47 protein-coding genes and 1 pseudogene (1 of these 48 only partly in view) are annotated in these 56844 nt (G+C 70.9%); 30 read left to right on the top strand and 18 right to left on the bottom strand.

Annotated elements, in window-relative coordinates:
- The 3 genes from ACZ7SW_RS27175 to ACZ7SW_RS27165 all read left to right on the top strand — a co-directional run.
- Window positions 1-2075: the 3' portion of an ATP-binding protein gene (locus tag ACZ7SW_RS27175; protein WP_470233182.1), read on the top strand. The gene continues 103 nt to the left of window position 1, outside the view; only the last 2075 of its 2178 coding nucleotides appear in the window; its start codon lies beyond the left edge, outside the window; it ends in the stop codon at window positions 2073-2075.
- A gap of 57 nt (window positions 2076-2132) precedes the next feature.
- Window positions 2133-2573, top strand: coding sequence for an Asp23/Gls24 family envelope stress response protein (locus ACZ7SW_RS27170; protein WP_470233181.1), 441 nt, complete (start codon window positions 2133-2135; stop codon window positions 2571-2573).
- A gap of 312 nt (window positions 2574-2885) precedes the next feature.
- The gene (locus ACZ7SW_RS27165) at window positions 2886-4487 is read left to right on the top strand and encodes an FUSC family protein (RefSeq protein WP_470233180.1); all 1602 of its coding nucleotides are present in this window, start codon (window positions 2886-2888) and stop codon (window positions 4485-4487) included.
- A gap of 600 nt (window positions 4488-5087) precedes the next feature.
- Here the strand turns inward: ACZ7SW_RS27165 and ACZ7SW_RS27160 are convergent.
- From ACZ7SW_RS27160 to ACZ7SW_RS27150, 3 genes are all read right to left on the bottom strand, one after another.
- On the bottom strand, window positions 5088-5495 hold the full coding sequence (locus ACZ7SW_RS27160; RefSeq protein ID WP_470233179.1) for a hypothetical protein: 408 nt from the start codon (window positions 5493-5495) through the stop codon (window positions 5088-5090).
- Between the two features lie 5 nt (window positions 5496-5500).
- On the bottom strand, window positions 5501-6943 hold the full coding sequence (locus ACZ7SW_RS27155) for an MDR family MFS transporter (RefSeq protein WP_470233178.1): 1443 nt from the start codon (window positions 6941-6943) through the stop codon (window positions 5501-5503).
- A 510-nt stretch (window positions 6944-7453) separates the two neighbouring features.
- Window positions 7454-8548: a calcium:cation antiporter gene (locus tag ACZ7SW_RS27150; RefSeq protein ID WP_470233177.1), complete on the bottom strand. Its 1095-nt coding sequence runs from the start codon at window positions 8546-8548 to the stop codon at window positions 7454-7456.
- A gap of 198 nt (window positions 8549-8746) precedes the next feature.
- On the opposite strand from ACZ7SW_RS27150, the gene ACZ7SW_RS27145 reads away from it, so the two are divergent.
- From ACZ7SW_RS27145 to ctaD, 4 genes are all read left to right on the top strand, one after another.
- On the top strand, window positions 8747-9511 hold the full coding sequence (locus ACZ7SW_RS27145; protein ID WP_470233176.1) for an acetate uptake transporter family protein: 765 nt from the start codon (window positions 8747-8749) through the stop codon (window positions 9509-9511).
- A 22-nt stretch (window positions 9512-9533) separates the two neighbouring features.
- Entirely contained in the window at window positions 9534-9959 is a 426-nt protein-coding gene (locus ACZ7SW_RS27140) for an SPW repeat domain-containing protein (RefSeq protein WP_470233175.1), read from the top strand.
- Window positions 9960-9973: 14 nt separating this feature from the next.
- Entirely contained in the window at window positions 9974-10156 is a 183-nt protein-coding gene (locus tag ACZ7SW_RS27135; protein WP_470233174.1) for a hypothetical protein, read from the top strand.
- 161 nt (window positions 10157-10317) lie between these two features.
- Window positions 10318-12024 (top strand): aa3-type cytochrome oxidase subunit I, encoded by a 1707-nt coding sequence (gene ctaD, locus ACZ7SW_RS27130; RefSeq protein WP_470233173.1) that lies wholly within the window; start codon window positions 10318-10320, stop codon window positions 12022-12024.
- Here ctaD and ACZ7SW_RS27125 read toward each other — a convergent pair whose 3' ends face one another.
- The 6 genes from ACZ7SW_RS27125 to ACZ7SW_RS27100 form a co-directional block, all read right to left on the bottom strand.
- On the bottom strand, window positions 12025-12600 hold the full coding sequence (locus ACZ7SW_RS27125; RefSeq protein ID WP_470233172.1) for a TetR/AcrR family transcriptional regulator: 576 nt from the start codon (window positions 12598-12600) through the stop codon (window positions 12025-12027).
- The gene (locus tag ACZ7SW_RS27120; protein ID WP_470233171.1) at window positions 12597-12863 is read right to left on the bottom strand and encodes a hypothetical protein; all 267 of its coding nucleotides are present in this window, start codon (window positions 12861-12863) and stop codon (window positions 12597-12599) included. Before ACZ7SW_RS27120 ends, ACZ7SW_RS27125 begins: the two co-directional genes overlap by 4 nt.
- 11 nt (window positions 12864-12874) lie before the next feature.
- Entirely contained in the window at window positions 12875-13030 is a 156-nt protein-coding gene (locus tag ACZ7SW_RS27115) for a hypothetical protein (RefSeq protein WP_470233170.1), read from the bottom strand.
- Between the two features lie 90 nt (window positions 13031-13120).
- Window positions 13121-13486, bottom strand: coding sequence for an RNA-binding S4 domain-containing protein (locus ACZ7SW_RS27110; RefSeq protein WP_370938275.1), 366 nt, complete (start codon window positions 13484-13486; stop codon window positions 13121-13123).
- Between the two features lie 7 nt (window positions 13487-13493).
- On the bottom strand, window positions 13494-14423 hold the full coding sequence (locus ACZ7SW_RS27105) for a hypothetical protein (protein ID WP_470233169.1): 930 nt from the start codon (window positions 14421-14423) through the stop codon (window positions 13494-13496).
- 82 nt (window positions 14424-14505) lie between these two features.
- Window positions 14506-15333, bottom strand: a complete 828-nt coding sequence (locus ACZ7SW_RS27100; protein WP_470233168.1) for a MerR family transcriptional regulator — start codon at window positions 15331-15333, stop codon at window positions 14506-14508.
- A 270-nt stretch (window positions 15334-15603) separates the two neighbouring features.
- Between ACZ7SW_RS27100 and ACZ7SW_RS27095 the strand changes: the two genes are divergently transcribed.
- From ACZ7SW_RS27095 to ACZ7SW_RS27075, 5 genes are all read left to right on the top strand, one after another.
- Window positions 15604-16296, top strand: coding sequence for a helix-turn-helix transcriptional regulator (locus ACZ7SW_RS27095; protein ID WP_470233167.1), 693 nt, complete (start codon window positions 15604-15606; stop codon window positions 16294-16296).
- Between the two features lie 64 nt (window positions 16297-16360).
- Window positions 16361-16945: a nuclear transport factor 2-like protein gene (locus tag ACZ7SW_RS27090; RefSeq protein ID WP_470233166.1), complete on the top strand. Its 585-nt coding sequence runs from the start codon at window positions 16361-16363 to the stop codon at window positions 16943-16945.
- Window positions 16946-16975: 30 nt separating this feature from the next.
- The gene (locus ACZ7SW_RS27085) at window positions 16976-17662 is read left to right on the top strand and encodes a response regulator transcription factor (protein ID WP_470233165.1); all 687 of its coding nucleotides are present in this window, start codon (window positions 16976-16978) and stop codon (window positions 17660-17662) included.
- Window positions 17659-18981: a HAMP domain-containing sensor histidine kinase gene (locus tag ACZ7SW_RS27080; RefSeq protein WP_470233164.1), complete on the top strand. Its 1323-nt coding sequence runs from the start codon at window positions 17659-17661 to the stop codon at window positions 18979-18981. Before ACZ7SW_RS27085 ends, ACZ7SW_RS27080 begins: the two co-directional genes overlap by 4 nt.
- Window positions 18982-19063: 82 nt before the next feature.
- Window positions 19064-20014 (top strand): hypothetical protein, encoded by a 951-nt coding sequence (locus ACZ7SW_RS27075; RefSeq protein ID WP_470233163.1) that lies wholly within the window; start codon window positions 19064-19066, stop codon window positions 20012-20014.
- Between the two features lie 138 nt (window positions 20015-20152).
- Here the strand turns inward: ACZ7SW_RS27075 and mftD are convergent, their stop codons facing one another.
- From mftD to mftA, 7 genes are read right to left on the bottom strand one after another with little or no spacing between them, the layout of a single operon-like run.
- The gene (gene mftD, locus ACZ7SW_RS27070) at window positions 20153-21325 is read right to left on the bottom strand and encodes a pre-mycofactocin synthase MftD (protein ID WP_470233162.1); all 1173 of its coding nucleotides are present in this window, start codon (window positions 21323-21325) and stop codon (window positions 20153-20155) included.
- The gene (gene mftF, locus ACZ7SW_RS27065; RefSeq protein WP_470233161.1) at window positions 21322-22749 is read right to left on the bottom strand and encodes a mycofactocin biosynthesis glycosyltransferase MftF; all 1428 of its coding nucleotides are present in this window, start codon (window positions 22747-22749) and stop codon (window positions 21322-21324) included. The genes mftD and mftF overlap by 4 nt, the downstream gene beginning before the upstream one ends.
- Window positions 22746-23534, bottom strand: a complete 789-nt coding sequence (locus tag ACZ7SW_RS27060) for a mycofactocin-coupled SDR family oxidoreductase (RefSeq protein WP_470233160.1) — start codon at window positions 23532-23534, stop codon at window positions 22746-22748. Before ACZ7SW_RS27060 ends, mftF begins: the two co-directional genes overlap by 4 nt.
- Window positions 23531-24220, bottom strand: a complete 690-nt coding sequence (gene mftE / locus ACZ7SW_RS27055) for a mycofactocin biosynthesis peptidyl-dipeptidase MftE (protein ID WP_470233159.1) — start codon at window positions 24218-24220, stop codon at window positions 23531-23533. The genes ACZ7SW_RS27060 and mftE overlap by 4 nt, the downstream gene beginning before the upstream one ends.
- A 1-nt stretch (window position 24221) precedes the next feature.
- Window positions 24222-25394, bottom strand: coding sequence for a mycofactocin radical SAM maturase (gene mftC / locus ACZ7SW_RS27050; RefSeq protein ID WP_470233158.1), 1173 nt, complete (start codon window positions 25392-25394; stop codon window positions 24222-24224).
- The gene (gene mftB, locus ACZ7SW_RS27045) at window positions 25394-25687 is read right to left on the bottom strand and encodes a mycofactocin biosynthesis chaperone MftB (RefSeq protein WP_354743320.1); all 294 of its coding nucleotides are present in this window, start codon (window positions 25685-25687) and stop codon (window positions 25394-25396) included. Before mftB ends, mftC begins: the two co-directional genes overlap by 1 nt.
- Complete coding sequence (gene mftA, locus ACZ7SW_RS27040; protein WP_470233157.1) at window positions 25677-25781, bottom strand: mycofactocin precursor MftA; 105 nt, start codon at window positions 25779-25781, stop codon at window positions 25677-25679. The genes mftB and mftA overlap by 11 nt, the downstream gene beginning before the upstream one ends.
- Window positions 25782-25971: 190 nt before the next feature.
- Here mftA and ACZ7SW_RS27035 point away from each other — a divergent pair, with 190 nt between their 5' ends.
- Together ACZ7SW_RS27035 and ACZ7SW_RS27030 are read left to right on the top strand one after the other, a co-directional pair.
- Window positions 25972-27594: a PepSY-associated TM helix domain-containing protein gene (locus ACZ7SW_RS27035; protein WP_470233156.1), complete on the top strand. Its 1623-nt coding sequence runs from the start codon at window positions 25972-25974 to the stop codon at window positions 27592-27594.
- Entirely contained in the window at window positions 27591-28199 is a 609-nt protein-coding gene (locus tag ACZ7SW_RS27030; protein ID WP_470233155.1) for a DUF5134 domain-containing protein, read from the top strand. Before ACZ7SW_RS27035 ends, ACZ7SW_RS27030 begins: the two co-directional genes overlap by 4 nt.
- 388 nt (window positions 28200-28587) lie before the next feature.
- On the opposite strand, the gene ACZ7SW_RS27025 is transcribed toward ACZ7SW_RS27030, so the two are convergent.
- The gene (locus tag ACZ7SW_RS27025) at window positions 28588-29328 is read right to left on the bottom strand and encodes a zf-HC2 domain-containing protein (protein WP_470233154.1); all 741 of its coding nucleotides are present in this window, start codon (window positions 29326-29328) and stop codon (window positions 28588-28590) included.
- A 101-nt stretch (window positions 29329-29429) separates the two neighbouring features.
- On the opposite strand from ACZ7SW_RS27025, the gene ACZ7SW_RS27020 reads away from it, so the two are divergent.
- Both ACZ7SW_RS27020 and ACZ7SW_RS27015 read left to right on the top strand, forming a co-directional pair.
- Entirely contained in the window at window positions 29430-29999 is a 570-nt protein-coding gene (locus ACZ7SW_RS27020; protein WP_370938255.1) for a sigma-70 family RNA polymerase sigma factor, read from the top strand.
- A gap of 685 nt (window positions 30000-30684) precedes the next feature.
- Window positions 30685-32562 carry a bifunctional copper resistance protein CopD/cytochrome c oxidase assembly protein gene (locus tag ACZ7SW_RS27015; RefSeq protein WP_470233153.1) on the top strand — a complete coding sequence of 626 codons (1878 nt, stop codon included), beginning with the start codon at window positions 30685-30687 and terminating at the stop codon, window positions 32560-32562.
- A 155-nt stretch (window positions 32563-32717) separates the two neighbouring features.
- Here ACZ7SW_RS27015 and ACZ7SW_RS27010 read toward each other — a convergent pair whose 3' ends face one another.
- On the bottom strand, window positions 32718-32951 hold the full coding sequence (locus tag ACZ7SW_RS27010; RefSeq protein WP_470233152.1) for a hypothetical protein: 234 nt from the start codon (window positions 32949-32951) through the stop codon (window positions 32718-32720).
- A gap of 188 nt (window positions 32952-33139) precedes the next feature.
- Here ACZ7SW_RS27010 and ACZ7SW_RS27005 point away from each other — a divergent pair, with 188 nt between their 5' ends.
- The 14 genes and pseudogenes from ACZ7SW_RS27005 to ACZ7SW_RS26940 all read left to right on the top strand — a co-directional run bounded on the left by ACZ7SW_RS27005 (window position 33140) and on the right by ACZ7SW_RS26940 (window position 56793).
- The gene (locus ACZ7SW_RS27005) at window positions 33140-35377 is read left to right on the top strand and encodes a heavy metal translocating P-type ATPase (RefSeq protein WP_470233151.1); all 2238 of its coding nucleotides are present in this window, start codon (window positions 33140-33142) and stop codon (window positions 35375-35377) included.
- Between the two features lie 77 nt (window positions 35378-35454).
- Window positions 35455-35610, top strand: a pseudogene (locus ACZ7SW_RS27000) (SDR family NAD(P)-dependent oxidoreductase); the annotation flags it as partial.
- Window positions 35611-36015: 405 nt separating this feature from the next.
- On the top strand, window positions 36016-36807 hold the full coding sequence (locus tag ACZ7SW_RS26995) for a 2,3-dihydro-2,3-dihydroxybenzoate dehydrogenase (RefSeq protein ID WP_470233387.1): 792 nt from the start codon (window positions 36016-36018) through the stop codon (window positions 36805-36807).
- Between the two features lie 166 nt (window positions 36808-36973).
- Window positions 36974-38362 (top strand): isochorismate synthase, encoded by a 1389-nt coding sequence (locus ACZ7SW_RS26990; protein ID WP_470233150.1) that lies wholly within the window; start codon window positions 36974-36976, stop codon window positions 38360-38362.
- Window positions 38359-39957, top strand: coding sequence for a (2,3-dihydroxybenzoyl)adenylate synthase (locus tag ACZ7SW_RS26985; RefSeq protein WP_470233149.1), 1599 nt, complete (start codon window positions 38359-38361; stop codon window positions 39955-39957). The genes ACZ7SW_RS26990 and ACZ7SW_RS26985 overlap by 4 nt, the downstream gene beginning before the upstream one ends.
- 3 nt (window positions 39958-39960) lie before the next feature.
- Window positions 39961-40623, top strand: a complete 663-nt coding sequence (locus ACZ7SW_RS26980; RefSeq protein WP_470233148.1) for an isochorismatase family protein — start codon at window positions 39961-39963, stop codon at window positions 40621-40623.
- Window positions 40620-40862, top strand: a complete 243-nt coding sequence (locus ACZ7SW_RS26975; RefSeq protein ID WP_116199911.1) for a phosphopantetheine-binding protein — start codon at window positions 40620-40622, stop codon at window positions 40860-40862. The genes ACZ7SW_RS26980 and ACZ7SW_RS26975 overlap by 4 nt, the downstream gene beginning before the upstream one ends.
- Entirely contained in the window at window positions 40859-41713 is an 855-nt protein-coding gene (locus ACZ7SW_RS26970; RefSeq protein ID WP_470233147.1) for a siderophore-interacting protein, read from the top strand. The genes ACZ7SW_RS26975 and ACZ7SW_RS26970 overlap by 4 nt, the downstream gene beginning before the upstream one ends.
- A 26-nt stretch (window positions 41714-41739) precedes the next feature.
- On the top strand, window positions 41740-42747 hold the full coding sequence (locus tag ACZ7SW_RS26965) for an ABC transporter substrate-binding protein (protein ID WP_470233146.1): 1008 nt from the start codon (window positions 41740-41742) through the stop codon (window positions 42745-42747).
- A complete protein-coding gene (locus tag ACZ7SW_RS26960; protein WP_470233145.1) occupies window positions 42744-43727 on the top strand; it encodes a FecCD family ABC transporter permease in 984 nt (327 codons plus the stop codon). Before ACZ7SW_RS26965 ends, ACZ7SW_RS26960 begins: the two co-directional genes overlap by 4 nt.
- Window positions 43724-44746 (top strand): FecCD family ABC transporter permease, encoded by a 1023-nt coding sequence (locus ACZ7SW_RS26955; RefSeq protein WP_470233144.1) that lies wholly within the window; start codon window positions 43724-43726, stop codon window positions 44744-44746. The genes ACZ7SW_RS26960 and ACZ7SW_RS26955 overlap by 4 nt, the downstream gene beginning before the upstream one ends.
- Window positions 44743-45519, top strand: a complete 777-nt coding sequence (locus ACZ7SW_RS26950) for an ABC transporter ATP-binding protein (RefSeq protein WP_238607119.1) — start codon at window positions 44743-44745, stop codon at window positions 45517-45519. Before ACZ7SW_RS26955 ends, ACZ7SW_RS26950 begins: the two co-directional genes overlap by 4 nt.
- Before the next feature lie 16 nt (window positions 45520-45535).
- Complete coding sequence (locus ACZ7SW_RS26945) at window positions 45536-55414, top strand: amino acid adenylation domain-containing protein (RefSeq protein ID WP_470233143.1); 9879 nt, start codon at window positions 45536-45538, stop codon at window positions 55412-55414.
- Window positions 55411-56793, top strand: a complete 1383-nt coding sequence (locus tag ACZ7SW_RS26940; RefSeq protein ID WP_470233142.1) for a DHA2 family efflux MFS transporter permease subunit — start codon at window positions 55411-55413, stop codon at window positions 56791-56793. Before ACZ7SW_RS26945 ends, ACZ7SW_RS26940 begins: the two co-directional genes overlap by 4 nt.
- Window positions 56794-56844: the final 51 nt, after the last annotated feature.

Below are 56844 nucleotides of genomic sequence, written 5' to 3'. Positions count from 1 at the left end.
ACCTGAGCAAAGTCGAAACCGGCCTTGCTGCCCCGAATTCCGCACTCGCAGCCTTGTGTGAATCCGAATTCGGTACTCCGGGAGCCCTTACTTCGCTGGTTCCCGCGGAAACCGGGAAACGTCGAACCCGGCCGGACGTCCGCCCGTCCGGCCTTCCCCCGGTGACCGCCGATTTCGCCGGCCGCGACGAGGAATCCCAGGCCGTGCGGGGGATTCTCGAGTCCGACGGCGGCGTATGCGTGATTTCGGGGATGGGCGGCGCGGGGAAAACGGCGCTGGCGGTGCGGTGCGCGTACCGGCTCGAACCGTCTTTCGCCGACGGGATTCTCTTTCTGGACCTGCGCGGCACCTCCGGCGACCCGGTCGCTCCCGCCGACGCGCACGACCGGCTGCTGCGGATCCTGGAGGTGCCCGCAGAACGGATCCCGGCCGATCCCGGCGACCGCGCCGCGCTCTTCCGCACCTGCCTGCGCGGCCGGAGTTTCCTGCTGGTGCTGGACAACGCGGGCAGCACCGGGCAGGTGCGTCCGCTGCTGCCCGCCGAACCGAAATGCCGCGTCGTGATCACCAGCCGCTCCCGGCTGCCCGCATTGGACGAAGCCGAGCACGTCTCGCTGGGGGTTCTCCCCTCCGCCTCCGCCACCGCGCTGGTCGCGGCTTTGACCGGCGCGACCTCCGGTGCCGCACTGCGGATCGCCGACCGCTGCGGCCGTCTCCCGCTGGCGATCCGCATCGCCGCGGCCCGCCTGCGCGCCCACCCGGCGTGGGATGTCGCGGAACTGGAGCGCCGCCTGGCCGACGAGACCCGCCGGCTGGGCGAACTGGACGACGGCGAACGAAGCCTCGCCGCCGCGTTCCGCTTGTCCGTCCGCCAGCTGGACCAGCCGGAGGCCCGGCTGTTCCGCCTGCTCGCCCTGCACCCCGGACCGGATTTCGACAGCACCGCGGCGCAAGCGCTCGGCTCCCTGGACGCACTCTCGGCGGAGCGTCTGCTGGACCGCCTGCACCAGGCGTACCTGCTCACCCAGCCGGAACTGGGCCGGTACGGTTTCCATGACCTGGTAAGGGTTTTCGCCGCCTCCGAAGCGGCCGACGAGGACGCTTTCCGCCGCCTGGCCGATTTCTCGGTCGCGACCGCGGAACGCGCCGACCAGATGCTGAGCGGCCCGCGGTACCGCCCGGAGGTGACCTACCCGCCAGGGCTGCCGGAGGTGGAGTTCCCGGACCAGGACAGCGCGATCGCCTGGTTCCGCGCCGAATGGCCGAACCTGGTCGCGCTCTGCCGCCGGGCGGGGGAGACGGACCGATGCTGGCAACTGGCGTTCTTTCTGCGCGGTTTCTTCTACCTGACCAAACTGTGGGACCCGTGGATCGCGACGCACCGCTGGGCGCGCGCCGCCGCCGAGGCGGTCGGCAATCGCTGGGCCGCCGCCACGACCACAGCGAACCTGGGCATCGCCCATGTCGACCGCGGCGATCTGGACGAGGCTTCCCGTTGCTACCGCCAGGCTTTGGCGGAGTACCGGCAAATCGGCGACCGCCACGGCGAAGCGACCGCGCTGGCGCATTCCGCCTGGGCGGAGCACTACCGAGGCAACCACGAACAAGCCCTGCGGGACTTGCGGTCCGCAGCCGATTTCTACGACCTGACCGGCAACCGGCGCAGCGGTGCCATCACGATGCGGGGCGTCGCACTGGTCCTGACCGCACTGAGCCGCCCCGCTGAAGCTGCCCGGCTGGTCGAGGAAACCTTGGCGGTGTTTGAGGAACTGGGGCTGGAACTGGACGTCGTGATGGGATTGAACTGCCTCGGCTGGGCGAGGTTCCGCCTGGGGGACCACCCGGGAGCCGAGTCGGCTTACCGGGAAGCCGCGGCCCGCGCGGAGTCCTGCGGGAGCACCCATGAGGCGGCGCGGGCTTACCTGGGTTTGGGGAATGTCGCTGCGGCGCAAGGGTTCGCGAGCGAGGCAGCGTCCCAATGGGAACGGGCCGAGGCCGCGCATCCTGATCTGGACCCGGTGACCGTGGGCGAGGCGGCTGTACGGGCTGAGTATCCCCGGCTCCATAGCGCGTGAGATTCCCGGACTGTGCGTGTCTTCCTGACGACCTGTTCACCCGACAAGGGAGAGACGATGCCTGACTCGACCGCGCGCAAGACGGAACCGCAGAAGCCCGGACTCGCCACCGGCCAGGGCCATACCGCCATCGCGGACGTCGTGGTGCAGAAAATCGCCGGCCTGGCCACCCGCGAGGTCCACGGAGTACACGCCCTCGGCGGTGGCGCCGCACGAGCCTTCTCGGCGATCCGGGAACGCATCCCCGGCGCGACGGCCTCCGCGGGCCAGGGTGTGTCGGTCGAGGTCGGGGAGAAGCAGGCGGCCGTCGACCTGCAGGTAGTGGTCGAATACGGAGCCTCGATCGCCGACGTGTCCCGCTCGATCCGCCGCGGCGTGGTCACCGGGGTGGAGCACATGACCGGACTGGAGGTGGTGGAGGTGAACATCGCGGTGACGGACCTGCACTTGCCGGAGGACGGGGAGGACGGCGCGGCGGAGTCCGGGCGGGTGGAGTGAGCCGGGACGCAGCCTGGGTGGGTGGACGGCTGTTTCGTCCGTTGTGGACCGCAGACGCTGGTCGTCCGGGACGGTTCGTGCTTTGTTTCGTCGCACTGGGGTCGTGACGCGCCGGTAGCTGGCGCGATTGTCGCGTCGGACGGTTGCCCTTGGCTGTCCCTTGCCTCCGCCGGGAGCTGGCCCCGACCCTGACGTCGGGCAGCAAACAGGGAAACTCCCGCGACACCGAGACGTACGCCCGCAGTGTGCCCGCCGTCTCTGCCCGGTGCGGTCGGGGTTTCGGGCCGGGTGGCGGCGTGCTGGGATGGGCGGATGGGATCGTCGCCCGAGCCGGTTGAGCAGTTGCCTCGCGTGGCGGGGTTCCGGGCGCTGATGTTCGCCTTGCCGCCGGTCGGGAGGCGGTGGTCGGCTGGGTTGCGGGCCGCGGCGGCGGTGGCCGTTCCGGGGATCGCGCTGGTGCTGGCGGGTGCGTCGGCCTCGGCGTTGTTCGTCACGCTCGGGACGTTCGCGGTCTTGTACGGCGAGGGGAGGCCGTACCGGGTTCGTGCGGGCGTTGTGGCGACAGCTGGTGCCGGACTGCTCGCGGCGGCTGCGTTGGGTGCTTCGGTGGGGACTGTGGTTCCGCCGGGGCCGGTGCCGGTGCCGGTGCTGGTGGTTTCGGTGGTCGCGGTGTTGGCGACGTACGTCGTCGACGCATTGCGGCTTGGGCCGCCGGGGCCGTTGTTCTTCGCGCTCGTTTGCGCGGGTGCGCAGGCGGCGGTCGAGGCGGGAGCCCGGCCGTGGGTGGTGCTGGGGTGCGCCGCGGCGGGAGTCGGATCGTCGGTCGTGGTGTCGATGGCCGGGGTGCTGGCGGACCGGACCAAGCCGGAACGGACCGCTGTCGAACGTGCGGTGCGGGCGGTCGACGCGTTCGTCTCGGCGGAGCGGAAGACGGCTGAGGCTCGGCATGCTGCCGGTGCCGCGGTGTCCGCGGCGTGGACCGCGCTGCACGACGCGGGACATCCGCGCCGGGGCACGAAGCCGGATCTGGTGGCGGCGTTGCTTGCCGCCCACCGGCGGTTCGCGGACGCTTCGCCGGGCGAGTCCGTCGAGTTGCCGCCGGGGAAGCTGCCGTTGCCGCGACCGAGCGTCGGGTACCGGTTGCGGCGGGCGGTTCCGTTGCGCTCGCATGCCGCGCTGACGGCGTTGCGGGTTGGCGCGGGTTGCGTGGTCGCTGGGGAACTGGCGGTGGCAGTCGGGTTTGGACGGCCGCATTGGGCGGTGCTGAGTGCGTTGGTGGTGCTGCAGCAGGGATTGGACCGGAGGCGGGCGAATGTGCGTGCGCTGCACCGGTTTGTCGGGACCGCGGCCGGGCTGGTGCTGTTCGGGTTCGTGATGATGGTCGCGCCGTCCGGAATCGTGCTGATCTTGATCCTGGCGGTGCTGCAGTTCTGCGTGGAACTGGTGGTGCCGCGGAATTACGCGGTGGCGACGGTGGTCATCACGCCGCTCGCGCTGCTGGCCGCCGGAGTGGCGAGCCTGCCGGGCCCGGTATGGCCCGCCGTGGCGGACCGCTTCGCCCAGACGGCGATCGGGGTCGCGGTGGCGGTGGTCGTGCAGTACGCGGTGGTGCCGCGGGCGCATCGGAAGACGTTGGCCTGGACCGGATCTCGCGTCCGTGCCGCCGCCCGCGCGGTTCTGGCCGGCGCGCCGGTTCCGCGGGCGGCTGCGCGCCGGGACCTCCAGTTCGAACTGGAAGGCGCGACCCGGGCGGGGGTGGATTCGGCGCACAACGAACCCGGTTGGGCCGCTGGGCGTTGGCCCGCCCACGCCGCCCTGGTCCACGACGGCTACGACCTGCTCCAGGCCTGCTGGTCCGCGCCGGACGGCGGGTTGCGGGACGTGGAACGGTGGAGGAGCGCGTTCGGCCGGTGAGGCTGGGACCGCCCGCCTGCTCGCCAGCTCGCTCGCTTGCGTGCCCGCTCGCCTGGCCGCCAGACTGCCGCCTGCCCGCCAGACTGCAGCCAGCCAGCTCGCCAGCTCGCCAGCCAGACTGCCCGTCCGCTCGCCCGCCAGCCAGCCAGACTGCCCGCCAGCCCGCCAGCCCGCCAGCCAGACTGCCCGTCCGCTCGCCCGCTAGCCCGCTCGCGTGCCTGCTCGCCCGTCCGCACGCATGCACGCCCCGCCCAGCCGCCCGCCCGCCCAGCCGCCCGGCCGAGTGGTGGTTCGGCCGGGCGGTGGTTCGGGGTGCTCGATGCGTTGTGCTCGGTGTGAGTGCCCGTGCCTGACTCGCGAACAGCGGATGCTCGCCCGGCTCGGGGGATGCCCAGCGAGTTCGGCCAGCGGACACGCCTGCGAGATTTCCTGCGGACGGTGGACGCAGTCCAGGGCGGCGCGAACGTTGGCGAGTGTCCTGGCCTTGGTCGAAGCCCGGTTGCCGAGCACCCACCTCCGAGACGAGCGCCTCGAGGCCTGGCCGCGCACCGGTCATCAGCACAGGCTCCGAGCCGCCGCTCCAGCGAGCAAGGCCCCCGGCTACCGAGGACGCAGGGCCGCCTCGATCTCCTCCTGGTCCGTGTCCCCGCCGGGGGCGATCGTCAGCGGGCCAGCGACGTCCAGCAATCCCGGATGCCGGACCGTCCAGCTCAGCACCGGCAGCGAGTCCTTCGTGAGGTCGTGCGCGGACGTCACGGTGACCCCGGGCGTCGGGCCGCACGTGACCAGGTCCGCGGACGGGCCGCGGCCGTCGCTGTGGCAGAAGGCGGCTCGGCCGTCGGCGGACAGCGCCAGCAGCGCTGGCGTGCCGTCGGCGGTGACGGTCGGCAGGACGTGGTCGTAGCCGGCCAGCCAGCGCATCACCAGCCGGTGCACGCGTCGGCCGCGGATGGTGGTCATTGCCGCGACGTAGGTGCGGGCGACGGCGTCCAGCCGTTCCGGGTCCATGGGCCTCAGGCCACCTCCTCCGTTTGCTCCGCGCGGGTCGACCGGACGAACCACGCCCCGGCCACCGCGGCCAAGCCGATGCAGCCGGCGACGACGAAGGCCATCTGCAGGCCGTTGGCATCAGGACTGACGGCGGCGTGGTCGGCACTGCTGAGGGTCGCGACGCTGACGAACACCGCGGTGCCCAGCGCGCCGGCGACCTGCTGGAGCGTGGACAGGATCGCGCTGCCGTGCGAGTAGAGGTGGTCGGGCAGCGCCGACAGCGATTCGGTCATCAGCGGCGTCATCATCAGGCCGAGGCCGGCCATCAGGACGATGTGGATGCCGATCACCGCGATCAGCGGCGAATCCGGGCTCAGCAACGAGAAAAGCCACAGCGAGACCGTCATCGCGAGCGCACCCGGCAGCACCAGCGGACGCGCGCCGACCCGGTCGAACAGCGCGCCGACCGGACGGCCGAGCAAGCCCAGCACCAGACCGCCGGGCAGGACGGCCAGGCCGCTGACGAACGTGGACTTGTGCAGCACGGTCTGCAGATACAGCGGCAGCAGGATCGCGCCCACGCCGATCAGGCACATGAACAGCAACGCGCTGAGCCCCAGCGCGACGACGAAACTGCGGTGGGTGAACGGCCGCAGATCGAGCAGCGCGCGGTCGCGTCGCTGCAGGCGGAGCTGCCGCCAGCCGAACACCGCCAGCGAGACCGCGCCGACGACGATCGGCAGCCACGGCGGCATCAGTGCCGTCTCGGCGGATTCCCCCGCTGACGACAGGCCGTACAGCACTCCGCCGAAACCGACGGCGGACAGGAGCACGGAGAGGACGTCGAGCGGAACCGGCCGGGTTTCGCTGTCGATCCGCAGCTGCAGCATTCCGGTGACCAGGGCCGCCAGCGACAGCGGCAGCACGATGAAGAACATCCACCGCCAGCCGAGCGACGACAGCACCGCGCCGCCGATCGTCGGGCCGATGGCGGGCGCGACCGCGATGACGATGCTGATCGTGCCCATCGTCGCGCCGCGGCGCTGCGCCGGCACGAGCCGCATGACAGTGGTCATCAGCAGCGGGATCATCACCGCGGTGCCGCACGCCTGCACGACCCGGCCCACCATCAGCAAGCCGAACCCTGGCGAGACACCGCACAGCAGCGTGCCGAGGCTGAACGAGGCGAGCGAGAAGACGAACACCTGCCGCGGCGTGAACCGTTCGAGCAGGAACCCGGTCGTCGGGATCACCACGGCCATGGTGAGCAGGAACCCGCTGGTGAGCCACTGGATCGTGGTGGTCGGCACCGACAGGTCGACGGTGAGGTCGCGCAGCGCGACGCTCAGGATGGTCTCGTTGAGGATCATCACGAACGCCGACAGCACGAGGACGCCGATCAGCAGCCCGGGCTTGGCGGGCGGCCGCCCCGGGGCCTCCGCGGCGGGGGACGAGACGCCGCTCATGGGCGCACCTCGCCTGCGGTCGCGCGGACGGATTCACGGGTCGCGAGCCGGGCGGCGGCGCCTCGGGCGCTCGCGAAGGCGACGGGGGCGGGGCCGGCGGCACGAACGAAGCGGGCATCGGCCGACGGACGGCCGGGGACTGTCGGGCGGCTGCCGGGGAAAGCTCTGCGCGCGGCTTCACCGGCCGCAGCGGACGGAGTAGGGGACTGCTGGATCTTCACCCGGCCAGGATACGGATGAGCACCGACAAAACCGGCGTCCTTTTCCTCCCGCGGCCCGCGGCAGTGCGGGGAACCGCTCTTCGGCCAGCGGCGGAAAAAGCGGCCCGACCAGCGGCCGGACGGTTGCTGGCGAGACCAATGAGAGAATCTCGTTCCCGCGCCAGGCGCGCTCCACCGCGGAGCCGCAGCGCCGGGACAAGCGCGCCCGCGGCCAGGCGGGAATCCGGTCAGGAGAACGAGGTCCTCCGCCGGGAAACGCCGTCCGCGCCCTCGCCGCGAGACGGAAACCTCACGGATTCATCGCCAGCACCAGGAATCCCGCCAGCAGCACCAAATGCACCCCGCCCTGAAGCCGCGTCGCCCGCCCGGGCACCACCGTCAGCACACTGACCACCACGGTGAGCGCGAGCAGCACGATGTGCGTCGGCCCGAGACCCAGCAACAGCGGGCCTTTCAGCCACACCGAGGCGAGCGCGATGACCGGAATCGTCAGGCCGATGCTGGCGATCGCGGACCCGTACGCGAGGTTGAGACTGATCTGCATCCGGTCGCGCCGGGCCGCGCGGACCGCCGCGAGCGTTTCCGGGGCCAGGATCAGCAGCGCGATCACCACGCCGACGAACGACTGCGGCAGCCCGGCCGCCCGCACGCCCGCCTCGATCGCCGGGGATTCGACCTTCGCCAGGCCGACCACGGTGACCAATGCGATCAGCAGCAGGCCGAGGCTCACCAAGGTCTTCTGCAGGCTTGGCGGCTCCGCGTGCTCTTCCTCGCGGGTCTCGCCGTCGGCGTCGACCGGGAGGAAGAAGTCGCGGTGCCGGACGGTCTGCGTCATCACGAAAGTGGCGTACAGGACCAGCGACGCACCGGCCGCGAAAGCCAGCTGCGGCGCGGAGAACGCCGGGCCGGGAGTGCTCGCGGTGAATGTCGGAAGAACGAGGCTCAGCGTCGCCAGCGTGCCGACCGTCGCCAGCGCCGCGCCGCTGCCTTCGGGATTGAACCGGGTTTCCCCGTACCGGCGCGCGCCCACGAACAGCGACAGCCCGACGATGCCGTTGGTGGTGATCATCACGGCGGCGAACACTGTGTCGCGCGCCAGCGTGTCGGCGTTGTCGCCGCCGGAAGCCATCATCGTGACGATCAGCGCGACTTCGATCACCGTCACCGCGACCGCGAGCACCAGCGAGCCGTACGGTTCGCCGACCCGGTGCGCGACCACCTCGGCGTGGTGCACCGCGGCGAGAACCGTGCCCGCCAGCGCGATCGCCACCAGCGCGACCGGCACCGGACCCAGCGTGCGGCCCCAGGTGAGCGCCAGCAGGACCAGGGCGACCAACGGCAGCAAAGTGGTCCAGGACAACAGATAACCGCGGACGCTCGCCATGCGCACACCCTGGCATACCGGACCCTTCGTCGCCTGGGACGCCGTCCGCCCGGGGGAGTGTCGCGTCCGAAATGGACACTGCCGGTCGCGCCGCCCGGCGCGAAGTTCACTCGTTCGGCCTAGCGGATGCAGGGTTCCGCAGGTCGGCGGCGGGGTACGCGCGGCGCACAGGGGTGGTCGGCGCGAAAGGAGCCGGAGATGACCCGCGAAACGAGGATGGCCGGCCGCGCGATGCCGGCAGGCGGCGACGGCGCGGAGTATTCGTTCTGGCGCGAGCACACGCACATCAATCTGAGCCCGGTGGCCGCACCGTCGATCCTGGGCCTCGCCGGGTTCGCGGTGTCGACGTTCATGGTGGCGGCCAACCTGGCCGGCTGGTTCGGCGACAGCACGACGACGCCCCTGCTGCTGGCCCCGTTCGCGTTCGCTTTCGGCGGCGTCGCGCAGTTCCTCGCCGGGATGTGGTCCTACCGGGCCCGCGACGCGCTCGCCACCGTCATTCACGGCGCGTGGGGCGCGTTCTGGATCGGCTACGGGATTTACCAGCTGTTCGTCGGTCTCGGCGGGGTGCCCTCGACGACGGCGAGCCCGGTCGCGGCGGCCGCGATCGGCTTCTGGTTCATCGGGCTCGCGGCGATCACCTGGACCGCCGCGCTCGCCGCGCTGGCGGAAAGCCTGGTGCTCTGCGCGCTGCTCGCGGTCCTCGCCGCCGGGGCGACGCTGCTGGCGATCGGCCTGATCGGCGACGTCGGCGTCGTGCGCACGATCGCCGCGTACTTCCTGCTCGCGTCCGCGGTGCTGGCCTGGTACGCGTGCAGCGCGATGGTGCTCGAAGCGGCGCACCACCGGGTGATCCTGCCGATGGGCGTGCGCGCGCCGCAGCCCGCCCGGACCACCACAGTGCCGTTGCACCAGGCGATCCAGTTCGATCACGGCGAGCCGGGAATCAAGGCCGGGCAGTAGCCCGGCGAGGAGGTGACCACGGATGAAGATGAGCATGGCGCTCACCGCGTTGACGCCGCGGGACCGGAAGCTGCGGGAAAGCAGGCTGCCGCTCACCGCCGAGTTCCTGGCCGGGGCGTGGCTGGTGTTCGCGGCTTTCGCGTACAGCTACTCCTTCACGCTCTCCGCGACGGCCGGATTCTGGAACAGCCTCGTGTGCGGGATCGTCGTGGCGGCGGTCGCGCTGGTCCGGTTCGGTCTGCCGGAACGGGCGCGCTGGCTGGGCCTGGTCAACGTCGTGATCGGGCTCTGGCTCATCGCCGCGCCGTTCGCCTTCGGCTACCCGGTCGACGGCCATCGCGACGCCTTGCGCACGAATGCGCTGATCGTCGGCGTCCTGCTGGCGATTTTCGCCGTCATCTCGGTGACCGTCGCCTACCGCAGGCATTCCGGCGATTTCCAGGAGTAGGAAAAGGAAGAGCGATGTACTGGCCAGTGCTGGCGGTGCTGGGGATCGGTGTGCTCGCCTTGGGCGGCGCGGGATTGCGTGCGCTCAAGGCGGGCCCGCCGGCCCGGAAGGAGACCCTCGTCGGCGCCTGGCTGGTGGCGCTTCGGGCGTGGTGTGGTGGGCGTCCGCACCCGCTGCCGGGGCGGTGTTCCTCGTGATCGGCGCGGCGGTCGTGTTCGGCGCGGCACTGGCGAACGGACAGCTGCCGTCCCGCTGAAAAAGCCGGGTTTGCCGCGGGCAGCGGCCGGTTACCCGTCTCGGATGAGGGCCGGGCTGCCTTCGGCTGCCCGGCGATCGTCGGGTGCGCGGGAGGCCGGTCATGACGCAGCTGAAGCCGCAGCCAGTGGTGATCGCCGAAGCGCCCCGCCGCGGCAAAAAGGGCTCGGTGCTGCTGGGCGTCCTGCGCACCACCGACCACAAACAGATCGGACTGCTCTATCTGGGGACGTCGTTCGCCTTCTTTCTCGTCGGCGGCGCGATGGCGCTGCTGATGCGCGGCGAACTGGCCCAGCCGGGGCTGCAATTCCTGTCGCAGGAGCAGTACAATCAGCTGTTCACCATGCACGGCACGATCATGTTGCTGCTGTACGCGACGCCGAATGTGTTCGGCTTCGCCAATTTCGTGCTGCCGCTGCAGATCGGCTCGCCGGACGTGGCGTTTCCCCGGTTGAACGCGTTTTCCTACTGGTTGTACCTTTTCGGCGGATTGATCGTGCTGAGCGCGTTCCTCACGCCGGCCGGGGCCCCGGACTTCGGCTGGACCGCCTACACGCCGTTGTCCGACGCGGTGCACAGCCCCGGCGTCGGCGGCGATCTGTGGATCATGGGCCTGATCGTGTCCGGTCTCGGAACCATTCTCGGCGCGGTCAACATGACGACCACGATCCTGTGCCTGCGCGCGCCGGGAATGACCATGTTCCGGATGCCGCTTTTCACCTGGAACATCCTGTTCACCGGGATTCTCGTGCTGATCGCGTTCCCGATCCTCACCGCCGCGCTGTTCGCGCTGGAGGCCGACCGGAGGCTCGGCGCGCACGTTTTCGACCCCGCCAGCGGCGGCGCGATCCTCTGGCAGCATCTGTTCTGGTTCTTCGGCCATCCCGAGGTGTACATCGTCGCGCTGCCGTATTTCGGGATCGTCACCGAAATCATTCCGGTGTTCAGCCGGAAACCGCTCTACGGATACCGGCTGATGGTGTTCGCGACGGTCGGCATCACCGGGCTTTCCGCGACAGTGTGGGCGCACCACATGTTCGCCACCGGCGCGGTGCTGCTGCCGTTCTTCTCGATCATGACGTTCCTGATCGCGGTGCCGACCGGGCTGAAGTTCTTCAACTGGATCGGCACGATGTGGAAGGGGACGCTGTCGTTCGAATCGCCGATGCTGTGGTCGGTCGGATTCCTGGTCACGTTCCTGCTCGGCGGCCTGACCGGCGTGCTGCTCGCCGCGCCCGCGCTGGACTTCCATATCACCGACACGTATTTCGTGGTCGCGCACTTCCACTACGTGCTGTTCGGCACGATCGTGTTCGCCACGTTCGCCGGGATCTACTTCTGGTTCCCGAAGATGACCGGCCGGATGCTCGACGAATCGCTCGCGAAATGGCACTTCTGGACCACGTTCATCGGCTTCCACACGACGTTCCTGGTGCAGCACTGGCTCGGCTCGGAAGGGATGCCGAGGCGGTACGCGGACTACCTGCGCAGCGACGGATTCACCTTGCTGAACACGATTTCCACGATCGGCGCGTTCGTTCTCGGCGCCTCGGTGCTGCCGTTCGTCTGGAATGTGGTGAAGAGCTACCGGTACGGCGAGCGGGTCGCAGTGGACGACCCGTGGGGCTTCGGCAATTCCCTGGAATGGGCCACGTCCTGCCCGCCGCCGCGGCACAATTTCACCGAATTGCCGCGGATCCGCTCCGAACGGCCCGCTTTCGAACTGCACTACCCGGAGGCGGTGCAGCGGATGCGGGACGAGCAGCACATCCACTGGGGACGGCGGTCGCGGGAGAAATCGGACGCCTGATCAGGGCTGGAACCCCTTGACCAGGGCGCGGAGCCCGGCGGCGAACCACTGGTCGTAGTACTCGGCGGCGGCGGAATCGACCGGCTTCGGCGGCGAGCCGACTTGGGCGAGCGCGTGGCCGAGGGTGTAGACGCCGATGGACTGCAACGCGAGCAGCGCGGTTTCCCGCGCGATGCCGTCCGCGGCGAACCGGTCGAGCACGCCCGCGAGCAGCGGCGTCACCGTGTCGACGTCGACTGGATGGGTGCCCAGCAGCGGAACCGCGTGCGGATGGCTGAGCAGCATCGCGCGGTACGCCTCGGCGAACCCGGTCGCCGCTTCCGGCCAGGACGCCCTGGGCGCGAGGTCGGCGAGCGCGGTGGTGACCAGGCGGTTGACGACCGCCGCGAGCACGGCGTCGCGGTGCGGAACGTGGCGGTACAAGGACATCGCCGCCACGCCGAGGCGAGAGCCGAGCGCTCGCATGGTCAGGGCGTCGAGGCCGTCGTCGTCGATGAGGCCGATCGCCGCCGTGACGATGTCCTCGGCGCTGACCTGCGGCGGACGGCCCGGCCGGCGGCGCGGCGTGTCGTTCACGCGGTCAGCGTGGCAGCCGGGGTCGTGCCGGACATGACCAGGGTGAGCAGTCCGACGACCAGGTGCTGGACGTCCGGGACGACGTCGTGCCCGGCGGCCGGCAGGATTTTCCAGGTGCGCGCGTAGTCGCGGGCGCAGACCTCGCGCTGGGCGGCCGAGCTGATCCCGAAATACGGCAGCCACCAGCTGATCACGTGCCCGGCGAGGATCAGCGCGCACAACGCCAGCGCCGCGATCGACGACCACGGCCGGTGCAGTGCCACGCCCGCGGCGATCAGCAGCGGGAACGGGTAAACGGGTAGTTGACCGCGGCGGCGAGCAGGCGCGGGCGGAGGTTGCCCGGGGAGAGGTCGTTGAGCGGGAACATCGGCGCCCATTCGGTGAGGCCGAGCCAGGCGAGCCACAGCAGGGGGACGGCGATCGGGATCAAGGCGACTCCCCGGGTCTCGCATGCGTACGACGTAAGCTTACAAGGTACGCAAATTAGCCCGCGCCACAATCGCCCGGTCGGGAACCTGGATCAGCTCTGCTGGCGGCGGAATTCGTCCAGCACCCGGCGCTCCCGCTTCGTCGGGCGCCCCGCGCCGCGCTCGCGCCGGGCGACCGGGATCGCCGCTTCCGGCGGCGGCTTCGGGGTGCGGTCGATGAGGCAGGTGGCCGCGACCGCCGCGCCGACGCGCTTCTGGATCACCTGCACGACCTCGACCACCCGGGTCGTCGTCCCGATCCGGGCGCGGACCTCGTCGCCGGGAACGACCGTCGTCGCGGGTTTCGCCGGGCGGTCGTTCACGCGCACGTGCCCGCCGCGGCAGGCGGCGGCGGCGTCGGCGCGCGTCTTGGTCAGCCGGACCGCCCAGAGCCAGCGGTCGATCCGCGTCGATTCCATGCGTCCATCATGGCGCGTCCCATTGCCAGCGCAGGCCGAGGATCCCCGGGGTGACCGCGGCCGACATGACGTGCGCGGGAAGGCCCTGGGTGATCGGCAGTTCGGCGACGGTCGTCTCCGGCCCGGCGGGGGAGTCGAGCCGGTAGGCGTGGCAGGCCCGCGGCTCGTGACCGGGCGCGAAGTGCAGTTCCAGCAGGTGTTCGTGCACGGCGTTGCGGAACCGGCGCTCGTACGACCAGTCCGGGCGGTCGTCGGTGAACTCGAACTCGTACTCGGCGATCGCGGTTTCGCCCCGGTCCAGTCCTCGGCCGAGGACGAGTTCGGCCACCGTGAACCCCTCCTCGACGAGGGTTTCCGTGCGCCCGGGCGAGCAGTAGCGGGTGCGCACCAGCTTGGGCGGGCAGCCGGGGCCGACGCCGTGCGCGGTGACCAGCCGGATGTGCGTGTCGTCCTCCGTCGCGCGGAGCACCTCGCGCACTTCCAGCCGGAGCAGCCGCCGGTCCGGGCCCACGTGCACGGCCTCGTGCAGGCTGACGACCACCAGCGACGTCCGGTACGCCGTCTCGAACGAGTTCAGCACCCGCAGCACGGCGCCCCGCCGTCCCCACAGCCGTTCCCAGCGCACGACGGGAACCGGCGGCGGCTCGGGGGCGCGCTCGATCAGCCCGGTCAGCGAACCCGGCGGCAGATCGAGCACGCCCTCGAGAATCCGCACCGCGACGCGCGAGCGGGCACGGGCGGGCACGGTGCGGCCGGTCCGCCAGTAGCTGAGCGTGGTGGTGCTGACCGCCGCGCCCGCCGCGGCGAGCCGGTCGCGCAGCCGGTCGAGGCCGAGCCCGCTGCGGTCGATGGCCAGCGTCAGGGCGCGGCTGAACGGCCCGTCCGCCAACGCGTCGGCGAGCCGGTCCGGCTGGGTGCCGGGACCTGTCGAGAACACCTGCGTCCTCCTCGGGTCGTCCCCACCCATTCGCCTCCGGAACGGGCGGCGGCGCAACCGTCGAAGGTCGGGTCTTGGCCGGTCAGCGGGGTGTTTCGGCGAAGGGCTCGTGCAGTTCGACTACCCATTCGCGTTCGTCGCCGGAAGTGTGCAGATAGACCTCGCGCGGGAAGCCGTCCGCGCGGAAGCCGTGCTCGTCGGTCCACCGGGCCAGTTCCTGGTAGCCGGCGAGGAATCCGCTCGCCGGGCCGTGGTGGACGAGCGTCGCGGCACGCGCGGCGGGCAGTTCGGCCACCTCGAGCCCGTTCGGCGCGGCGACAGCGCCGGACACCGGGAGCGCGGCGTGCACGACGACCGGATCGTCTTCGCCTGCGGGCTTTTCGTAGTAGCAGGTCAGCGGTCCGGACGGGACCGCGTCGGACCCTTCGAGCCGTTGGCCGAGTTCCGCGCACAGCGGGCGCAGGACCGGGCTGATCGCCTCGGCGGAGAAGCTCTCCACGGTCGCGGTGAGCCGCACGACGCGCGTCGCGGGGATGTCCTTGACGATGATGTCGGTGTCCGGCATGGCGTGCTCGCTTTCCAGAGTGCGGAGTCTCGCCTCGACCGCGGCCAGCCGGAGCCGGTCGGCGGCGACCCGTTCGGCCAGTTCGGCCCGGCGCAGCGTCAGCATGCCGCGGACCTGCTCCGGCGTGACCTGCTCGGCCAGCAGCGCGGCGACCTCGCGGAGCCCGAAGCCGAGGTCCTTGAGCGCGACGATCCGGTTGAGCGCGGCCAGCTGTCCGGCGGTGTAGCGCCGGTAGCCGGTGCGCGGGTCGACCTCCGCGGGCCGGAGCAGGCCGAGCGCGTCGTAGTGCCGCAGCATGCGGACCGAGACCCGGCCGTGGCGGGCGAATTCTCCGATGGTGAACATGACTTCCCCAGCACACGCTCTGACACGGTGTGAGAGTCAAGTGTCCCCGCCGGACCGGGAACGGGCCAGCCCCCTGCGCCGACCCGTTCCCGGTGGCCCCCTCGTCCCCCGACGAACGAGGGGACCGCGCCGGTCCGCCGCCCTCCACAGGACGGACCGGAGCCGGTTGCGGCTCCCGCGAACGGAACAGCGGAGGGTGTCCCGCGTGACGGCGGTCGCCCGCAAAGCCACCCGATCGGGTGAGGATCGGCAGGTCCGTAGGCTGGCCGGGTGAATCGCACGGACCGGCTGTACGCGCTTGTCGAGGAGCTCCGGGCGGTCGCGCCGCGCACCCGGACCGCGGCGTGGCTCGCGGCGCGGTTCGAGGTCAGCGTGCGCACGATCGAACGCGACCTAGGTGCTTTGCGCGAAACGGGCGTCCCGATCTGGACCGAGACCGGGCGGACCGGCGGCTACGGCCTCGACCGCGAGCGGACCCTGCCGCCGCTCGCCCTCACGCCGGAGGAAGCCATCGCGATCACCGTCGCGCTGCGCTCAGCCGCTGGTTCCCCGTTCGCGGGCGCGGCGGAGTCGGCGGCGCGCAAGGTGCTGGCGCGGCTGCCGTCCGATGTCCGCGACGCCGAACAGCACCTCGCCGCGCGGCTGCACCGGGTCGGCGAGCCCGAACCGCCAGCCGTCCACAGCGGACTGATCCTCACCGCGCTCGCGGCCAGGCGCGTCCTTCGGCTGTCCTATGTGGACGCCAAGGGGCAGGAGACGGAACGCGACGTCGAGCCGCTGGGGCTGCTGTGGGGCCCGGCGGGCTGGTATGTGCTCGGCTGGTGCCGTCTGCGCGACGCGGTCCGCGGCTTTCTGCTGGACCGGATCCGCGCCCTCGAGCTCACCGGCGACCGCGTCGAGCGCCGCGAGGTCGACCTCGACGCCGAACTCGCGCGGATCTCCGCCCGTCCGCTCGGCGAGTGACCTGCGCCACGCGGCGCGGAAACACCGACAGGACGGTGTCGCCGGCGCCCGCGATGGTCGTCGCATGCCGAAAGAACTGAACCCCGAAGAAATCCCCGCCCTCTGGTGTCGCATGTGGAACGAGGACGCCTCGCTCGCGCACCGGCTGCTCACCGCCGACGGCCGCCAGTGGTCCGGCGCCAAACCCGGCCTCGACCCGCTGATCGGCCCGGCGGACGCCGAGGCGTTCATCGCTCGATACCAGCGCGAAGTCGGGAATGTGTTCGTGCCGCGCACGTTCGTCATCGATGGCGCCGATCGGCTCGCCTTCACCTGGGACGTCACCCGCCGCGACGGCGTGGTCCTCACCGGCGCCGATCTGTGCGTGCTCTCGGGAGGAAAAGTCGCGCGGAACTGGACAATTCCCTCTCCGGACGGCCGGTCGCCGTTGCCGGACGGGCCGGGTGAGGGCGACCTGGACCGGGACGGATTGCGCGCCCTGGCAACGGATGCGCATCCGTGGCGCGGTGAGCTGGTGCTCGACCCGGCGCGGCAAACCATCGCCGGGACCTGGTCGGACGGCGCGCGCGGCGGGCTGGCAGTGCTGGTCGCGGTCGACGGCCGGGTGGACCGCGAATGGGTGGTGCCGGGGACGCGTCCGCTCCCGTGATCGCGGGTGCCCGCGAGGCATGATGGCGGAATGGCGAACCGCGTTCTGCTGGCGGACGACGACCGGGCGATCCGGGAATCGCTGGTCCGCGCGCTCGAATTGGAGGGCTACCGGGTCAGCGAGGTCGCCGACGGCGTCGAGGCGCTCGCGATCGCGCGGAGCGAGGAGTTCGACGTCCTGATCGTCGACGTGATGATGCCCGGCGTCGACGGCCTTGGCGTGTGCCGGGTGCTGCGCGCGGGAGGCGACCGGACGCCGGTGCTCATGCTGACCGCGCGCGTCGAGACCGCCGACCGGGTCGCCGGATTGGACGCGGGAGCCGACGACTACCTGCCGAAACCGTTCGAACTGGACGAACTGCTCGCCCGGTTGCGCGCGCTGCTGCGGCGCAGCGCGGATCCGGGCGAGCAGGCGCAGCGCGTGGTGCGGCTGGGCGGGCTGGCGGTCGACGCCGGCGCGCGCCGGGTGTGGTGGCACGACACCGAGGTGGCGTTGTCGAAGACCGAATTCGACCTGCTGGAGCTGCTGGTGCGCAATGCCGGGATCGTGCTCGGCCGCGACACGATCCACCAGCGGATCTGGGGGTACGAATTCGGTCCGGAGTCGAAGAATCTGGCGGTCTACATCGGATACCTGCGGCGGAAACTGGAGAACGCGGGCGCGGACGAGCTGATCCACACCGTGCGCGGCGTCGGCTACGTGGTGCGGCCGGCATGAATCTGCGCGGCAAGCTGGCGATCGCGTTCGCCGCGGTCGGCGGCGGCGCGGCGATTCTCGTGGGCGTGCTGGGCTACCACACGGCTTCCCAGCGGATCAGCGCCGAACTCGACCGTTCGCTGCTGAGCACGGCGTCGCAGGTGTCGGCGGGCGCGGTGCAGCTGCTCGCGCCGAGCCCGCTCACCCGCGGCCCGGGGGACGACGACCACGACGAGGCACAGCCGATGGTCGCGCAGTCGATCGCGCCGGACGGGACCGTGCGTCGCGTCGGCGGCCGTCCGGTCACGCTGCCGGTCACTGCCGCTGATCGGGAACTGACCACCGGCACCCGCTATGCGGACGCGACTGTCGGGAGGGACGACTACCGCGTGCTCACCGTCGCGCTCGGCTCCGGGCGCGGGGCGCTGCAGCTCGGCATCGACGTGGACGAAACCCGGCACGTCCTCGGCGACCTCGCCGAACGGATGACCTGGGTCAGCCTCGCGGTGCTGGCCGGGGCGGCGCTCGCGGGCTGGCTGCTCGCCCGGCAGAACACCCGGCGGCTGGTCCGGCTCACCCGGCTGACCGAGGAGGTGAGCGCGGGCAGCAGGCCAGGGCTCGGGATCCCGGACCGCGGCCGCGACGAGGTCGGCAGGCTGTCCGCCTCGTTCGCCGGGATGCTCGAGCGGCTCGCCCGCGCCCGCGACGACCAGGAACGGCTGGTCCAGGACGCCGCGCACGAACTGCGCACTCCGCTGACCAGCCTGCGCACCAATGCGAGCGTGCTGCGGCGGTTCGAGGAATTGTCGCCGGACGCGCGGAACCGGCTGCTCGCGGACGTCGACGGGGAGACGCGCGAGCTGACTCATCTGGTCACGGAGCTGGTGGAATTGGCCACCGGACAGTACGACGACGAGCCGCTGCTGCCGGTCGAACTGCTGGAGCCGGCGGAGCGAGCTGCCGCGCGGGTGCGTCGGCGATCGGGGCGCGCGGTCGTAGTGGACGCCGATGGCACGACGGTTTCCGGACGGGCGAAGGCATTGGAGCGGGCGATGACGAACCTGTTGGAGAACGCGGTGAAGTTCAGCTCCGGTCCGGTGGAACTGCGCGTGCGGGACGGACGGGTCGAGGCGCTGGACCGCGGGCCGGGGATCGCGGACGAGGACGCCGACCGGGTGTTCGACCGGTTCTACCGAGCGGCGGGCGCGCGGTCCTTGCCCGGGTCGGGGCTGGGGTTGTCGATCGTGCGGGAAGTCGCGCTCTCGCACGGCGGCGAGGTGTTCGCCGGACCGCGGGACGGCGGCGGCGCGGTGGTGGGGTTCACCGTGGCTCTTACCTGATTCACACCTTGATCTTGCCCGGGGCTAACGGGGCTCGGCCAGAGTTGTGGCCGGTTGTGGTTCGGTGGATGGGGAAGGCTGCATGACGACGGTCAACGGGTTGCCCGCTCATATTCTGCTCGTGCACGCGGTTGTCGTGCTGCTGCCGTTGGCGGCGCTGGTGCTGGTGCTGACCGCTTGCCTGGCCTCGGTGCGGCGGCGGCTGGCCGGCGCGAACGCGATTTTGTCGGTGCTGGTGGTTATCCTCGTGCCCATTACGACGAATGCGGGCGAATGGCTGGAACGGCGCGTGGCGCGGACGCCGCTGGTCCGGGCGCACACGGAAATCGGCGACACGGCGATCTGGGCGGCGATTCCGGTGGCGGTGCTGGCTTTGGCGCTGTGGTGGCGGCAGCGGGAGGCCGGTGCGGCTGCGGCGGACGCGGATGCCAGCGCGGCGGGCGGCGCGGACGCAGGTGCTGACGCTGCGGTGGCTGGCGGTTCTGTGGCGGTGGTGCCTGGCGCGGGTGCGGGTGCTGCGGTTTCGGATGGTGCGGCGGTGGCTGGCGGTTCTGCGGCAGTGGTGCCCGGTGCGGGCGCGGGTGCTGCGGTGTCGGACGGTGCTATGGCGGCGGATGGTGCTGGGGCGGCGGTGCCTGGTGCGGGTGCGGAGGTGCCCGGACGTGCTGTGGCGGCGGCCGGTGCGGGCGCGGTGGTGGCTGGCCGTGCTATAGCGGCGGTCCCTGGGACCGGCGCGTCTGGTGCGGGTGAGGCTGGTGCGCGTCAGGCGAGCCCTGCCGCGAGCGGCACCGATGCGAGCAGCACCAATGCGAGCGGCCCCGCCGCGAGCGGCAGCGGCGTGAGCGGGGCTGCCACGAACCACCGTCGCGTGTTTCTCGCGCCTGCCTCGAAAGCGGTCAGCGTGACGTTGATCGTGCTGTCGGTCTTGGCTGCCGGGGCGGCGGTCTACGACATCGTGCGAATCGGCGACACCGGTGCCCAAGCCAGCTGGCAGGGACAGTTCCAGCAGAACCCGGCCCCGCGCGGGAGATAGCGGAGTCCTTGCGGCGAAAGGACTTCACGCCCAGAACCTCGCGACGCTACTGAAGCCGAGCCGCACCTGAAGAGACTGTCCGTGAGGGGAACCCTGAGGGAATCAGAGTCCGTCAGGGTTCCCCTCACGGACAACCGATCAACTGCCGATCCGGCGTTCGAAGCCCTCCGGGACGATCAGGTCGTCCCGGCTCAGGTCGTGCACGCTGCGGTGTCCCAGCGCGAGCAGTGTCGAGTCGATGCCGTTGCGCAGCACGTCCAGCACGTTCTCCACCCCGGCCTGCCCGCCCGCGGCGAGGCCCCACAGGTACGCCCGCCCGATCAGGACCGCGCGCGCCCCGAGGGCGAGCGCCTTGACGACGTCGCTGCCGCGCCGGATTCCGCCGTCCAGCAACACTTCCACCTCGCTGCCGACCGCTTCCGCGACCGCGGGCAGCGCGCGGATCGTGGCGGGGGTGCCGTCGAGGTTGTTGCCGCCGTGGTTGGACACCGAGATCGCGCTGACCCCGGCGTCCACCGCGCGGCGCGCCTCGTCGACCCGGTACACGCCCTTCAGCAGGAACGGCCCGTCCCACTGTTTCCGCAGCCAGCTCACGTCGTCCCAGCTCGGCGGCGCGGTCTGCATCCACTGGCCGTACGCACCGAAGAACGACGGCACCGGCGTGCCGGGCTCGGCCATGTTCGGGACGCTGAGGTCGGGCAGTTTCTTGGTGCGGGCGTAGGCGAGCAGCCACCGCGGATGCGTCATGCCCTCGGGCGCGAACCGGATCAGTTCGCGCAGCGTCAGCTTGTCGGGGATGTGCGGGCTGCCCCAGTCGCGGCTGTGCGAGAACGACCAGTCGAGCGTGAGGATGATCCCGACCGCACCCGCGGAACGAGCCCGGTCGAGCCGCCGGAGGATGTCGTCGCGGCTGCCGGTCCAGTACACCTGGAAATACGTATTCGGGTTGGCCGCCACCACCTCCTCGACGGGCTTGCTGGCAAACGACGACAACCCCATCGACGTCCCGCGCGCGGCGGCCGCGCGGGCGACCGCGACCTCGCCGTCCGGGTGCACGGCCTGCACGCCGGTCGGCGAGATCAGCACGGGCAGCGCGACGTCACGGCCGAGGACGTTCGTGCTCAGATCGCGTTCGCCGGGCAGTCCGGCGGTGCGCGGGGCGAACCGCAGTTCGTCGTACGCGGCCAGATTGTCCTGCAGCGTCAGCCCTTTTTCCGAACCGGCGATCAGTGCCGAGTAGACGGACGCGGGCAGGCGTTTCTTCGCCCGCCGCTGTGCTTCGGCGACAGATTCGAACCAGGTGGTGCTCATCGTTTTCCCTTCGGGTCGACGCGCAGAGGGCGCCAGGTGATGCGCGGCCGCAGCGGGACCGCGGTCCGGTGGTCGAGGCAGCCCGCCCACACCCCGGCGCCGTACGCGAGGTCGTCGGCGATCGCGCCGGCGGTGTAGCGGAATGGGTCGAGATCGGGTCGTTGCCGCAGCCAGGCGGTCAGCGGCGGTCCGGCGAGCAGCGACGCGACCGCAGCGCGCCGTCCCCAGCGTTTTCGCCCGCCGGGCAGCAAAAGCGCGGCGAGCAGGGGAGCGGCGAATTGCGTGCTGTAGCGGCCGAATCCGAGCCAGGTTTGGCCGACCGCGGTGCCCATCGCGCGCGTAACACCGTGCGCCGGGACGTCGCTTCGGTGTAGCACGCGGGCCATGCTCAATACTGCGCCAGTGAACGCGGCGGCAGCGGGAAGCGGACGGCGCGCCAGGAGCGCGGCGACGGTCAGCGCAGGCCACGGGTGCAGGACGAGCGGGGTCATCGCGGCCGGACGCCGGAAGGCTAACGGGGCGGCGGAAGTGCCGTAACTGGCGCGGCGGCGGAGCAACGCGCGCCAGGTGGTCGGCTCGTGATGGTCGACGTGCGCGGACGGGTCGTAGCGGATCCGGAAGCCAGCGTCGTGGAGTCGCCAGCCGAGGTCGACGTCCTCTCCGACGCGCATTGCCGGGTCGAAGACCGCACCGTCGCGGACGACGGATTCCAGTGCGGAACGGCCAACCAGGAGCGCGGCAGTGGGCACATAGGACAGTCGCGTGCCGGGTGCGACGCGGGCGGGTGCGGTGCCCAGGTCGAGGCTGCTGGCGGCGCGGGTGTAGCGGCCAGCCCACGTGTCAGGGGCGAGCGGACGCACTCGCGGCGCGACGGCGGCGACCAGCGGGTCGGCGAAATGCCCGGCCAGTCGGTCGATCCAGTCCGGCGACGGGACGCAATCGCTGTCCAGGAAGGCGATCAGGTCGGTGGAAACGTGCTCCAGCGCGGTGTTCCGGGCGGCACCCGGACCGCCGTTGACGTCGCGGCGGACGAGTTTCGCGCCGTGCGCGGAGGCGACCGCGGCGATGGCGGCTGGGTCGGCGGACCCGTCGTCGACGACCAGCGCCGGGTATCGGCCGTCGAGACCGGCGAGGCAGCGGCCGAGCAGTTCGGCGCGGTCGCGGACTGGGATGACGACGGTCGCGTCGGCGTTTTTGGCCGGGGGCAACGGATGTGCGAACCCGGCGTCGGTGAGCAGCCGGGCGAGGACGCCTTCCGCCGAGGTCTCGACCGGGTTGTCCGCCAAGCGGGCCCACGCCGTTCGCCCGGTCTTCGTCAGGCGCAGCACGCGGGCGGGGGAGCCGCCGAAAAGGAGGCCGTCGGAGAGCTGTTTGACGCTCGGATCGACGGCGAGGCGGAATCCGGCGGGCAGTGGGGTGGTCACAGCGCCAGTCCTCCGTCCACCGGGACGATCGCGCCGGTCATCGCGCTGCTTTCCGGCCCGGCGAGGAAGACCAGGACGGCGGCGACCTCGGCGGGATCGAGCAGTCGTTGCTGAGGTTGTTGCGCGGCAAACGTTTGCGACGCAGGGAGGTCGTAAAGCCGGGCGCTCTCGGCGAGGATCGGCGTGTCGGTCGAGCCGGGGCTGACCGCGTTCGCGGTGACGCCGGAGTCGCCTAGTTCCGTGCCCAGCGCGCGAATCAACCCGGCGACTCCGGCTTTCGCCGCGCAGTACGCGGCGAGTGTCGGCAGTCCACGGGACGCGGCGGCGGACGCGACGGCCAGAAACCGTCCGGAGCGGGGTTTCGGCCGGCGCAGCATCGCGGGAATCGCCGCGCGGGCGAGGTTGAGGACGCCGCGGAGGTTGACGTCGAGGACAGCGTCTTCCTGCTCTGACGGCATTTCCCACATCGGCACTCCGCCCGCGATCACTCCTGCCGCTGCGATGGCCGCGTCGAGTCCGCCCCAGTGTTTTTCTGCTGCCGCGACGACTGCGTCCAGTTGAGCACGGTCGCGGACGTCTGCGTGGAATTCTTCTGCCGTACCGCCGTTTTCCCGGATCTTGGCGACCACTGTGGACAGTTCTTCGGCAGTGCCCATCGGGTAGGGGAGCGCGGGATCGTCGCCGGCGACGTCGACCGCGAGCACGGCCCAGCCCTGTTCGGCCAGCTTCGCCGCGGTGGCTGCGCCGATGCCGCGCGCCGCGCCGGTCACGAGGACGGCTTTCATGGCATCACCACGGAAGTCCAGTCGCGCACGTGCGCTCGCAACTGCGCGGTGAGGCGTTCGAGCAGGTCCCGGCCTTCGTCTGCGGTGGCTCCAGTGGGATCGCCGAGAATTCCGGTGTCGGTCACGGCTCGCACACCGCCCTTGCGCAGCACAGGAAGCAGCTCGCTCAGCGGACGGCTATCGCCCGGCACCGCTTTCTCCAGCTGCACCGCGTCCGGCCGGAGAGCCAGCTGCAGTGCGGTTTCCGGCCGTCCGGCGTGCGGATCTCCTTGCCAGCGCGGCTCGAACATCGAGACGTCCCGTGATTCGGTGCGCAGGGTCGCGACCGCACGGGTGACCGAAGCCGCGTTGCCGCCGTGCGCCGACACGAAAAGCAGCCGCCGGAACGTTTCGCACGCCGACCGGCCCAGCTCCACGAGCAGGAGTTCCGTGGCCGCTTGCCCGATCGACAGCGTCCCCGCGAACCCGGCGTGCTCGCCGCTCGATCCGTACGGCACGGCTGGCGCGACCAGCACGTCCGGCCGTTCCGCGGCGAGCCGGTCGCACAATGCCGTGGCGATGTCGGTGTCCGTGCTCAACGGCAGGTGCGGGCCGTGCTGCTCGGTGGCCCCGAGCGGCACGGCGAGGATCGCGCCGGACGCCGCCTGTTCGGCGACGTCCGGCGACGACAGATCGGCGAGCCGCATTTCAGCGGCCCGGGGTGAAGCCTGCGAGCGGATTCTCGTCGCAGGCCCGTTCCGGCGGACGGCGCATGCCGATGGTCACCGGCACCTTGCGGTGCGAATGGTCCAGCGACGGTTTCGGCACGCTGCCCGCGGCGACCCCGGCCAGCGCGCGTTCGCCGTGGCCGCGCACGCATTCCGGGTCCGGGCCGTCGAGCGGCAGCCCGGTGAAGAACTTCGCCGCCATGCACCCGCCGCGGCAGGCGTCGAACGCCGAACACGACGTGCAGGCCCCGCCGCTCTGCGGGCTGCGCAGCTGCGCGAACAGCTCGGATTCCCGCCACACGCGCGTGAATCCGCCCTCGCCGCGGATGTTTCCGGCGAGGAAGGTGTCGTGGATGGCGAACGGGCACGCGTAGACGTCGCCGACCGGGTCGACCAGGCACACCACCCGGCCCGCGCCGCACAGGTTCAGCCCGGGCAGGCCGCCGTCGCCGTAGCCGGCGAGGTGGAAGAACGAGTCGCCGGTGAGCACGTTCTCGCCGTGCTCGACCAGCCAGTCGTACAGCTCCCGTTGCTGGCGCGCGGTGGGGTGCAGCTCGTCCCAGACGTCCGCGCCGCGGCCGGACGGGCGGAGCCGGGTGAGCCGCAGCTGGGCGCCGTAGCGGTCGGCAAGGGCTTTGAAGTCGTCGAGCTGTCCCGCATTCTGCCGGGTCACCACGACAGAAATCTTGAAGTTCCCGAACCCCGCCGCGGCGAGGTTCTCCATCGCCCGGATCGCGGTGCGGTAGGAGCCGGGGCCGCGGACGTGGTCGTTGACCTCCTCGGTGGCGCCGTCGAGGGAGATCTGGACGTCGACGTAGTCGCTGCCGGCGAGCCGGTTCGCGACGTCCTCGGTGATCTTGATGCCGTTGGTGGAGAACTTGACGCCGACGTGGTGCTCGGTCGCGTAGTCGACCAGCTCCCAGAAATCGGGCCGGACGGTCGGCTCGCCGCCGCCGATGTTCACGTAGAACACCTGCATGCGCTCGAATTCGTCGATCAGCGCCTTGCACTCCCGCGTGCTCAGCTCGCGCGGGTCGCGGCGGCCGGACGAGGAAAGGCAGTGCACGCAGGAGAGATTGCAGGCGTAGGTGAGTTCCCAGGTGAGGCAGATCGGCGCGTCGAGCCCGAACTGGAATTCGTCGACAAGCGGCATCACACGCTCCTCGGATGGATCATGTCCGACGCCGCGAGCGCGGCGAGGGCGGCGCGGTAGCGGGGCAGTTCCGCCTGCGCGACCCCGGCCCGTGCGCACGCGGCGCGGGCGGAGGGGTGGTCGGTCAGCGCCTGCACCGCGGCGAGCATGGTGCGGCTCTTGAGAAAGGACAGCCGGCGGGTGCCGAAGTGGTACAGCAGCGCGCCGAACCGCTCCGGCCGGATGGAGACCCGGCTGTCCAGTTCCCAAGCACCGTCCAGATCGAACGCCGCGGCGTCGCGGTCAGTAGACACCGCACATTCCGTCGATCGAGACCTCCTCGACGAGCAATTCGTCGGCTACGACCTCTTCGGCCTTCGTCCCGGATGGGGCTGTCGTCTCGCTCATCGTGACTCCCTTGTCCCGCTCGGCGATATTTGACACTTAGTGTCGAATGTGACGGCGAGAATACTGTCACCGAGTGCCAGAAGCAATGGCCGGTCCGCGCGGGACACCCGAATGGGCGTTCGCCGCGGCCGGGAACCGACTGCCCCGCTCGTCCGACTCCTCAGGAGGCGGACCACGCGAAGGGAACAGGATGGCCATCGGCACAGACGACGCGCCACGCACCGAACGAGAACCGGCGACCGGATGGGCGGCGCTGCGCCCCTTGGTGCTGCGGCTGCATTTCTACGCCGGAGTGTTCGTCGGGCCGTTCCTGCTGGTCGCTGCGCTGACTGGGATCGCGTACGTGTGGACGCCGCAGCTGGAACAGGCCGTCTACTCGCAAGAGCTGCACGTCCCGTCCGCTGCTGGCGGGGTCCCGCTCGACCAGCAGGTTCTCGTCGCACGCGGACGGGTGCCGGACGGGAAGGTCATCGGCGTACGTCCGGCGCCGTCCGCGACCGACACCACCCAGGTGATCTTCGACCGTCCGGGCTTAGCGCCGAGCTATCGGTACACAGTGTTCGTCAACCCGCATGACGGCGAGGTCCGCGGCGCGCTGGAAACCTACGGTTCGGGGCAGGCGATGCCGGTCCGGGGCTGGATCGACACCCTCCACCGCAACCTGCACCTCGGCGATTTCGGCCGGCTGTACAGCGAGCTGGCGGCTAGCTGGTTGTGGGTGATCACCCTCGCGGGACTGGCTTTGTGGCTCGGCCGCCGTCGACGCTTGCGTGCCGTGCTGCTGCCGTCCGGAGGAAAGCCCGGACGGCGCCGGCTGCGTTCCTGGCACGGTTCGCCGGGGCTGTGGATCGCTGCCGGGCTGCTGTTTCTTTCCGCTACCGGACTGACGTGGTCGCTGCGCGCGGGCGCGAACATCACCGATCTGCGGTCCTCTTTGGACTGGACTACGCCGACGGTTTCGGCTGCTGGCTCCCGGACTCCCGGAGACGTCGGCTGGCAGGCCGTCCGCGACGCGACCGCGCGGGCCGGATTGTCCGACCCGGTGGAGATCCGGCCGCCTTCTGGGGGCGGTTATGTGGTGCAGCAGGTCGGACGGGGCTGGCCGTCCAAACAGGACTCGATGGCGGTCGATCCTGGCACTGGCGCGATTACCGGGACGTTGAGGTTCGCTGACTATCCGCTCGCCGCGAAGCTGAGCCGGTGGGGGATTGACGCGCATATGGGGTTGCTGTTCGGGGTCGCGAATCAGGTGGTGCTGACGGTGCTGGGGGCGGCGTTGGTTTGTGTCGTGGGGTGGGGGTATCGGATGTGGTGGCTGCGGGGCCGCGCCGGGCGATTGGTGGCGGGCGGCTGGTTGCGTGGCGGGGGTCGTTCCGGCGAGTCACGGTCGCTTGGTGAAGCCGACTTGGCTCGGTTGCCGGAGGACGGCGGGTCGTTGGGTGGTCTGGTGCCGACGCGTGGTGTGCGCGGCGGGGCTCGGTCTGGCCGGTTGTCGATGCGTGACGAGGTTCGCTCCGATCGGCCGTCGATGCCTGGGGCTCGCGCTGGAGGGTTGCCGACGGGCGAGGTGCGGTTACGCGACGAGGCCGGTTCGGACCGGATGCCGGAGAGCGGCGTGCGGTCGCGGGACCGGGGTCGTTTCGGCCGGTTGCCGATGCGCGGCGCGTGGCGGCGAATCCCCGGGCGAGTGTTGGCTCCGGTGCTGGTCGGAATGGCGGTGGTGGGGTGGTTCCTGCCGGTGTTCGGGGTGTCGTTGCTGGGATTCCTGGCGGTGGACTGCCTGCTGGGCTTGCGCCGGGAGGTCGCGCGATGATCGCCGAAGCGGGTTTGCGGTGGATCCTCACGCTGCTGTTCGCGGCGGCTGGGGCGTTCTGCCTGTACCGATGCGCGCGGCGTCCCGGTGTGAGCGGACGGGTGGCGGACGCACTGCACGCGGCGATGTGCGTCGGGATGGTCACGATGGCTTGGCCGGCCACGATGACCTTCGCGCGGATGCCCCAGGTCGTGCTGTTCGCGGCGGCCGCCGGATGGTTCGCGGTGAGCGCGGTGCTGGGATTCGGGCACGGACGTCTGCCGGGAGCACACCACGCGCTGATGATGGCCGGAATGGCGTGGATGGCGTACGTGATGCCGTCGGCGATGGCGGGAATGACGATGTCCGCGGCGGCGATGGGCGGCGAGCACGCCGGGATGGACATGGGCGACGCCGGGATGGCGATGACCGGGCACGCGCCTGCGCCGGTGACGGTGGTCGCGGGTGTGCTGGCGGTGTTCTTCCTGATGGCCGGGGTCGCGTGGCTGGCCCGGGCGATCGATCACGCCCGGACGGTCGCCCGGCCTGGACGGCGGGAGGTCGGGCTGGCGATGGAAGGCGTGATGAGCTTGGGAATGGCAGTGATGGCGGTGGCGATGATCTGAGCCGGGCCGGGTTGTTCGGGTCGACCTTCCCGGTCGCCGAGGCACCCGACGAAACCCGCGTCACCCCCGAAAGCAGCCCCCGGCCCCAACAGCCTTCAAGCCAAGCCCGCCAAACCACACCAGCTTCGGAAGTTGCGGCCCTTGCTCTGGACTACAGGCCGGAGTTCGCGAGCTAGGCGGTTTGGCGTGAGCCGGGCGGAGCCTGTCGCTTAGGGCTTGTTGTCTCAGGTTGCGTCGGCTGGAGTCGCGGGTTCCTTTCAGACCGCGCGGTCGTCCTCCCCGGACTGCTGCGGGCGTGCGGTTCGCGTCGCGTGGGGGGACTGCGATTCCGTGCTCGCGCGTTCCGGCAGTGTGAGCTGCTTGGCCGGAACTCCCGAGCGGACGGGCGTCAGGCGGCGCGGTGCCGTCCGGTCGGGCGCTGGGAATCGCGGCCGCGTTTCGGGTGCGGGCGGACGAGGGCGAGCGCGCCGTGGGTCGTCACGGTGGTCTGGTCCGGGTCGTCGGCGGTGTCGGCGAGGTCTGGGCCCGGCTGGTGCCGGAGCCGGTGCTGCCGGTGGACCGCGTAGAGCAGCGCCAGCCCGATGACGAGGAAGACGTGCGATAGCACCCGGGCGACTGTCACCCGGTCGCCGATGAGGTCGCTGGTCGTGAGCACTGCGAGGACGATCACGAACCCGGTGATCATCGGCAGCTGCCCGGCCGCGGCGCGGGTTCGCAGCGCGGCCCACAGCAGCCCGACGCCGACCGCGAGGTTCCAGGCCGCGCTCTCGTTGATGAGGTGGCCTTCCATGAAACCGCCGCCGCCGTGCGCGTTGTCCATGCCGAGCAGTTGCGCGAACGCCAGCCCGCACTGGACCAGCCCGACCAGCCCCAGCGCGACCCGCAGCCCCCATTTTTCCCGTGGCGGGGCCGGGGTTTCGGCGAGGATGCGGTCGGTGAGGTCGGGCACCTCGGGCGCGCTGCGGACCAGCAGGGTGCGGCGCAGCGTCGCGCTTCGTTCGTACCAGCTCCGGCACGCCGCGCAGGTCTCGAGGTGCTGGTCGACCTGCGGTTCGGGCAGCGGGCCCGCTTCGCCGTCGAGCCGCGCGGACAGCGCTTCGCGGAAGATTTCACAGCTCACGTCTGTCATAGTCGCTCGGATACGCGTCCGAGTTCCCGGCGGGTCCGGCGATTTTTCCCGGTGCCCGGTCGTGGAACCGCCGCCGGCCGGCATGGACTACCGTGAGGCCCGTGTCCACCGGCCGCGACAACGACGACGAGCGGATCACCGCGCTGGCCCTCGCCGCGGGCCGCGGTGACCAGGTCGCATTGGAAGCCTGGGTCCGCGCGACGCAAGCCGACGCGTGGCGCTTCCTGGCCCACCGCACCAGCCCGGCCGACGCGGACGACCTCACCCAGGAAACGTACCTCCGCGCGTTCGGCTCGCTGCCGCGCTTCGCGGGCCGGTCGTCGTCGCGGACGTGGCTGCTGTCCATCGCCCGCCGGGTGGTCGTCGACCGCATCCGCGCGCGCTCGGTCCGCCCCCGCGAATCCACGACGGCCGACTGGCAACGCGCCGCCGAAGAACAATCGGCCCGGACGCGCACGGCGGGCTTCGAGGACCTGATCGAACTGGGCCTCCTGCTGGACACTCTCGACGAGGACCGCCGGGAAGCCTTGGTGCTGACCCAGTTCCTGGGCTTGTCGTACGCGGAAGCGGCCGAGGTATGCGGCTGCCCGGTCGGCACGGTGCGGTCCCGGGTGTCCCGCGCCCGCGACGATCTGCTGCGCGCGCAGGAGGAGAACGACACCGCGATGTGAGGCGGGGGTTGGTCGGTTCTGCCGGGTCGCGTTGCTTTAGGTGAGCGGGCGGGTCGTCCGGTTCCGCTGGGTCGCGCTGCGCTAGGCGAGTGAGCGGATTGTTCGGTTCTGCCAGGTCGCGCTGCTTTAGGTGAGTGCGTAGGCCGTTCGGTTCTGCCGGGTTGCGCTGGTTTGGGCGAGTGCGTGGGTCGCTCGGTTTCGCCGGGTCGCCCGGCTTCAAGCGAATGAGCGGGCCGTTCGGCACCCAGGCGGATCGAATGCTTGGCTACCAGCCGTCCGCTGCTCTCTTCGGGTGGCGAGTGGCCGTTCCGGTAGCCGCGAACGCCTGCCCGCCGTTGGATCCGACTGCGAGCCATAGCCGTCGTTGCGGCAGCCGCCAGCGCCAGTCCGCCGTTGAATCGGACTGCGAGCCAGAGCCATCGTTCCGGTCGCCGCTAATCCCCGTCCGCCGTTGGACCCGGCCGCGAGCCATAGCCGTCGTTCCGGCAGCAGCCAGCGCCCGCCCGCCGTTGGACCCGGCCGCGAGTGAGAGCTGCTGTTCCGGCAGCCGCTAGCGCCCACCGTGGGATCCGGCCGTGATCCAGATCGCGGGAACTCGCGGCCATCTCCGCGCGACCACTCTGCTGTGCGCACTATTCCGGCCCCGCACCGGCGGGGTTTGCTTGCCGCCGCGGGGTTTGCTGCCGTGGCCGTCGTGGCGGTGGTCGCCGCGGCGGGCGATGTCTATGCCGCGCTCGGCAACCCGTCTCCCGGCCTGTTGACGTCCTTTGGCACCTCCTTGCTCCGGTTGATCGCCGACGCGTCCGGGGTGGTCTGCGTCGGCGGGCTCGCGTTCGCGGCGTTCCTGAGTCCGCCGGGCGAATCGGGCCGGCTCTCCCCGGACGGTTACGCGGCAACCCGCACCGCGGCGGGTGCTGCGCTCGTCTGGGCGCTCTCCGCCGCGGTGCTGGTGCCGTTCGACGCCGCTGACGCGTCCGGGCGGCCGGTTTCCGAGGCGTTGCACCTGGCGAACCTCGCCGTCCCCGTTGACGCCATGGAGGAACCCAAAGCCTGGCTCTGCGTCCTGGCGGTGGCGACGGTCGTAGCCATCGGCGTTTGGCGCACGCTGACCTGGCGCACCACGGTGTGGTGGCTGGGACTGGCCCTCGTCGGACTGCTGCCGAGGGCGATCGCCGGGCACGTTTCGATCGGCGCGTGGCATGACCTGGCCACGAATGCCTTGGTGTGGCACGTGATCGCGGCGGCGTTGTGGACTGGTGCGCTGGTTGCGCTGCTGGTCCACCGCGGCTCAGCGGCGGCACGAGAGGTTGCGCTGCGTCGGTATCGACGGTTGGCGACGTGGTGTCTCGTAGTGCTCGCTGCCTCCGGAATGGTCGACGGTCTCGCGCTCGCCCGTCCGGCTGGATTGTTTACTGGCTATGGCTTTCTCCTCGGGGTGAAGGTCCTGATCACGGTGGCGTTGGCGGGGCTGATCGCCGTCACGCGCCGTCGTTGTGGCGGCGGGAAAGCGGCTCTCGTGGCTGAGGTCGTGGTGCTGGCTGGGGCAATGGGCGTCTCGGCCGGGCTGGCACACCTAGTGCCACCAGCGTTCGTGGACGATCCGGCGACCGTCGGCGAGACCGTGCTCGGCTACGACCTGCCCGATCCTCCGACGTTCGCCCGGCTCTTTCTCGATTGGCGTCCGGACTTGCTGCTCGGCGTCGTGGCAGTGCTCGCCGTCGCGGCCTACGCGGTCGGGGCGCGCCGCCTCCGCGTTCGCGGCGACGACTGGCCGCGCGGCCGATTCTGGGCGTGGACCTGCGGCTGGGCGACGGTGCTGATCGCGACGTCGTCCGGCCTGGGCAAGTACTCGTCCGGAACCTTCAGCCTGCACATGGTCATCCACATGACGCTGGCCATGCTCGCCCCGGTGCTGCTCGTGCTCGGCGGCCCAGTGACCCTCGCGCTGCGCGCCCTGCCGGTGGCGGGCAAGGGGCCGGACGGTCCGCGCGAGTGGATGGTGGCGCTGCTGCACTCACGCTTCACCCGCCTGGTCGCGCACCCGCTGGTGGCGTCAGTGGTGTTCGTCGGCTCGTACTACGCGCTGTACTTTTCGGGCCTGTTCGGCGAGGCGATGCGCTACCACTGGGCGCACCAGCTGATGAACCTCCATTTCCTCGTGTCCGGCTACGTTTTCTTCTGGCTGGTGATCGGCCTCGACCGCCCGCCGCGCTCGATGCCGCATCTGGCGCGGCTCGGCATGATGTTCGCGGTGATGCCGTTCCACGCGTTCTTCGGCGTGATCCTGATGAACAAGCAGACGGTGATCGCCGAGACGTTCTACCGCTACCTGTCGCTGCCGTGGATGCCCGATCTCCTCTCTGATCAACGGCTGGGCGGCGGCATCGCCTGGGCCACCGGGGAAATCCCGATGATCGTGGTCGTCGTGGCGCTGCTGGTGCAGTGGGGCCGCCATGACGACCGCGAAGCCGCCCGTCTGGACCGCCGCTTCGACCAAGGCGAGGACGACGATTTCGCCGCCTACAACGCGATGCTCGCCAGCCTGGCGGCCAGAAGGCAGTAGCCGCGGCCCGATGCCTGCCTCGGCGAATCAGGTCCGGTCAGTCCTGAGTTCCGCTCGACCGGCATCGGCCCACCGCCCGCTGAATCCGGCCGCGTGCCCCGCGTCGCCACCCGGCAGGGCAGCCGTGATCTCGTTGCACCGCGCCATTTCCCTCGCTAAACCACGGCAGTCACCACCTTGTCCAAGGTTCCGTCCTTGACGTCCTCGACGAGAACTTTCAGCTGCGCCAAGCTCATCTGTACTCGCTGCCCGAAGTCGTCGGTCAAGACGACGCGGCGCTCCGGCGGGGCGGTGTCGTCGAGGAACAGCTCCGGGCAGCCGCAGTCGCAGTTGCCGCAGAACGTGGTCACGTGCTGCAGATCTCCTGACGCGGCAAAGGTTTCGGACATTCTCGCTCCTGTCTGATCGGGTCGGATCGGGCACTGCCACCATCTGGATAGTCGTCGGAGAGGGCCGAAAGGTTCCCAAGTCACCCGAAGGAGTGGCGGCGGAAAAGCAGGCGTACTATGGAAATCAGTTCGCCTTCCCGGTGCCGGCACTGCCACCGCCTCGTGCCCGTCCTGGAATCCGGAGAATCATGTCCACGCAGACCGCCGCCCCCGCGGCGACCCCGACCCGTCAACTCGATCTCGCCGTCGGCGGGATGACTTGTGCCGCTTGCGCGGCGCGTGTCGAGCGTTCCCTCGGCAAGCTCGACGGCGTCCGCGCCACGGTGAACTACGCGACCGAACGCGCGACCGTCCACTATCCGCCTGACCTTGACCCCGCCTCGCTGGTCGCGACGATCGAGCGGGCGGGCTACACCGCGGCTGTCCGCGGTGAAACGAGCCCGGAAAACCGCGACGCGCGGGTTCGCGATCTGCGCCGCCGGCTGATCGTCGCCGCAGTGCTGGCTGTCCCGCTCGGAAACCTGTCGATCACGCTCGCGCTCGTGCCGTCGCTGCGATTCCCGTTGTGGGAGCTGGTGTGCCTGCTGCTCGCGACGCCGGTCGTGTTCTGGTCGGCGGCACCGTTCCACCGTGCCGCGCTGCGCAATCTGCGGCACCGATCGTCCAGTATGGACACTCTCGTTTCCTTGGGGGTGCTGGCGTCCTACCTGTGGTCGGCGGCCTCCGTATTGATCGGATCGGGCACCGAGGCGGGCTACTGGATCGGGTTCGGCGCGACCGCGCCGGGCGCGGATTCGGTGTACCTCGATGTCGCGGCGGGAGTGACGACGTTCTTGCTCGCCGGCAGGTACTTCGAGGCGCGGTCAAGGCGCGGCGCGGCGGACCTGCTCGGCGCGCTGGACGCACTGGCGGCGAAGGACGTGCGGATTCTGCGCGCGGAAGGCGAGGTGCTGGCCGGAATCGGCGAACTGGCGGTCGGCGACCGGTTCGTGGTGCGGCCGGGGGAGAAGATCGCCGCTGACGGAGCTGTCGACAGTGGTCTGTCCACAGTGGATGTCAGTGCTATCACCGGAGAACCGGTTCCGGCGGAGGTCGGGCCGGGAAACCGGGTGATCGGCGGGAGCATCAACCTGAACGGCCGGCTGGTAGTGCGTGCGGAGGCGGTCGGCGCGCGGTCGCAGCTGGCGCAGATGAGCGCGCTGGCCGAGCGGGCGCAGGAGCGGAAGGCGGCGGTGCAGCGGCTGGCCGACCGGGTGTGCGCGGTGTTCGTCCCGGTGGTCTCGGCGTTGGCGGTGCTCACGCTGGCGGGGTGGTTGCTCACCGGGAACCCGGTGCGGGATGCGTTCGGGGCGGCGGTGTCCGTGCTGATCATCGCGTGCCCGTGTGCCTTGGGGCTTGCGACGCCGACGGCGTTGATGGTCGGCGTCGGGCGGGGCGCGCAGCTCGGGATCCTGGTGAAGGGGCCGGACGCGCTCGAAGCGAGTCGTACGGTTGACACCGTTGTGCTGGACAAGACCGGGACGGTGACTCAGGGGCGGATGACTCTCGCCGAGGCCAGGGCGTTCGGGTCGTTTTCGTCGACGGAAGTGCTTCGTCTCGCGGCCGCGGTGGAAGCTTCGTCGGAACACCCGATCGCAGCGGCGATTGTCGCCGGTGTGCCGGAGGTGCTTCCGGCCGCTGCGGAGTTCGAGGCCTTGCCGGGCCTGGGTGCGCGCGGGGTGGTCGAGGGAATGGCGGTAGTGGTGGGGCGGCCGAGGTTGCTGGTAGGAGAAGGGATTTCGGTCGGCCCGGAGGTCGAGGCTGAAGTGGCGTCGGCGGAGGCGGGCGGGGCGACGGTCGTGCTCGTGTCGAAGGCGGGCGAGGTCGCGGGCATGCTCGTAGTGCGGGACGAGGTGAAGCAGTCGGCGCGGGAGGCGGTCGCGCAGCTGCATCGGCTGGGGTTGAAGACAGTGCTGCTGACCGGCGACAACGAGGCGACGGCCCAGGCTGTCGCGGCGGAGGTCGGGATCCCCGAGGTGCTCGCCGGGGTCTTGCCGAGCGAGAAAGCGGCGGCGGTGTCTGCGTTGCAGCGCAAGGGACATCGGGTGGCGATGGTCGGCGACGGAGTGAACGACGCTCCGGCGCTGGCGACCGCTGATCTCGGGCTGGCCGTCGCGGAGGGGACTGATCTGGCTTTGCGTTCGGCCGACATCATCCTGGTCCGCGACGATCTGTCGGTGCTGCCGGACGCGATCCGTCTCGCACAGCGGACGTTGCGCACTATCCGCGGCAATCTCGTCTGGGCGTTCGGGTACAACGTGGCCGCTTTGCCACTCGCCGCGTGCGGGCTGCTGAATCCGCTGATCGCGGGGGCCGCGATGTCGCTGTCGTCGGTGCTGGTGGTGGCCAACAGCTTGCGGCTGCGGAATTTCGCGCCCGGCCGCTGAGCCGGGGGTGGTCGGGATCACCCTGGCCGTCGCTCACTCGATTAGGTTAGGTTTGCCTAATCAGTCGGCGACGGAGGGTGAGGTGCGCGGTGACGCGGGACGCGGGAGCCGGGATCGAGGGGCGGATCGCGCTGGTCACCGGCGGTGCGCGCGGGATCGGGGCGGCCGTCGTGGAGGCGCTCGCCCGGGCCGGTGCCGTGGTGGCCGCGGTCGACATCGACGAGGAGGGGTTGCGGGAGGTCTCCGCGCGGGACTACGGCGCGGGGGCGGCTCGGGCTGATGCCGGGACCGTTTCGGGTGGTGGGGTGCTTGACGATGCCGCGCCGGGCTTCGGGGCGGGGCTGGCTCGGGTGGATGCCGGGGGCGTTTCGGACGCCGGAGTGCCTGGCGATGCCGCCCGGGGTTCGGTTGCGGCGGGAGCGCCGGAGGGTCGTGATGGTGAGCGACTTTCGGGGAGTGCTCCGGCGGGGACGTCCGTAGGCGGCGTCTCGGGGAGCGCTGCGGCGGCGGGGCTGCCGGAGGGCACGGTCGGCGCGCGGCCTGCGGGGAGTGTGCCGGAGGGGGCTTTCTCGGACGGCGGCGTCGCGGGAGGTTCTGCGGCGGAGGTCGTGCCGGAGGGTGCCGATGGTGCGCAGCCTTTGGTCAGTGCGTCAGAAGGGGCTTTCTCGGGCGGCAATGCCGCGCGACCGTCGGCGGAATCGGCAACGACGGCGCTCGCGGACGGTGGTGCCACGCCGATAACCACAGATGCGGCGCAGACTCGTCCCGACGCCAGCGCTGGGCCGCCAGTAGGCACCCAGTCGCCGGTTGGCGGGCGGGTGGTGCCGTTCGTGGCGGATGTCGGGGATCCGGGGGCGGTCGCGCGGGTCGTGGCGGACGTCGAGCGGGAGTTGGGGCCGATCGGGATCGGGGTGTCTGTCGCGGGGGTGTTGCGGCCCGGGACTGTCGGCGAGACCAGCGACGAGGACTGGGCGGCGACGTTCGCGGTCAACTCGACCGGGGTTTTCGCTGTGCTGCGCGAGATCTCCCGGCGGATGCAGCCTCGGGGGAACGGCGCGCTCGTCACCGTGGGGTCGAACGCGGCCGGTGTCCCGAGGACCGGGATGGCCGCTTACGCGGCTTCGAAGGCGGCGGCGACCATGCTCACCCGCTGTCTCGGGCTCGAACTCGCCGGGTCGGGGATCCGGTGCAATATCGTCTCGCCGGGGTCGACCGACACCGACATGCAACGTCTATTGTGGACGGACGAATCCGGCGAAGCTCGCGTGATCGCGGGGAATCCGGAGGAATTCCGCGTCGGGATCCCGCTCGGGCGGATCGCCGATCCGGCCGATATCGCGGACGCGGTGCTGTTTCTCGCGTCCGACCGGGCGCGGCACATCACCATGCAGAACCTCTACGTCGACGGCGGGGCCACGCTTCGCGCGTGACCCGGGTTGACCCGCCGGGCGGCTTTTCCTTTTCGTCCGGATACGGTAGCGTCCATTAGGTTAGGCTAACCGAACAGTCAAGGTCTGGACCTTGCGCAAGGAACAGTGCGAGGAAGCGACAGGGGCGGCTCGGCCGCCTGCGCGTGTGCGAAAGGGAATTCACCTCGTGTCCTCACCTGCTCCGGCCCGTCCGCGGCCGGTCCACCGGGCGGCGGATCTCCTGGCCGCGTACCTGCCGGGGTCGTTCTACTACTCGTCGGCCCGCGGGGTGCTGCTCGCCGACGGGGTGCACTCGTGCGTCCGCGGCGCCCCCGGCAACCGGGCCGCGGCGGCTGCGGAGGCCTTGGAAGCCGCTGTGCTGGCGGGGGTTGCCGATCCGGTCGTGGTGGGAGCGATCGGGTTTCGGCCGGATTCCGGGAGCAGCCTGATCGTGCCTGCGGTGGTGCGCCGGGCCGAGGTGCCGCGCGACGGGGACGCGACGACCGGGGATTCAGGCAGTCGCGCGAAGCTGGCGGACGCGGTTTCTGAAGGCGATCGCATGGAGCCAAACGGGTTTGCGGCTCGGCGTGAGCGCGCGGGCTCCGGGGGCGATCGAACGGGGCTGGACGGCGATCCGCGACCGGGCGTGGCGGAATCCGGCGGAAACCCGGACAACGCTGGAACGCGCGGCAGTTCAGGCCCCAGAACGTCGAACAAAAACCCCTGGACCGTAGTCCCGCAACCGGCCCCCGAGGTCTACGCCGAAAGCGTCCGCCGGGCGGTCGACCTGATCGCCGACGGGGAACTGCAGAAGGTCGTTCTCGCGCGGGCGTTGGATCTCGTTGGGCAGCAAGGCGTCTCTGTCCAGCAGTTGCTCCGCAACCTCGTCGTGGCTGACCCCGCGGCGCACGCCTTTGCTGTTGACGTCAGCGCCCCGGGGGATGCGGTGCCGCGGACGCTCGTCGGGGCCAGCCCGGAGTTGCTGGTGTCTCGCAAGGGCGACGTCGTGACGGCGAATCCGCTCGCTGGGTCGCGGCGGCGGACAGGTGACCCGGTCCAAGACGCGCAAGCGATTGCCGAGCTTCGAGTGTCCGAAAAGGACCTTAGCGAACACGCACTCGTCGCTGAGCAGGTCGCGGAGGTGCTGGGGCGTTACTGCACCGAACTGGAAGTTCCGGAAGAGCCGGAAGTGATTGGCACGCCTACGATGTGGCACCTTTCCACCCGGATCACCGGGCGGGCCGGGCCGGGTGGGCCGTCGTCGTTGGAGCTGGCCGAGGCGTTGCATCCGACGCCTGCGGTGTGCGGGGTGCCGGTCGAGCTGGCGCGCGACACGATCGCGCGGCTGGAGCCCGAAGACCGCGGGTATTACGCGGGGCTGGTCGGCTGGACCGACCTCGCCGGGGACGGCGAATGGGTGGTCACGATCCGGTGTGCCGAGGTGTCCGACCAGACCGCGCGGCTGTTCGCGGGGGCGGGCGTCGTCGCGGGGTCTGATCCGGCGGCGGAATTGGCTGAGACCAGCGCGAAGTTCGGGACGCTGCTGCGTGCGCTGGGTGCGGAGGGGGTCGCGTGAGCTTGTGGCCGGAGGAAACCGCGGCGAGGTATCGGGCCAGCGGGTATTGGCGGGGGCAGACGTTCGGGGCGTTGCTGACCTCGCTCAAGGACGCGTACGCGGGCCGGACTGCCGTGGTCGGCGAGGAGCAGCGGTGGACGTTCGCCGAGCTGGACGAGCGGGCGCATCGGCTGGCGGCCGGGTTCGCCGCCAGCGGGATCGTGCCGGGCGACCGGGTGGTCGTGCAGTTGCCGAACATCCCGGAGTTCGTGTCTGTCGTTTTTGGACTGTGGCGGGCCGGTGCGGTACCGGTGTTCGCGTTGCCCGCGCATCGCGACAGCGAGTTGCGGCACTTCTTGGAGCAGAGCGAAGCGCAAGCGATCGTCACTGTCGGGGAGCACGCCGGGCACGATCACGCGAAAATGGCGCGTGAGGTGGCGAAACAGCGAAAGGTTCTCGTTGTCGGGGAGCCGGAGTTCGCGGAGCTGGCGGAGACCGCGCCCCAGGAATTGCCGGATCCGGATCCGGAGGGGATGGCGTTTCTGCAACTCTCCGGCGGAAGTACCGGGCTGCCGAAGCTGATTCCGCGTACTCACGACGATTATCTGTACAGCGTCCGGGAGAGCGCGCGGATTTGCGGGCTCAAAAAGGAAAGCGTGTATCTCGCGGCCCTTCCCGTCGCGCATAATTTCCCGCTCAGCTCACCCGGGCTGCTCGGCGCGTTGCACGCGGGCGCGGCCACGGTGCTGGCGCCGCGGCCGGACGCCGATACCGCGTTCCGGCTGATCGAGGCCGAAAAGGTCACGATCAGCGGGGTGGTTCCGCCGTTGGCGGCGGCCTGGGTGCAGGCGGCGGCGCGGACCGGGCGGGATCTGTCCTCTTTGGACGTTCTGCTCGTCGGCGGCGCGAAATGCGGCCGGGAACTGGCCGAACGCGTCGGTCCGGCGCTCGGCTGCCAGCTGCAGCAGGTGTTCGGCATGGCCGAAGGGCTGGTCTGCTACACCCGGCTGGACGATCCCGAAGACCTCGTCCTCAGCACCCAGGGGCGGCCGATCTCGCCGGACGACGAGGTGCGCGTCGTGCATCCGGACGATCCGCTGGCGACGTCGGACGATCTCGTCGAACCGGGCGAAATCGGCGCGCTGCTCACGCGCGGGCCGTACACGATCCGCGGGTACTACAAGGCGGACGAACACAACAAGACCGCGTTCACCGAGGACGGGTTCTATCGCACCGGCGATTTGGTGCGCCGGCGCGAATCCGGGCATCTCGAAGTCGTCGGGCGGGCGAAGGAGCAGATCAACCGCGGCGGCGAGAAGGTCGCGGCGGAAGAGGTCGAGAACCACCTGATGGCGCATCCGGGCGTGCTCGACGCGGCCGTCGTCGCGGTGCCCGACGAGTATCTCGGCGAGCGGACCTGCGCATACGTCGTCCCGGCCGACGGGGCGCAGCCGAGCGCGGCGGAACTGCGCCGGTTCGTGCGCGGGCGCGGGGTGGCCGCGTTCAAGGTGCCGGATCTGGTGGAGGTGGTCGGGGAGTTCCCGGTCACCGGCGTGGGCAAGACGAGCAAACGCGAACTGCGGGCGGCGCTGGCCGCCCTGGCGAAGGAGAGGTGAGGCGTGTCCCTGCCGAAGATCCGGGCGTATCCGCTGCCGACGGCGGCGGACCTGCCCCCGGGGCGGGTCGACTGGCGGCCCGACCCGGCGCGGGCGGCTCTGCTCGTGCACGACGTCCAGCGGTATTTCCTTGCCCCGTATGAAGGTTCGCCGATTCCGGAGATGGTCGCGAACATCGCGGAGCTGGCGGAGAAGGCGCGAAGCTACGGCATGCCGGTGTTCTACACCGCGCAGCCGGGCAAGCAGCCCGCCGCCGATCGCGGGCTGCTCACCGAGTTCTGGGGCGACGGCATCGGCGCGGTGATCGACGACGACCCGCGCGCGGCGGACATCGTCGACGAGCTGGCCCCGCGGCCGGGTGACACCGTGCTGGACAAATGGCGCTACAGCGCCTTCCAGCGCAGCACGTTCCGCGAGCAGCTCGGCGACCGCGACCAGCTGCTGATCACCGGCGTCTACGCGCACATCGGCTGCCAGACCACGGCGGTCGAGGCGTTCATGCGCGACGTCCGGCCGTTCCTGATCAGCGACGCGGTCGCGGACTTCGACCGCTCCCGGCACGACCAGGCGTGCGAGTACGTCGCGCAACGCTGCGGCGTCGTCACCACCACCGCCGCCGCGCTCGCCGCGCTCTCGGCGCCGATTCCCGCAGGAGCACCTCGATGAGCACCCCCGGACTGACTGCCGGCCAGGTCAACGCGGACGTCGCCGAACTGCTCGGCTGCGGCCTCGACGAGCTGACCCCGGACACCGATCTCGCCGACCTCGGCCTCGATTCGATGCGGATCATGAGCCTGGTCGAGAAGTGGCGCGGCGCGGGCGCGGCGCAGCTGGAATTCGCCGACCTCGCCGAAGACCCGCGCCTCGGGCACTGGACGAAGCTGCTCACCGGCGGCGCGCAGTGAGCCGGGACGAGCACCGGCACCGTCATACCGCGCGCATCGCGGAGGTCCGCGCGGGCCGTCAGGCCGAGAAAGTGCCCTACCCGATCCGGATCCGGCGCGCGGAGGTCGTGCGGACCAGCGCGGTCGGCGCCGGCCTGTTGCGCGTCACCCTCGGCGGGCCGGGCACGACCGGGTTCGAGGCGCATTCGCCGGACGAGCACGTGAAGATCATCTTCCCGGACGCGGACGGCGAGCTGCGGCTGCCCGAGGCGAACGGCGACCTGCTCCGCTGGCCGAAGCCTTCGCCGGTCTCGCGCGAGTACACCGTCCGCCGCTACGACCCGGCGTCCGGCGAGCTGGACCTCGATGTCGCGCTGCACGACGGCGGTCTCGGCTCGGACTGGGCGCGCGCGGTTCAACCGGGCGAGACCGTGCACGTCGCCGGTCCGCCGGGCGGGCTGATCGTGCCGCACAACTACGACCGCTACCTGCTCGCCGGCGACATCACCGCGTTGCCCGCACTCGCGCGCTGGCTGGAGGAACTGCCGCGGACCGCGGCGGGCTGGGCGTTCGCCGAGGTCGCCGACGCGAGCGAGCAGATCGACCTCGACGCTCCGGACGGCGTCGAAGTCCATTGGCTGCACCGCGGAGCAGCCGCACCGGGCAGCGTCGAGCTTCTCGCCGACGCAGTGCGCGAAGTCAAAGTGCCGGAAGGCGAACGGCTTTACGCGTGGATCGCCGGAGAAGCGGGTGCGATCAAGCCGCTGCGCCGCTGGCTGCGCGACGACCTCGGGCTCGCCCGCGAGGACTGGGACGTGACCGGCTACTGGAAACGCGGCGTCGCGGACTTCGACGACGAGCACGACCACTGATCCATCAGAACAGCAAGGACCCTCGCATGACCGTCACCAGAACCACCCGTCTCGCCGCCGCCGCGCTCGCGGTCGCCCTCACCGTCGTCGCCGGCTGCGGTTCCGGCGACGCGCGGAGCGGCGGGAGCGGCGGGAGCGACGCCCCGACCCGCGCGTTCGCCGCCGACAACGGCGAGATCAAGATCCCGGTCAAGCCGAAGCGCGTGATCGCGACCGGTTACGCCGTTCCCGCGCTGCTCGAGGCGAAGGCTCCGCTCGTCGGGATCTCGACGTGGAAGCGCGGGCTGCCGATGATGACGGCCGAGGACCGCAAGAAGTACGACGAGCTGCCGAAGGTCGCGGGCGAACAGGCCGCCGAGACGAACTACGAGGCCATCGCGCAGGCGGATCCGGACCTGATCGTGATCGGCGTGCCGAAGCCGGTGCTCGCGGACATCGACGTCAAGCGGCTGCAGGAGATCGCGCCGGTCGTGGCGATCGGGCCGTCGGTGCCGTCGGCGTGGCGGGAGCTTTCGCGCAAGCAGTCCGACGCGGCGGGCGCGCTGGCCGGGTTCGACGCCGCGCGCCAGGAGTACGAGGCGAAGGCGAAGCAGCTCGCGGACAAGTACAAAACCGTGCTGCCGCAGCTGAAACTGGGGCACGTCGGCGCGTACGGCGAGGTCGCGAAGGGCAATTTCCAGCGCGAGTTCGACAACTCCTGGGGCACCAACATCGCCCAGGACCTCGGTGCGAAGTACTACGGCCAGGTGAAGGTCAAGGGCGGCGGTTCGAAGGACGTCAGCGAGTACCCGTCGATCGAGGAGCTGCCGACGGCGTTCGCGCAGGCGGACGCGATCACGTACTCGGTCAAGCCGGACGGCTCGGTGCCGCCCGCGGTGAAGTACGTGCTCGATTCGCCGCTGTGGAAGGAACTTCCCGCGGTGAAGGCGGGCAAGACGTTCGCCTTCCGCTACACCGAAGCGGCCACCTACCGGGCGGCGATGAAGACGCTGGACGCGGTGGGCCAGGCGTTCGCGCCGCTGCTGAAGAAGTGACCGCGCGCAGCCGGACCGCGCTGCTGGCCGCCGCCGTCGTCCTGCTGGCGGCGGTGGCCGTGGTCAGCGTGGGCGTCGGCGCGCACGGCATCGCGCCGGCGGAGGTGCTCCGGGCCATTTTCGGCCACGGCGATCCGGCGGATCAGGCGGTGGTGCGCGACGTCCGGGCACCGCGGGCGCTGCTGGCAGTCGGTGTCGGAGCGGCGCTGGCGGTGGCCGGTGTGCTCGTCCAGGTGTTGTCGCGCAACCCGTTGGCCGAACCCGGCGTGCTCGGCGTGACCGCCGGGGCCGGGTTCGCCATCACGATCGGTTCCGCGCTCGGCATCGCTGTTTCGGCGTCGGGGGAGCTGCTGTTCGCCGTGCTCGGCGCGGTGCTGGCGACCCTGCTGGTGTACGCGGTCGGCCGGCGGTCGCCATTGCGGATGGTGCTGACCGGCACCGCGCTGACCTTCGTGCTCAGCGGCGTTTCGCTAGGGCTCCGGCTGTTGCTGCCGGACACTTTCGACCGGTACCGGTTCTGGGCGGTCGGTTCGCTGGCCGGACGGGAACAGGCTCCGTTGACAGTGCCGTTGATCGTGATCGCGGTGAGCGTGGTCGCCGCGTTCCTGTTGAGCCGTCAGCTGAACGCGCTCGCGCTGGGCGACACTGTCGCGCACACTCTCGGCGCGCGCGTCGCACGAATCCGTGCGGTGACGCTGTTGCTGATCACCTTGCTGGCCGGAGCGGCGACTGCGGTGGCCGGGCCGATTCTGTTCGTGGGCCTGATCGTGCCGCATCTCGCTCGGCGCGCGGCGGGCGCTTCGGTGCCGTGGCTGACCGCGTTCGCGGTGGTGCTGGGCCCGATTCTGCTGCTCGTGTCGGACATCGGTTCACGCGTGCTGCTGCCGACCGGCGAGGTGCCGGTCGCGATCGTGACGGCGTTCGTCGGTGGTCCGGTGCTGATCTGGGCGGTTCGCAAGTACGGGACGGCCGCGCTGTGACCGCGTTCGTGTTCCGCCGCGGGCGATTTTCGCTGCGGGTCGAGCGCCGCACGGTCATCCTCGTCGCGGTGCTCGCCGTCATCCTCGCCGGGCTTGCGTTGCTGGGACTGTGTTACGGCGCGGCCTGGGCCAGTCCGGCACGGGTGTTCGCCGCGCTTGGCGGCTCCGGCGGCGGACCGGGCGTCGTGATCCGCGAATGGCGGCTGCCGCGCGTGGCGGCCGGGCTCGTGTTCGGTGCCGCACTCGGGCTGGCCGGGGCGATTTTCCAGAACGTCACCCGGAATCCGCTGGGCAGCCCGGACGTGATCGGCCTCGATTCCGGCGCTTACACCGGCGCGCTGATCGCGATGACGGTGCTGTCCGGGTCGCCGGCGCAGCTGACGTTCGCCTCGGTGCTCGGCGGGCTGGTCACCGCGGCCGCGGTCTATCTGCTTTCGATGGGCGGCAGCCGGTCCGGGCTGCGGCTGATCGTCATCGGGATCGCGATCAACGCGATGCTGACCGCGTTGAACTCGTGGATCGTGCTGCGCGCCGACCTGGAAGTGGCGATCGCCGCGGTCGGCTGGAGCGCCGGTTCGCTCAACGGCATCGGCTGGAGCGACGTCGCGGTGCCGTTCGGGGTGCTGGCCGTGCTGTTCGCGGTGCTGCTGACCCGGGCGCCCGCGCTGCACCAGGCGGCGCTCGGCACGGAACTCGCGGTGACGACGGGGGTCCGGCACGAATCCCTGCGGCTGCAACTGGTCGTGATCGGTGTCGCCTGCACGGCGACGGTTACCGCGGTGGCCGGGCCGATCGCGTTCGTCGCGCTCGCCGCCCCGCAGATCGGCCGCAGGCTCGCCCGCGCGCCCGGCATTCCGCTGCTGCCCGCCGCGCTGACCGGCGCGGTGCTGCTCGCCGGAGCCGATCTCGTCGCGCAGATGCTGCTCGCCCCGGTGTCGCTGCCGGTCGGCGTGGTCAGCACGGCGATCGGCGGCTGCTACCTGATCTGGCTGCTCACCAAGGAGGTGCGGCGGAAGTGACCGCCCGCTTGACCGCTCGGGACCTCACCCTGCGCTACGGCGACCGCGTCGTCTCGACGCAGTTGCGGCTCGACGTGCCCGACCGCGCGTTCACCGCGGTGGTCGGCCCGAACGCGTGCGGCAAATCGACATTGCTGCGCGCGTTCGTCCGGCTGCTCCGTCCGTCCGACGGCGGCGTGACCTTCGACGGCCGCGAGGTCGGAGCCTATCCGGCCAAGGCGCTGGCGCGGGAACTCGGCTTCCTGCCTCAGGATCCGTCCGCGCCGGAGGACGTCCGCGTCCGGCAACTGGTCGCACGCGGCCGGTTCCCGCACCAGTCGCTGCTGTCGTCGTGGTCGGAGGAGGACGAGACCGCGGTGGTCGGCGCGATGACCGCGGCCGGGGTCGCCGGGCTGGCCGACCGTCCGGTGCAGGAGCTCTCCGGCGGGCAGCGGCAGCGGGTGTGGATCGCGGTCGTGCTCGCGCAGCGCACGCCGTACCTGCTGCTCGACGAGCCGACGTCGTTCCTCGACATCGCGCACCAGTACCAGGTGCTGGAGCTGCTGAAACGGCTGCGCGACGAGGGCCGCACGGTGATCGCGGTGCTGCACGACATCAACCAGGCCTGCCGCTACGCCGACCACGTGGTCGCCATGCGCGACGGCCGGGTCGTGGCGGAGGGCGAGCCCGGCGACGTCGTGGACGCCGCGCTGATCAAGGAAGTCTTCGACCTGCCGAGCGTCGTGGTGCCCGATCCGGTCACCGGCACGCCGATGGTCGTGCCGTCGCTCTGAGCCCGGGAGTCACCTGTTGAGCACCGCACTCGCCACCCTCGAGCTGACCAGCGCCCAGCTGGGCATCTGGAACGCGCAGCGGCTGGAACCGGATTCGCCGTACTACCTCGTCGGCGACGTCATCGAGATCACCGCGGTTTCCGGCGACGCACCGATCGACGTCGCGGCGCTGGCCGAGGCCATCCGGGCGACCACCGAGGAAGCCGAAAGCTTGCGCCTGCGGGTGCTCGACACTCCGGACGGCCCGCGGCAAACCGTGTCCGCCGAGCCGGTTCCGTTGCCGGAGATCGTTGACCTGCAAGGGGAAGCGGACCCGCTGGCCGCGGCGCACGCCCGGGTCGCGGCGGAGCGGCAGCGGGCGGCCGAGGCGTGTCGCGGGATGCTGGACCGGGCGTTGTTCTCGCACCTGATCCTCCGGCTTTCCGGCACCGAAGTGTGGTTTACCCAGCTGGGCCACCATTTGGTGTTCGACGGGTACACCGCGGCGATGCTCGCCCGGCGCACGGCCGCCCGCTACACCGCCGCGGTGCGGGGCGAAGACGTGCCGCCGTCGGCGTTCGGCCGCTTCGCCGATCTGGTGGACGCCGACCGTGCGTACCGGATGAGCGAGCGTTTCGCCCAGGACCGCGAGTACTGGTGCGACCGGTTCACCCCGATGCCGGAGCTGGCCGAGGACGCGAGCGCGGCCGGGCTGCCGGAAGCGACGTTCACCGCGCGCGCCGAACTCGCCTCGGACGAGGTCGCCGGTCTTGGCGAACTGGGCAAGCGCGCCGGGACGACCTGGGGCGATGCGCTGATCGCGTGTTACGCGGCGTTCCTGCACCGGGTGCTCGGGACGGCGGACGTCGTGTTCGCGGTGCCGTTGATGTGCCGGGTGGGCGCGGCGCTGCGCACTCCGGCGATGGCGGTCAACGTGCTGCCGTTGCGGGTTCGCGTGCGGCCGGGGGACCGGCCGGAGGAGCTGACCGCGCGGGTCGCGCGGGCGCTGCGGGAAATGCGCGCGCACCAGCGGTACCGGGGGGAGAACCTGCCGCAGGACCTGGCGGTGCCGGGTGCGGGTGCGTTGCTGCATGGCCGCGGGATCAACCTCAAGGCGTTCGACCTGGAGCTGGCGTTCGGCGAGGCGCGCGCGACGATGCGGAACGTCGCGGGCGGGCCGCCGGAGGACATGGGCCTCAGCGTGCTGCCGACGGCGGGCGGCGGGCTGTTGCTGGGGTTCGAGGTCGACGCGCGGTCGCAGGACCAGGCTGGGGTCGATGCGCAGCTCACCGCGTTGAAGGCGTTGATCTCCGCGTTCACCGGGACGGACGCGCCGGTGGTCGGCGGGGTGGACCTGGTGCCGGATGTCGACGCCTTGCTCGCCGAGTGGTCGACTCCCGCTGTCGCCGCGCCGGAGGTCCGTGAAGGGCCCCTTGAGGGAATTGGATTCCTGCAAGGAGTCCTTCACGGACAGACGGCGCTGGTGTGCGGCGATGAGCGGCTCACCGGCGACGAGGTGCTGGACCGGGCGCACCGGCTGGCGCGGGCGCTGCGGGCGCGCGGCGTCGGGGCGGACGACGTGGTGGCGCTGGCGCTGCCCCGGTCGGTCGATCTGGTCGTGGCGTTGCTGGCGGTTATCGACGCGGGGGCCGCGTTCCTGCCGCTGGACCTGGCGCATCCGGCGGAACGCTTGCGCGAGCTGGTCGCCGAGGTGAGTCCGAAACTCGCTGTGACGGACTCGGATCTGCTGCCCGGAGTGCCGCGGCTTCGGCTGGACGATCCGGTGGCAAGGGACGAGATCGCCGGGTACCCGGCGGCGGGATTGTCCGATGTGGACCGTCATCCGGAACACCTCGCGTACGTCATCTTCACCTCGGGCTCCACCGGGAAGCCCAAGGGAGTGCTGGTCCGGTCCGGCGGGCTGGAGACGTTGCTGCGGAACCACCGCGCGACCACCGTCGCCGAGACCTCGCGGGGACGGCGGCTCCGCGTGGCGCACACGTATTCGTTCGCCTTCGACTCGGCGATCGAGCAGGTGCTGTGGATGCTGTGCGGGCACGAATTGCACGTCTACGACACGGAAACCGCGCGCGACGTCGATGCTTTGCACGCCGCTTTCCTGCGCGACCGGATCGACGTCATCGACACCACGCCGTCGATGGCGGCTCCGTTGCTGGACGCGGGTTCGCTCGATCCGGCGTTGCTGGTGCTCGGCGGCGAGGCGACACCTCCGGCGTTGTGGCAGCGGGTCGCTTCGTCCGGCATCCGGGCGCGCAATATCTACGGTCCGACTGAGACCACTGTGGACGGTGCCAGCGCGTCGATCACCGGGGACGAACCGGTGATCGGGTTCGCCGTTCCCGGGACTCGGGCGTACGTGCTCGACGCCGCGCTGCGACCGGTGCTGCCGGGCAGTCGCGGGGAGTTGTACCTCGCCGGGCCGCATTTGGCTCGTGGTTACCTCGGCCGTCCGGGTGCGACGGCGGAACGGTTCGTCGCCGATCCGTTCGGGCCGCCGGGGGAGCGGATGTACCGCACCGGCGACGTCGTGCGCTGGGTGCCTGGCCGTGGGCTGGAGTACCTGGGGCGGCGCGACGGGCAGGTCAAGATTCGTGGCCACCGCGTGGAATTGGGTGAGGTCGAGGGTGCGCTCGGGGCGGTGCCGGGGGTGCGGGCCGCTGCGGCGGCGGTGCGCGGACCGCGGCTGATCGGATATGTCGTTGGTGCCGGGCTCGTGGCGGACGACGTGCGCGCGACGCTCGCACAGCGGCTGCCGGAGGCGATGGTCCCGGCGGCGGTCGTGGTGCTGGACGAACTTCCGTTGACCAGCAACGGAAAACTCGACCGGACCGCGCTGCCCGCCCCCGCTGCGGCAGCCGGGGGACGGGAGCCGCGGACGGAGCGGGAACGGTTGCTGTGCGCCGCGATCGCCGAGGTGATCGGCGTGGAGCGGGTCGCCGTGGACGATGATTTCTTCGCCCTCGGCGGCGACAGCATCACCGCGATCAGCGTGAGCAGCCGGTTGCGGGCGCACGGGCTCGACCTTCGGCCGCGCGATTTGCTGGCACGACGCAGTTTCGCGGCCTTGGCAGCGGCCAGCCGGGATCTGTCCGAACCGGACAGTGAGCCGGACGAACCGGTCGGCGAGGTCCCGGCGCCGCCGATCGTGCGGACGTTGTTCGACTTGAATCCGGATCTGGACGCGATCGTCGGGTATGCACAGTGGACGGTGGTCCGCGTCGGCGGTCCGGTGCCAGGGTTGGTCGATGGCGTTCAGGCGGTTCTCGACCACCACGACGTGTTGCGGCTTCGCGTCGAACCCGATGGCACGTTGGTGATCCGGCCGCGTGGCGCGGTCGCGGCGGTCGTCAGCGAGGCGGCTGGGGACCCGGCCGAGGTGGCGGAGCGGCTGGCGTCCGAATTGGACCCGCGCGCGGGGGCGATGCTGCGGGTCGCGCTGGTGGGGGACCAGTTGGTGATTGTCGTGCACCACCTGGCGATCGACGGGGTTTCCTGGCGCATCCTGCTGCCTGATCTGCAGACGGCCTGCGAGGGCGGGGTTCTGGAGCCGGTGCGCACTTCCTGGCGACGCCACGCCTTGACTCTCGCCGAGCAGGGCGCGAGCGGTGCGCGGCGCGGGGAACTGGAGTACTGGCGGTCGATGGAGAAGAGCAAGCTTGACCCGAGGCGAGACACCGTCGCCACCGCACATCGTTCAGTTACCGTTGCCACTGAAGAAGAAAGCACCGCGATCCTCACGACGCTGCCCGCCGCCTATCGCGCGGGTGTCGATGAGGTGCTGCTCGCCGCGCTCGTACTGACGCTGCGCGGCGACGAAGACGCGTTGACCGTGACGATGGAGGGCCACGGCCGCGAAGGCTTGGACCTCGCCCGCACGGTCGGCTGGTTCACCGCCGAATACCCGGTCCACATCGAACTGTCCGGTGTGGACACTATCGATCGGTTGCTTCGCGCGGCAAAGGAAGCACGGCGCGCGGTGCCGGACGGCGGGGTCGGCTTCGGAGTCCTCCGGTACCTGGACCCCGGTGCTGAGTTCGCGCCGGAAATGCCGGACGTCCTGCTCAACTACCTCGGCCGGTTCACTCCGCTGTCCGGCGGCTGGCAGCTGCCGGACGAGGACCCGTTCGCCGTCATCGAACCGCCCGCGAAGGCGTTGGAACAGGTCCTGGCACTGAACTGCTTCGTCCGCGAGGACGGCGCGCCGCGGATCGCCGTCGAATGGACCGCCGCCAGCCGGGTTCTGCCGCCGGAGGAAGTCGAACGTCTGCAAGAAGCCTGGGCAGCCGCATTGGTTGCGTTGGCGGCGCACGCGCGGGAGAACATCGGCGGGCTCACGCCGTCCGATCTTCCGCTGGTCACGCTCACCCAGGACGAGATCGACGCCCTCGAACAGCAGGGCCCGATCGCCGACGTCCTGCCCGCGACGCCGTTGCAGGCCGGGCTTTCGTTCCATACGCTGACCCGAGGCGGACCGGACGTCTACACCGTGCAGGCGGTCACCCGGCTCGAAGGGCAGCTCGATCCGGACCGGATGCGTGCCGCTGCCGAGGCGTTGCTACGGCGGCACCCGGCGCTGCGCGTCCATCTGCACACGACGGCGGCGGGCGAGGTCGTGCAGGTCGTGCCCGCCGACGTGTATCTGGACTGGCGGCACGTCGAGCACCCGGAGAACGCCGACGAGTGCGCGGCTGAGCTGGCCCGGCCGTTCGACCCGGCGGTGCCGCCGCTGATCCGGTTCCTGCTGCTCACCCTCGGTCCCGCCGAACACCGGCTGGTGCTGACGATCCATCACGCGCTGCTGGACGGCTGGTCGATGCCGCTTGTCGGCCGCGCCCTGCTGGCCACTTATGCCGAGCTGGACGGCGGACCGGCCGCTCCGGTCGCGCCGCCGCTGGCCGAGTACCACCGGGTGCTGGCCGCCCGCGATCACGACGTGGCAGTCGAGGCCTGGCAGACCGCGTTGGCTGGTCTGGAAGAAGGAACCCGGCTCGCCCCCGCGACCACAGAGTCCACTTCGGACCGTCCACAACGGATCTGGGTAGGGCTCGGTGCGGAGTTCAGCGAACAACTGCGCGTCTTCGCCCGGAAGCACGGGGTGACGCCCACGGCGGTGTTCCAGACCGCGTGGGGTGTTCTGCTGGCCCGGCTCACCGGACGCCAGGACGTGGTGTTCGGCTGCCCGGTGTCCGGCCGGCCGTCCGACGTGCCCGGCGTGGAGGCGATGATCGGCCAGCTCGGCACGACCATCCCGGTGCGCGTGGCGTTCGCGCCGTCCGATCCGGCCGCGGAGCTGCTGGCGCGGGTGCAGGACGAGAACGCGCGGCTCACCGACCACCACCATCTCGGCCTGCCGGACATCCAGCGCGCGGCGGGCGTCGGCGATCTGTTCGACACGATGCTGGTGATGGAGAACTTCCCGCTCTCCAGCCGGGAACGCGAACCGCTCTCGCCCGGACTCGACCTCGCCGGCGTCGACATCACCGATGCGACGCACTATCCGCTGACCGTGATCGTGCTGCCCGGCGACGAGATCTCGATCGGCCTCGGCTACCAGCCGAGCGCTTTCGACGAGCCGACCGTGGAAGCGTACGGCCGCTGGCTGACGACTCTGCTGCACGAGATCGTGGCCGACCCGCGGCAACCGGTCGCTCGGCTGCGTTCCCTTACGGTGGAAGAAGAATCGGCTCTGCTGCAGCAAGGAACCGGGCCCGAACCCCGGAGGGAAGCCGGTACCTGTCTGGAGGAATTCGCCCGCTGGGTGCGGGAAACTCCGGACGCCGAAGCAGTGGTGTGCCGGGACCGCCGCCTGACTTATGCGGAACTGGACCGGAAGGCGAACCAGCTCGCCCACGCGTTGCGCGCGGCAGGCGTGCGGGAGCAGGACCCGGTCGCGGTGCTGCTGGAACGGGACATCGACCTGGTCGTCGCGTTGTTCGGGGTGCTCAAGGCCGGGGCGGTGCACGTGCCGATGGACCCGACCTACCCAGCGGAACGCCTGGCGCATCTGGTGCGAGACAGTGTGCCTGCCGCAGTGGTGTCCACTTCGGATCCTGGCTTCGGCATTCCGGCCATCGACCCGCTTGTCCTGAGTGGACCGTCTACTTGGGACGATGTGGTCCCGTCGCCGGACTCGCTGGCGTACGTGATCTACACGTCCGGAACCACCGGAAAGCCCAAGGGCGTCGCGATCACGCATCGCGGCATTCCGAGCCTGGTCGCGCTGCAGGAAGACATCGTCGGCATCCGCCGCGGCGAGCGGTACCTGCACTTCGCGTCCACGAGTTTCGACGTGTCGTACTGGCAGTTCTTCCTGCCGTTGCTGTCCGGCGGCACGTCGGTGATCGCGCCGGAGGAGGTCCGCGGGTCCGGCGACGACCTGCTCGCCTACGCCGCCGAACACCGGGTCACCGGGCTGAACCTGCTGCCTTCGTTCCTGTCCGCGATGCCGGACGACGCGACGGTGGACCCGGAGGTGTTCTTCGTGGTCGGTGCCGAGCGGCTCGACCCCGAACTGGCGCACCGCTGGGGCGACCGGCGCGCGCTGTTCAACGCCTACGGCCCGACCGAGGTCACGATCAACTCGCTCACCTGGGTGTACTCCGCCGACGATCCCGGCCCGCTGCCGATCGGACGGCCGGACCCGCAGGTGCGGGCGTACGTGCTGGACGCGGGACTGCGGCCGGTCGGGACCGGTGTCACCGGCGAGCTTTATCTCGCCGGGCCGAAGCTCGCTCGCGGCTACGTGAACCGGCCGGGGCAGACCGCGGAGCGGTTCGTGGCCGATCCGTTCGGCGCGCCCGGCGACCGGATGTACCGCACCGGCGACCTGGTGCGCTGGCGGCCGGACGGACAGCTGGTGTTCCTCGGCCGCGCCGACCACCAGGTCAAGCTGCGCGGGTTCCGGATCGAACCGGGCGAGATCGAGTCCGCGCTGGCGCGGCATCCGGACGTACGGGCTGCCGTCGTGCTCGTGCGCGAGGACCGGCCAGGGGACCGGCGGCTGGTCGGCTACGTCGTGCCGGTCGACGGCGCGGACCCGGATCCGGCCGCGCTGCGCGAGTATCTGGCCGCCGAACTGCCTGCGCACATGGTGCCGTCGGCGGTGCTTTCGCTGGAGCGGCTGCCGCTCGGGCCTAGCGGCAAGCTCGACCGGGCCGCCTTGCCCGCGCCTGGTCCGCGCAACGTCGCCGCGGCTCGGCAACCGGCGACCGAAGCGGAAACCGTGCTGCTGCAAGTGGTTCGGGAACTGCTCGGCCCGGACGTCACGATCGACGACGGATTCCTCGACGCTGGCGGCGACAGCATCGCGTCGCTCCGGCTGGTCGCGCGAGCCCGGCGGGAAGGCCTGCATCTGACCGCGCGGGACGTCTTCGAGGGCGGCACGATCGCCGGGATCGCGGCCCGCTGCAGTGACCGGACTGTGGTGGTGTCGCCGGATCTCACGCCCGCGATCGGGGACGCACCGCTGACGCCCGTCATGCGGGAGCTGCTGGAACGCGCTGGTTCGGCCGCGGACGGGTTCTGCCAGTGGGTCGAGGTGTGCGTGCCCTCCGATGGTGACGTGCCGAAGTGGCGGGCGGCGCTCGACGCGGTGCTCGAACGGCACGATGTGCTGCGTTCGCACCTGGCCGGCGAGGTGCTGCGCGTTCCGGAACCTGGCGCGGTGACCGGGGCGGACGTGCTGATGGCCGTCCCGGCGGGCGAGGACGCGGATCTGCGGGCGCTGCTGGACGACCAGATCGCCGCTGTCCGGTCCACAATGGACCCGCGGACCGGCCCGATGCTGCGTGCGGTGTGGGTGGACGCCGGGCCTGCGCGTCCGGGGCGGCTCGCGCTCGTCGCGCACCACCTCGTCGTGGACGCGGTGTCGTGGCGGATCCTTCTCGACCACCTTGAGCAGGCGTATCTCGGCCACCAGTTGCCGGATCGCGGGCCGTCGTTCCTCGGGTGGGCACGGGCGTTGGTTGCGGCCAAGCCTGCGCGGCAGGTGGAAAGCCCGCACTGGCAACGGGTTACGGCCTCGGCCTGTTCCGTGAGCGGAACTGCGCAGCACCACGAGATCGAGGTGTCGGAGGACATCACGCAGGCGGTGCTGACGACATTGCCGGGCGCGTACCGGACCGGCCCGGACGCCGTGCTGCTCACCGCTTTCGCGCGGGCTTACCGTGCCTGGCGTGGTTCGGAGTTGCTTGTCGCGCTGGAAAGCCACGGACGTCCGGACCACACGCCGGACTTCGCCGGAGCGGTCGACCTGTCCCGGACGGTCGGCTGGTTCACCGCGATGTACCCGGCGCGGATCACGCCGCCCTCTGGAGAGAGGGCGATCGCCGCGGTCCGTGATCAGCTCCGCGCCGCCGGCGACGGGCTCGGGTACGGCATCCTCGGCGGAACGGCGACCGGAGCGGACGTCAGCTGGAACTACCTCGGCCGGTTCGAGGCGGCACCGCAGGAAGAGACGCCGTGGCAGCGCCCGCCGGACGCCGATCCGCTCGGCTCCGCCGGAGCACCGCTCGCACACGCGCTGATGGTGAACGCGATGGTGCGCGACGATCGGCTGGCAGTGCGCTTCACCTGGCCGTCCTCGGAGTTCAGCGCGGACGAGGTCGCGGCCTTGGGAACCGCGTTCCAGGAGGAACTCGCGGCGCTGGCCGGTGCGGTACCGGCTGGCGAGCTGCTGCCGTTGACGCCTCTGCAGGAGCTGATCCTGCGCGAATCGCGGGCGGCGGACGAGGATCCGTACCCGGTGCAGGCGGCGTTCTCGCTGGCCGGAGCGCTGGATCCGGCCGCGTTGGAGGCCGCGGCGAACGCGTTGGTGCGGCGGCATCCGAACCTGGGCGCGGTTTTCCCGGCCGGGCACGAGGTGCAGGTGCTGCCGACGGAACCGCAGGTCGGCTTCCGGGTGCGTTCGGCCGGGGAGGACGTCGAGCGGCTGCTGGCCGAAGAGCTCGCCGAGCCGTTCGATCTCGGTGCGGGGCCGTTGCTGCGGGTCACGGTGCTCCGGCACGGCCCGGATCGGCACGAACTCGTGTTGACCAGCCATCACCTGTTGTCCGATGGTTGGTCGGCGCCGCGGATCCTGGGTGAGTTGTTCGCCGGGTACTCCGGTGAGTCGCTGCCGGAGGCGGTGCCCGTGTCGCGGTACACGCGGTGGCTCGCGGCGCGGGACCACGCGGTCAGCGGGCAGGCGTGGCGGACCGAACTGGCCGATCTGCCGTCGCGGAAGCTCCTGTGCGGACAGCCAGTGGCGGTCGAACCGGAACTGTTCACTGTGGACGCTTCGCTGGTTGCTTCGTTGACCCAAGCCGGTGCCAAACACGGGGTGACCGCAGGGACTTTGCTCCAGGGTGCGTGGGCGGCGGTGCTCGCGGCGCGTTCCGGGGTCGCCGATGTCGCTTTCGGGGCGATGGTTTCCGGGCGGACGTCCGAAGTGGACGGCGTCGAAGAGATCCTCGGGCTGCTCGCCAACACCGTGCCGGTGCGGGTCCGTTTCACCGGCACCGTGGCGGAGACTCTCGCGCAAACCCAATCCCGGCAACAGGAACTGCTCGCGCATCAGCACGTCGGCCTCGCTGAAATGGCTGCGTTGACCGGTCGGGACAGGTTGTTCGACAGCCTCGTCGTGTTCGAAAACTACCCGGTGGACCCGGCGAAACTGCGCGAACCGGCTCCTGGGCTGCGGATCACCGGGACCAGGTTCCGCGAACGCACGCACTACCCGATGACGGTGACCGTGGTGCCCGAACTCGCTGGCGGCTGGTCCGGCGTATTCGGTTACCAGGACGGGATTCTGACGGCGGCGGAAGCCCGGTCGCTGGTCGCGGACCTGCTGCGGTTCCTCAGCGAGCTGCCGTCGCGGCTGGACGACGACGCGGGTGAGTTCGCGAGGGTGCGGTGAACCTGTGGCGGACTGCGTTCGTGCTCGTGCTGGGCACGTTCATGGCGACGCTCGACAGCACGATCGTCTCGGTCGGTGTGGAGACGCTGGCGCAGCGGTTCGACGCGTCCGTCACTGAGGTCCAGTGGGTGACCACGGCGTATCTGCTCGCGGTGGTGGCCGCGGTGCCCGCGTCGGGCTGGCTCGCGGCGCGGTTCGGTGGTCGGCGGACCTGGCTGACCGCTGTGGTTGTGTTCGTGCTGGCGTCGTTGTTGTGCGGGCTGGCGAGTTCGTTGCCGATGCTGGTGGCGTTCCGCGTGCTGCAGGGGCTGGCGGGCGGGTTGCTGCCGCCGACCGGACAAGCGTTGCTGGCGCGGGCGGCCGGGCCGGAGCGGATCGGACGGCTGATCAGCGTCGTCGGCGTGGTGCCGTTGCTGTCGCCGGTGCTGGGTCCGCTGGCGAGCGGGGCGATCCTCAACGTCGCGGACTGGCCGTGGCTGTTCTACGTCAACCTGCCGGTCGGCGTGGTCGCGGTGCTGCTCGGGTTGCGGTATGTCGCGGCGGACGCGCCGACCGATCCGCGCGAGCCGTTCGATTTCCGCGGTGCGGCTTTGCTTTCGCCAGGGCTGGCTGCGGTGGTTTTCGGACTCACCGGGTTCTCCGACGGATACCCGAAGCTGCTTTCCACGGCGGCGGTCGTGGCGGGTTTGCTGATGCTGGCCGCGTTTGTCCGGCACGGGTTGCGAGTGCGGGCACCGTTGCTGGACCCGCGATTGTTCACCCGACCGCCGTTCGGAGCCGCTGCGTTGGCGTTGGTCGTGCTGGGCGCTTCGGTGTTCGGCACGATGTTCTTGCTGCCGTTGTATCTGCGTCGCGGTGCCGGATTGGACGCGTGGGACACCGGATTGCTGTTGGCGCCGCAGGGAATCGGCGCGGCCGCAGGGTCTGTTCTGGTGCATCGCATCGTGGATCGAGTGGCGCCGCGGACGTTGGTGTTGTCCGGGATCGGCCTGGTCGCGTTGGGAACGGCGGCGTTCACTCAGCTTGGTCCCGGACTTCCGGATGTCGTGTTGGTCATTTCCTTGTTGCTGCGTGGTTTCGGAGCGGCGATGATCAGTGCGCCGGTGCTGGCGCTGGTGTACCGGAGTCTTGAGAAGGCGCAGCTGCCGAAAGCGGCCGGGGCGCTGAATTTGCTGAACACTCTGGGCGGTTCGGTCGGGACCGCTGTGCTCGCGCTGGTGTTGCAAAACCGTTTGACCGCAAGGGGCACCGATGTCGCGGCGGCCTTCGCGGACACGTTCTGGTGGGTGCTCGGACTGGTCGTGGCGGCGGCTGCCGGGGCGGCGAAGCTGCCTAAGGAAAGACATCTCAGGTTCTTAAAAGTCAAGCCGCAGCAGTGAGCGGAGGTGGAAAGGCCTGATGTTCGTCGAAAGGTTGTCCTGTTTGGAGGC

Source organism: Amycolatopsis sp. NPDC114484, assembly GCF_055633755.1.
This window is presented reverse-complemented; position numbering and strand designations above follow the sequence as displayed.

What these genes read in the sequence shown, in the direction of transcription:
- ACZ7SW_RS27150 (WP_470233177.1), bottom strand. Translation starts at nt 8,548, where the DNA reads ATGGCGAGCGTCCGCGGTTATCTGTTGTCCTGGACCACTTTGCTGCCG.
- ACZ7SW_RS27005 (WP_470233151.1), top strand. Translation starts at nt 33,140, where the DNA reads ATGTCCACGCAGACCGCCGCCCCCGCGGCGACCCCGACCCGTCAACTC.
- ACZ7SW_RS27060 (WP_470233160.1), bottom strand. Translation starts at nt 23,534, where the DNA reads ATGAAAGCCGTCCTCGTGACCGGCGCGGCGCGCGGCATCGGCGCAGCC.
- ACZ7SW_RS27170 (WP_470233181.1), top strand. Translation starts at nt 2,133, where the DNA reads ATGCCTGACTCGACCGCGCGCAAGACGGAACCGCAGAAGCCCGGACTC.
- ACZ7SW_RS27035 (WP_470233156.1), top strand. Translation starts at nt 25,972, where the DNA reads ATGGCCATCGGCACAGACGACGCGCCACGCACCGAACGAGAACCGGCG.
- mftD (WP_470233162.1), bottom strand. Translation starts at nt 21,325, where the DNA reads ATGAGCACCACCTGGTTCGAATCTGTCGCCGAAGCACAGCGGCGGGCG.
- ctaD (WP_470233173.1), top strand. Translation starts at nt 10,318, where the DNA reads ATGACGCAGCTGAAGCCGCAGCCAGTGGTGATCGCCGAAGCGCCCCGC.
- mftE (WP_470233159.1), bottom strand. Translation starts at nt 24,220, where the DNA reads ATGCGGCTCGCCGATCTGTCGTCGCCGGACGTCGCCGAACAGGCGGCG.
- ACZ7SW_RS27085 (WP_470233165.1), top strand. Translation starts at nt 16,976, where the DNA reads ATGGCGAACCGCGTTCTGCTGGCGGACGACGACCGGGCGATCCGGGAA.
- ACZ7SW_RS27135 (WP_470233174.1), top strand. Translation starts at nt 9,974, where the DNA reads ATGTACTGGCCAGTGCTGGCGGTGCTGGGGATCGGTGTGCTCGCCTTG.
- ACZ7SW_RS27140 (WP_470233175.1), top strand. Translation starts at nt 9,534, where the DNA reads ATGAAGATGAGCATGGCGCTCACCGCGTTGACGCCGCGGGACCGGAAG.
- ACZ7SW_RS27075 (WP_470233163.1), top strand. Translation starts at nt 19,064, where the DNA reads ATGACGACGGTCAACGGGTTGCCCGCTCATATTCTGCTCGTGCACGCG.
- ACZ7SW_RS27155 (WP_470233178.1), bottom strand. Translation starts at nt 6,943, where the DNA reads ATGAGCGGCGTCTCGTCCCCCGCCGCGGAGGCCCCGGGGCGGCCGCCC.
- ACZ7SW_RS26975 (WP_116199911.1), top strand. Translation starts at nt 40,620, where the DNA reads ATGAGCACCCCCGGACTGACTGCCGGCCAGGTCAACGCGGACGTCGCC.
- mftC (WP_470233158.1), bottom strand. Translation starts at nt 25,394, where the DNA reads ATGCCGCTTGTCGACGAATTCCAGTTCGGGCTCGACGCGCCGATCTGC.
- ACZ7SW_RS27145 (WP_470233176.1), top strand. Translation starts at nt 8,747, where the DNA reads ATGACCCGCGAAACGAGGATGGCCGGCCGCGCGATGCCGGCAGGCGGC.
- ACZ7SW_RS27030 (WP_470233155.1), top strand. Translation starts at nt 27,591, where the DNA reads ATGATCGCCGAAGCGGGTTTGCGGTGGATCCTCACGCTGCTGTTCGCG.
- ACZ7SW_RS26965 (WP_470233146.1), top strand. Translation starts at nt 41,740, where the DNA reads ATGACCGTCACCAGAACCACCCGTCTCGCCGCCGCCGCGCTCGCGGTC.
- ACZ7SW_RS27110 (WP_370938275.1), bottom strand. Translation starts at nt 13,486, where the DNA reads ATGGAATCGACGCGGATCGACCGCTGGCTCTGGGCGGTCCGGCTGACC.
- ACZ7SW_RS27165 (WP_470233180.1), top strand. Translation starts at nt 2,886, where the DNA reads ATGGGATCGTCGCCCGAGCCGGTTGAGCAGTTGCCTCGCGTGGCGGGG.
- ACZ7SW_RS27090 (WP_470233166.1), top strand. Translation starts at nt 16,361, where the DNA reads ATGCCGAAAGAACTGAACCCCGAAGAAATCCCCGCCCTCTGGTGTCGC.
- ACZ7SW_RS27010 (WP_470233152.1), bottom strand. Translation starts at nt 32,951, where the DNA reads ATGTCCGAAACCTTTGCCGCGTCAGGAGATCTGCAGCACGTGACCACG.
- ACZ7SW_RS27025 (WP_470233154.1), bottom strand. Translation starts at nt 29,328, where the DNA reads ATGACAGACGTGAGCTGTGAAATCTTCCGCGAAGCGCTGTCCGCGCGG.
- ACZ7SW_RS27160 (WP_470233179.1), bottom strand. Translation starts at nt 5,495, where the DNA reads ATGGACCCGGAACGGCTGGACGCCGTCGCCCGCACCTACGTCGCGGCA.
- ACZ7SW_RS27100 (WP_470233168.1), bottom strand. Translation starts at nt 15,333, where the DNA reads ATGTTCACCATCGGAGAATTCGCCCGCCACGGCCGGGTCTCGGTCCGC.
- mftA (WP_470233157.1), bottom strand. Translation starts at nt 25,781, where the DNA reads ATGAGCGAGACGACAGCCCCATCCGGGACGAAGGCCGAAGAGGTCGTA.
- ACZ7SW_RS27080 (WP_470233164.1), top strand. Translation starts at nt 17,659, where the DNA reads ATGAATCTGCGCGGCAAGCTGGCGATCGCGTTCGCCGCGGTCGGCGGC.